Genomic DNA, 56,279 nt, shown 5'->3' with positions numbered 1-56,279 from the left:
ATTGAGAACGCCAGCATGGCCGACCGCACGGTGATCTGCTGGGACAAGGACGATATCGACGCGCTTGGCATCCTCAAGGTCGATGTACTGGCCCTCGGCATGCTGACCTGCATCCGCAAGGCGTTCGATCTTCTGACGCAGCATCGCGGGCAGGCGCACACGCTCGCCACCCTGCCGCCCGAAGACCCCGCCGTTTACGAGATGCTCAGCCGCGCCGACAGCTTGGGCGTCTTTCAGGTCGAAAGCCGCGCGCAGATGAATTTCCTGCCGCGCATGCGCCCGCGCTGCTTTTACGATCTGGTGATTCAGGTGGCGATCATCCGCCCCGGGCCGATTCAGGGCGATATGGTCCACCCCTTCATCCGCCGCCGCAACGGCGAGGAGGCGGTCAGCTTTCCCTCCGACGAACTCGGCCGGGTGCTGGGCAAGACCCTCGGCGTGCCGCTTTTTCAGGAACAGGCGATGCAGATCGCCATCATCGGCGCGGGCTTCACCCCCGAGGAGGCCGACCGCCTGCGCCGCTCGCTCGCCACCTTCAAGAAACACGGCAATGTCAGCGAGTTCCGCAACCGGTTTCTGCGCGGCATGCGTGCCAATGGCTATGACATGGCGTTTGCCGAACGCTGTTTCAGCCAGATCGAGGGCTTCGGCAGCTACGGTTTTCCCGAAAGCCACGCCGCCAGCTTCGCGCACCTGGTCTATGCCAGCGCCTGGATCAAGCATCACCACCCGGCGGTCTTTGCCTGCGCGCTGCTGAATGCCCAGCCGATGGGGTTCTACGCCCCCGCCCAGATCGTGCGGGATGCGCGCGAGCATGGCGTCACCGTGCGCCCGGTCTGCATCAACGCCTCGTTCTGGGACAACACGCTGGAGCCCGACCGACAGGGGCGACTGGCGCTGCGCCTCGGCTTTCGCCAGATCAAGGGCGTCGCCCGGGACGAGGCCGACTGGATCGCGGCGGCGCGCGGCAATGGCTATGCCGGACCGCAAGACGTCTGGCGGCGGGCGGGCCTTGCACCTGCGTTGCTGGCACGTCTGGCCGAGGCCGATGCCTTCGCCGCCCTCGGGCTCACGCGGCGCGACGCGCTCTGGCAGGCCAAGGCACTGCAAAGCCCCGAGCCGCTACCGCTTTTCGCCCGCGATCTCGATGGCGAGGCGATCCATGAACCGGCGGCACATCTGCCGAAAATGACCCTCGGCGAAGAGATGGTCGAGGATTACGCCGCCCTGCATCTCAGCCTGCGCGCGCATCCTCTGGCGCTGTTGCGGCCCCTCCTGACACCGCCCGGCGCCTGAGGTCATTGCCAATCGGTCGCGTTGCGGAAATACTCCGGCCAGACCCAAATCAACGCCAAGGAGCCACCATGCGCTGCGTCTTCATCAATATCCGCTGCAAGCCGGGCCACTCCTACCGCGTGGCCGAGGCCATCGCCCTGCGCGAGATCCACTCCGAGCTTTACTCGACCTCCGGCCCCTTCGACCTGCTGATGAAACTCTACATCCCCGAAAGCGACGATATCGGCAAATACATCAACGACCACCTGCTCGATATCGACGGGATCGAACGCACCGAGACGACGCTGACCTTCAAGGCGTTCTGAAAACAGGATGGCCTGAAGCTGGCGTTGCCGTGAGCCGCGCATCGACGGGCTGCGGTACGGCGATCCAACGTCAGTTTTGTAGCGCTTTATATCAGCCAAATCCGAAAAACATCTGAGCGCAGAGCAGGTTGCAGCCAAATCGCCGTGCCGGGGGGCGGCATCATGCCGAAGGCATGCCTCTGGCATGGCGATGCGCGGCGGGCTTCGCCCTTGATTCCGCGCAGGGGCACAACAGCAAAGTCCGCTCCAGGCCAAACGCGGCCAAGCCGACGCCTCACCCCAGAATACGCGGCAGCCGCAGACCGTGGTCGCGCGCGCAATCCAGCGCCTCGTCATAGCCCGCATCCGCATGCCGCCAGACGCCGCTTGCCGGATCGTTCCACAGCACCCGCTCCAGCCGACGCGCGGCCTCCGGCGTGCCATCGGCGCAGATCACCACGCCCGCGTGCTGCGAAAACCCCATGCCGACACCGCCGCCGTGATGCAGGCTCACCCATGTCGCCCCCGAGGCGGTGTTGACCAAGGCGTTGAGCAATGGCCAGTCGCTCACGGCGTCCGAGCCGTCCTTCATCGCCTCGGTTTCGCGGTTGGGGCTCGCGACCGACCCGCTGTCCAGATGATCGCGCCCGATCACCACCGGCGCCTTCAACTCGCCATTCGCCACCATCTCGTTGAACGCCAGCCCCGCGCGATGCCGGTCACCCAGCCCGATCCAGCAGATCCGCGCGGGCAATCCCTGAAAGGCGATCCGCTCGCGCGCCATGTCGAGCCAGGTGTGCAGCTTGGTGTTGTCGGGGAACAGCTCTTTCATCTTGGCGTCGGTCTTGTAGATATCCTCCGGATCGCCCGACAGCGCGCACCACCGGAACGGGCCAATCCCCTTGCAGAACAAGGGCCGGATATAGGCGGGCACGAAGCCGGGAAAGGCAAAGGCAGTCTCCAGCCCCTCATCCAGCGCCACCTGCCGGATGTTGTTGCCATAATCGAGCGTCGGCACCCCCGCGTTCCAGAAATCCACCATCGCCGCGACATGGGTTTTCATGCTCGCCCGCGCCGCGCGCTCCACCGCCTTGGGGTCAGACTCTCGCTTCTCACGCCATTCCGCCATGCTCCAGCCCCGCGGCAGATAGCCGTTCACCGGGTCATGCGCGCTCGTCTGGTCGGTGACCATGTCTGGCCGGATGCCACGCCGGTAAATCTCGGAAAAGATATCGGCGGCATTGCCCAGAAGGCCCACCGATTTCGCCTCACCCGCCTTGGTCCACCGCTCGATCATCTCCAGCGCCTCATCAAGGCTGTCGGCACGTTCGTCCACATATCGCGTGCGCAGGCGAAACTCGATGCTGTCGGGGTTGCACTCCACCGCCAGACAGCAGGCCCCGGCCATCACCGCCGCCAAGGGCTGCGCACCGCCCATGCCGCCAAGCCCGCCGGTCAGGATCCACTTGCCCGTCAGATCGCCGCCGTAATGCTGCCGCCCGGCCTCGGCAAAGGTCTCGTAGGTGCCCTGCACGATGCCCTGTGAGCCGATATAGATCCACGATCCGGCGGTCATCTGGCCATACATCATCAGCCCCTTGCGATCCAACTCGCTGAAATGGTCCCAGGTGGCCCAATGCGGCACGAGGTTGGAATTCGCAATCAGCACGCGGGGGGCATCGCTATGCGTCTTCACGATGGCGATCGGCTTGCCCGACTGCACCACCAGGGTTTCGTCCGCCTCCAGATCCTTCAGGCTCTCGACGATGCAGTCGAAATCCGCCCAGGTTCGCGCCGCCCGCCCGATGCCGCCATAGACGACCAACTCATGCGGGTTCTCGGCCACGTCCGGGTGCAGGTTGTTCATCAGCATCCGCAGCGGTGCCTCGGTCTGCCAGCTTTTCGCAGTCAGCTCCGGGCCGGTGGGGGGATAGACATCGCGGGTGTTCTTGCGGGGATCGGTCATCACGGTCTCCATGCTGACAGGGTTTCGAGAATGGTGCGGAGCGTCGCGCGCAGGGTCTCAGCGCGGTTTTCGTCATAGGTCCAGGGCGGGGCTTCGGCAGCGAGATAGGCACTCTGCGCCAGCTCCATCTGAATCGCATGCAGCCCCTCATCGGGCCGTCCATAATGGCGCGTCGTCCAGCCACCCTTGAAGCGGCCATTGGTGACAGAGGTGTATCCGTCGGCCTTGCGACAAACCGCCTCCACCGCCGCCGCAATCCCCGACGCGCAGGTCGCACCACCATTGGTGCCGATGTTCAGATCGGGCAGAACGCCGTCGAACAGGAACGGGATACGCGAGCGTATGGAATGGCAATCGTAGAGGATGGCAAATCCGTGTCGCGCCCGCAACCGCTCCATCTCCGCCGCCAGTGCGGCATGATAGGACGCGTGATACGCCACGCGCCGCTCCTCCACCTCGTCCGCATCCGGCACTTCTCCGTCTCGCCAGATCGGCAGTCCATCAAAATCCGTTAGCGGCACCAGCCCAGTAGTATTCTGCCCGGGATAGAGGCTCTCGCCGTCGGGCGAGCGGTTCACGTCGATCACGTAGCGATGCACCGGCGTCCGCACCGTGGTCACGTCGCTGACCAGCCCGTCATACAGCCTCTCGATATGCCAATCCGTATCCGCCAGCGCCCGGCCCCTCGCATTGAGCCTCGCCTCGATCTCCGGCGGAACATACGTACCCGTATGCGGCAGGCCCAGCACCAGCGGTCCACCCCCCTGTACCACCTCGATCATAACGCCAGCTCCAGCCCCGCCGCCCGCACCAGCGCGCCCTCGCGGATCAGCGTCGCGGCGGCCTCCAGATCGGGGGCCATGTAGCGATCCGCCCCGAGGCTCGGCACCACATCCCGCAGCCGCGCCACAGCATCCCGCAACGGCGCAGAGGTCTCCAAAGGCGCGCGCGCCTCGATCCCCTGCGCGGCACAGATCGCCTCGACCCCGAGGATCACCGACAGGTTCCGCGTCATCCGCCGCAGGCGATACGAGGCATGCGCCGCCATGCTCACGTGATCCTCCTGATTGGCCGAGGTGGGCGTGCTGTCGATGGTGCAGGGATGCGCGAGATGCTTGTTTTCGCTCATCAAGGCCGCCGTCGTCACCTCCGCGATCATCAGCCCGGAGTTCAGCCCCGGATCGGGCGTCAGGAACGGCGGCAGGTCAAACGACAGCGTCGGATCGACCATCAGCGCCACGCGCCGCTGCGCGATTGCGCCGATCTCGGACAACGCCATCGCCATCGTGTCGGCAGCAAACCCCACCGGCTCGGCATGGAAATTCCCGCCCGACAGGATCGCGCCATCCTCGACCAGCACCAACGGATTGTCCGTCACCGCATTCGCCTCCACCTCCAGCGTGCGCGCCGCCCAGCGGATAAGGTCGAGCGCCGCACCCGTCACCTGCGGCTGACAGCGGATGCAATAGGGATCCTGTACGCGGGCATCGCCTTCGCGGTGGCTCTCGCGGATCACGCTGCCCTCCATCAGCCCGGCCATCGCGGCGGCCACGTCGATCTGTCCTTGGTGCCCGCGCAATTCGTGGATCATCGGATGCAACGGCGCGGTCGATCCCATGATCGCATCGGTCGAGAGCGCCGAGGTCACCACCGCCCCGCGTAGGAGCGTCATGGTCTCGAAGAGGCCGCCCAGCGCACAGGCGGTGGAAAACTGCGTGCCGTTGATCAGCGCCAGCCCCTCCTTGGGGCCGAGCACGACGGGCGTCAGCCCCGCGCGCTGCAAGGCCACGCCGCCCGGCAGCGTCTCACCCTCATATACCGCCTCGCCCTTGCCGATCATCGCCGCCGCCATGTGGGCCAGCGGGGCCAGATCGCCCGACGCCCCCACCGAGCCCTGTGCCGGTATCACCGGCACGACACCTGCGGCCAGCATGTCCTCGATCAATGCGCAGATTTCCCACCGCACGCCCGACGCCCCGCGCCCCAGCGACAGCAGCTTCAGCGCCATCATCAGCCGCGAGGTGGCCGCATCCAGCGCCTCGCCCACGCCGCAGCAATGCGACAGGATCAGGTTGCGCTGCAATTGCGCGGTGTCCTTGCCCGCGATCTTGACCGAGGCGAGCTTGCCGAAGCCCGTGTTGACGCCGTAAACCGCCGCGTCACCCTGCGCCGCCCGTTCGACAAGCGCCGCCGCCCGGTCGATCCCGTCGCGCGCCGACGGGTCCAGCCGAACCGCGCGCCCCTCGCGCCACAGCGTTGCCAGTTGCGCCAGCGACGTGGCCCCGGGAATGAGCGTCTCGGTCACGAGTGTCCTCCGAATATGCGGGTATGAAGCGGGTTGGAGCCGATCCGGTAGGAGAGTTCGGCAGGCGTCTTCACATCCCAGACCGCCAGATCGGCGCGCAGCCCGGCGCGTATCTCGCCTCGGTCGCTCAGCCCGAGCGCGCGTGCGGCGTGGCGCGTCGTGCCCGCCAGCGCCTCTTCGGGCGTCAGGCGAAAGAGGGTGCAGCCCATGTTCATCGCCAGCAGAAGCGAGCCCAGCGGCGACGAGCCGGGGTTGAGGTCCGTGCCCACCGCCATCGGCACGCCCGCCTCGCGGAATGCCTGCACGGGGGGCGTCTGCGTCTCGCGCAGGGTATAGAACGCACCCGGCAAGAGCACCGCAACGCTTCCCGCCTGCGCCAGTGCGCGGGCATCCTCCTCCGTCGCGTATTCCACGTGATCCGCCGAGAGCGCGCCATAGCGCGCCGCCAGCGCCGTGCTGCCCATATGGCTCAACTGCTCGGCATGGAGCTTGACCGGCAGGCCAAGCACCGCCGCCCGGTCGAAAACCCGCGCGATCTGGGCGGTATCAAAGGCGATCCCCTCGCAGAACCCGTCCACCGCATCGACCAACCCCTCGGCATGGGCGGCCTCCAGCGCTGGCAGGCACACCTCGTCGATATAGCGGTCGGCATCCTCTCCGGCGGGCACCGCATGCGCCCCCAGAAAGCTCGTCACCACGGTCACGGGCCGCATCTCGCCGATCCGCCGCGCCACGCGCATCATTCTGAGTTCCGTTTCAAGATCAAGCCCATAGCCTGATTTGATCTCGATGCACCCCACCCCCTCGGCGATCAGCGCATCGACCCGGGGCAGCGCATCCGAAAGCAGGCTTTCCTCGTCCGCCTCCCGGGTTGCACTCACCGTCGAGACAATCCCGCCGCCCGCCCGCGCAATCTCCTCATAGCTCGCCCCCTCCAGCCGCATCTCGAATTCGCGGGCGCGGTCGCCGCCATGCACGATATGGGTGTGACAGTCGATCAGCGCGGGCGTCACCAGCCGCCCGCCAAGAGACCGCACGGACACATCGCGGAACTCTTCCGGCACGTCCCCCGCGGACCCGACCCATCGGATCGCCGCCCCCTCCACGCAGATCGCGGCCTGCGCGATCAACCCATAGGCCACCGTGCCGGGCACCATCGTCGCAGCAGTCAGATCGGTCAGCAGCAGGCGGTCGGGCATGGCGCAGTCCTTGATTACATTCGCACTTAACGTTAATACGTATGCACATAATATGTCAACGGAGCCGCGCCATGCAAATCATCACCGCCAGTCAGGCACTTACCCCCCAAGGCTGGGCCCGCGATGTGCAGATCACCATCGGCGCGGATGGCCGGATCGAATCGCTGAGGCCCATGATCACCCGCGCGGACGCCCATCTCGACATGGTGATCCCGGCCCCGGTGAACCTGCACAGCCACAGCTTTCAGCGCGCCATGGCCGGGTTGACCGAGGCACGCGGGCCGGACCCGGCGGACAGTTTCTGGACATGGCGGCGGCAGATGTACTGCTTTCTCGACCGGCTTGAACCAGACCAGATCGAGGCCATTGCGGCGATGGTCTTCATGGAAATGCTGGAGGCCGGATATGGTGCGGTGGCTGAGTTTCACTACCTGCATCACGCCGCACAAGGGAAGGGCTATGACGATATCGCAGAACTCAGCGCGCGCATCGTGGCCGCCGCGCAGCAGGCGGGCATCGGCCTCACGCTCTTGCCGGTGCTCTATCAATGGGGCGGCTGCGACGCGCGTCCGCTCATGGGTGGTCAATTGCGGTTCGGTAACGACCCCGAGCGGTTCGCCCGCCTGCATGCCGGGGCCGCGCAAGTGCTGGCCGATCACGGCCATGCCGACGACCTGATCGGCACGGCGCCGCATTCGCTGCGTGCGGTGGATGCGGCGGGGTTGGAGGCCGCGCTTGCGCTCTGCCCCGAGGGCCCCGTCCACATGCATCTGGCCGAGCAACAGGCCGAGTTGGCGGAGGTCGAGGCGCATCTGGGCGCGCGGCCGGTCGAATGGCTGCTTGATCACCACGCGGTCGATCCGCGCTGGTGCCTGATCCATTGCACGCAGATGACCAAGGACGAGACCCGCGCGCTCGCCGCCACTGATGCGGTGGCCGGTCTCTGCCCGATCACCGAATCGAGCCTTGGCGACGGGATTTTCAACGGGGTCACCTATCTCGGCGCAGAGGGCCGCATCGGCGCGGGGTCGGATTCCAATATCCACATCGCGTATTTCGACGAGCTCAGGACCCTGGAATACTCGCAACGCCTGCGCGACCATGGCCGCGCGGTTCTGGCGACACAGGCGCACTCCACCGGTCGCCGCCTGATCGACGAGACGCTTGCCGGGGGCGCGCAGGCCGCGGGGCGGGCAAGCGGCGCGCTCGCCCCCGGATACCTCGCCGATCTGGTGGGGATGTCCACCGACAACGAATGGCTCTGCGACCGCGCGGGTGACGTGGCGCTCGATACGCTGATCTTCGGCGGCCACGGCGCGCACTGCATCACCGATGTCTGGAGCGCGGGCCGCCATGTGGTGCAGCACGGTCGCCATCGCGACCGCGACGCGATATGCAGGCGGTTCAGGGCCACCATGGCGCAATTGCGGGACGAGACATGACGATAGCGGAGCGGCTGACCTGGCGGGATGTCTATGACACCATACAGGGGCGTATCCTTGACGCGACCTACCCGCCCGGCACCCGCCTGCCACGCGACGAGGATATCGCGCTCGATCTCGGCTGTGCCCGCGCCACGGTGCAACGCGCCATGCGCGCACTGGCCGACGAGGGTCTGATCGAGCGCAAGCGGAAGGGCGGCACGCATGTGCTGCGCCTGCCCGCCACCCGCGCGACCTTTCACATCCCCGTCGCCCGGCTGGAGGTCGAGGCAACCGGCGCGCGCTATGGCTATCAGCTTGTCTCGCGCGAGGAGGCCGATGCCCCGCGCGCCGTTGCCGCCGCCCTCGAACTGCATGCACCCGCCCGGATGCTGCATGTCCGCGCCCTGCATCTTGCCAATCAGCGTCCCTATCTTTTCGAGGATCGCTGGATCTGCGTCGAGACCGTGCCCGAGATCCTCGATGTCGATCTCAGTCGCGAGAACGCCAATGAATGGCTGCTGCAACACCGGCCTTACAGCCGCTGTGACCTGCGGTTTTTCGCGATGAAGGCCAGTGCCGATGAGGCTGCTCTGTTGCAGGCCGAGGAAGGTGACGCCCTCTTTGGCATCGCGCGCAGCACCTGGAACGGGGCTGACCCGATCACCACCGTCACCGCCCTTGCCCCGCCGGGCTACGAGTTGCACAGCCGCGCATGAGGCGGCGATGGCCCTATGCGCGGTGTTGCGCTAGGCTCGGGTATGGCTCACCTCAACCTCGCCCATCTGCGCACCTTTCTCGCGGTCGTCCGCACCGGCGGCGTGCGCAAGGCAGCGGTCAGCCTGAACCTCACCCAACCCGCCGTGACTGCCCGTATCCGCAATCTCGAGGACACGCTGCAAGGCACGCTCTTTGACCGGGACGCGGGCGGCATGACGCTGACCAGGCGCGGCGAGCGGCTGCTGCTTTACGCCGAGAAGTTCGAGCGGTTGCAGGAGATGATCGAGAAGGATGTGATCGACCCCAAGGGGCTGGAGCGGCATCTGCGCATCGGCGTCTCCGAGACCATCGCGCAATGCTGGCTGCCCGATCTCATCGCCCGGCTGCACCGCAAGTTTCCCAAGCTGCAGATCGAGTTCAACGTCGATATCTCGCTCGACCTGCGCGAACGTCTGCTCGGGCGCGAGATCGACCTTGCGATCCTGCTGGGTCCGATCTCGGAATATACGGTCGACAATATCGACCTGCCGGGGTTCGATCTGGCATGGTATGTCGCGGCTGAGGCCCCGATTGAAGAGGACCCGGCCACCTATCTCAACCGCCCGGTGCTGACCTATTCGCGCAACACCCGGCCTTACCGCGAATTGCGCGAATTGCTGTTCGAGCATGTGGGGCCTGACGTGTCGATCTTTCCGTCGTCCTCGCTCTCGGCCTGTTTCCGGCTGGTCGAGGCCGATCTTGGCATCGCCGCCCTGCCGCGCGCGCTCGGGGCGGAATACGTGGCGGCGGGGCGTATCCGGCAGTTCGATCCCGGCTGGGTGCCGCCGCCGCTGCGCTTTACCGCGTCATGGGTGGCCGAGCCGCGCAGTCACGTGGTCGAATTCGCGGCGCGCGCCGCGCGGGAGGTGGCGCAGGAGTATCGCGCCAATCTGGGTGATAAGTAATTTCTATATCATGCGACAAATTTATTCGATTTGATTTTATAGTGCGTCCCGGTCACGCTGGGGTCAACCAATCGAGAGGCCACCCGTGACCACCGAATTCGACCGTCTGAGAGATGCCGACCTGCCCAGCGTGCGCGCCGAAATTCGCGCCGGGCGCTACGCGGGCCATACCGCCGGGCTGGGGCGCGGCCATCTTCAGGCGAATATCGTGATCCTCCCCGAGGCGCAGGCGCTCGACTTCATGCGGTTTTGCCAGCGCAATCCGAAACCCTGCCCGCTGGTGGGGGTCTCGGATACCGGCGATCCGATGATGCACACCCTTGGCCGCGACATCGACATTCGCAGCGACGTGCCTGCCTACAACATCTACCGCCACGGGCGGCTTGAGGGCTCTGCCCCCGATATCCGCGATTTGTGGACGGATGACATGGTGGCCTTCGCACTTGGCTGTTCGTTCACCTTCGAGCATGCGCTGATGCAGGCCGGCATCCCGCTCTGGCATGTCGAGAATGACACCACCGTGCCGATGTTCCGCACCAATATCGACTGCGCGCCCGCCGGGGCGTTCCGCTCGCGCATGGTCGTCAGCATGCGCGCGGTCGATCCGTCGCGCCTGACCGAGGCCGAACGGATTTCCCGCCGCTACCCGCTGGCGCACGGCGCACCGATCCATCACGGCGCGCCCGACGAGATCGGAATCACCGACATCACCCGCCCCGACTGGGGCGATCCGATGCCGCTGGCCGAGGGGCAGGTGCCTGTTTTCTGGGCCTGTGGCGTCACCCCGCAGGTTGCGATCGAGGCCGCAGCCCCGCCGCTCTGTATCACCCACAAACCCGGGCATATGCTGATCACAGATATCCCCGAGGACTGCGAAACCCCGGTTCTGACACCGGCAGAATAACCAAGAAACCAACAAGGAGACGACCATGAAAACCCTCACCGCCCTTCTCGCCACAACCACCGCGCTCGCCGCACCCGCCTCTGCAGAGGATCTCTCTGTAGTAGGCAGCTGGTCGAGCCTGCCGTTGCACAAGCAATACGAGGCCCCGTTCTGGACCGAGACTTTGCCCGCCGCCTCGGACGGCGAAATCAACGTCTCGCTCACCACCCATAATCAGATGAATCTCGGGGTTGGCGACGTCTACCGCCTGCTCGGTGACGGGGTCTATGACGTGGGCATGACCGTGGCCGATTACGCTGTCGCAGACGCGCCGGAACTCGAAGGCCTCGACGTGCCGCTCGTGGCGCTCACGGCCGATGAGGCCCGCGCGATGGTCGATGCCGCGCGTCCGATGGTGCAGGATATCTTCAACGACCGGTTCAACAGCCATGTTCTGGCCATCGCGCCCTATCCGCCGCAGGTGGTGTTCTGCAACGCGCCGGTCACGGAACTCTCTGATCTCGAAGGGCTCAAGGTGCGCGCCTCGGGCCGCATGACCGCGCAGTTTCTGGAGGCCTTGGGCGCCGAGGGCATCAACGTGAGCTTTGGCGAAGTGCCCGGCGCGCTGCAAAACGGCGTGGTGGATTGCGCCGTCACCGGGGCCGGTTCGGGCTATTCGGCGGGCTGGTGGGAGGTCTCCACCCACCTGCTGCCGATCCCGCTTGGCGGCTGGGACAGCGTCGTGACGGCGATGAACCTCGACCGCTGGAACAGCCTCGACGAGGACACGCAATCGCTCATTGAGACACAGATCAAGACCGAGTTCGAAGACCCCGCCTGGGCCACCGCGCAGGACGCGCTGGTCAACGATATCGCCTGCCTCACCGGCAATGGCGAGTGTCCCTCGGGCGACGCGCGCGACATGACGCTGGTCGAGGTCTCGGAGGCCGATTTCGAGCGCGCCCGCGAAGTTCTGGTCAATACCGTGCTGCCCGACTGGGCCGAACGCGCGGGCGACGACTGGGCCAAGCGCTGGAACGAAACCGTGGGCGCCACCGTCGGCGTCACCATCGACGGGGTGAACTGAGCATGACGCGAGGGGCCTCCACCGCCGTGGCGCTGCTCGACGGGCTGCGCAGGATCAACAGGGGGGTGGCGATGGCCGTCGGCCTTTTCCTGCTGGCCTGTGCCGCGTTCGTGCTCAGCGATATCCTGCTGCGGCAGGTCGAGGCCTCGTTCGGCGGCACCGATGAGATCAGCGGCTATGTCATGGCCATCGCCACATCCTGGGGCATGGGCTATGCGCTGATGGAACTGGGCCATGTGCGCATCGATCTCATCCGCTCGCGCGGCGGGGCGGTGACGCGGTCGCTCTTCGATCTCTTCGCGCTCGCCACGCTGGCGGGCACGGTGACGCTCGTGGCGTGGTGGTCCTGGCCGGTGGTAGAGCGTTCCCTCAATAATGCGTCCCGCGCCAACACGCCGCTGGAAACCCCGCTGGCACTGGTGCAGATCCCGTGGTTCGCGGGTTGGGTGTGGTTCGCGCTGGTATCGTGGCTGACGCTCACTGCGGCGGCGGTGCTGGTGCTGCGGCGCGACTTTGATGCGGCCGATCAGGCCATCGGTGCCCTTGGCGAAGCGGAGGCCACGGAATGATTGCCTATGCAACCTTCGGCCTGCTGTTTCTGCTGGGCCTCTCGATCCCCGTCGGTATCGTGCTCTTTCTTTTGGGCTTCGGGCTCGATCTTTTCTTCAGCCCCTTTCCCCTGATCCGGGGCCTTGGCAACCTTGTCTGGTCCACCTCCAACAACCCCACGCTCATTGCGATTCCGTTTTTCGTCCTTCTAGGCGAAATCCTCGTGCGGTCCGGCATCGCCACCCGCACCTATGCCGCGCTTGATCGGTGGGTCAGTTGGCTGCCGGGGGGCCTCGTCCACGCCAATGTCGCGACTGCGACGATGTTCTCAGCCACCTCGGGCAGTTCCGTGGCCACCGCCGCAACCGTCGCCACCGTCGCCATGCCGCAGGCGGAAAAGCTGGGCTACGACCCCAAGCTCTTCTCGGGCGCGATCGCGGCGGGCGGCACGCTCGGCATCATGATCCCGCCTTCGATCAACCTGATCGTCTACGGTTTTCTCACCCAAAGCTCGATCCCCAAGCTGTTCCTTGCGGGCCTCGTGCCCGGCATCGGCCTCGCGCTCGCCTTCATGGTCGTCACCGTCATCATCTGCATTATCCGCCCCGATCTGGGCGGCGAGCGGCGGGTGTTTCCGCTGGTGCAGATGCTGCGTGCCCTGCTGCAACTGATCCCGATCATCCTGCTCTTCACCGTCATCATCGGCTCGATCTACAAGGGTTGGGCGACCCCGACCGAGGCCGCCTCGGTGGGCGTTTTCGGGGCCTTCGTGATCGCCGCGCTCTTTGGCACCGTGAATTTCGACGTCCTGCGCCAGAGCCTGCTTGGCACCGTCAAGATCACCGCGATGATCATGCTGGTGGTGATCGGCGCGTCGTTCCTCAATTTCACGCTGGCCTCTGCCGGGCTTGGCCGTGAACTTGAAACGCTCCTCGGCGGCCTTGGCCTGTCGCCGCTCGGCACGATCATGGTCGTGGTCGGCATCTATATCGTGCTCGGCTTCTTCATCGAGACGCTGTCGCTGATGGTCGTCACCATTCCCATCGTGGTGCCGCTGGTGGTGGCGCAGGGCTATGATCCGATCTGGTTCGGCATCCTGATGATCGTGCTGATCGAGATGGCGCTGATTACCCCGCCGGTGGGCCTCAACCTCTATGTGGTGCAGGGCGCGCGGCAGGGCGGGCGGATGTCCGAGGTGATGCTGGGGGCCGCGCCCTATGCCGCGACCATGCTGGTCATGGCCGGGTTGCTTATCGCCTTCCCGCAGATCGCCCTTTTCCTGCCGCAAGCTGTCCAATAGACATTTGGTCACGCACAAAGCCGAGGAACCGCCCCGTGAGCGAGACGGATCAAGACATGCGCGCCGATGCGCCCTTTCCCCGTATCGGGCGGGTGGGGCTGGATGGTCTGGTCGTCTCCTTCGGCGAGACGTTGAGCGAGCCTGCCAACCGTGCCGCCCTCGCCTTTCGCGCGGCGGTGGAGCGGGCCACGCCCGAAGGCGTCGAGGAAAGCACCACCTCTCTGGTCTCGACCTTCCTGCGTTTCGATGCATTTCGGATCGAGGCAGAGGATCTTCGGGCGGAGATTCAGACGCTGCTCGACAGCTGCGACTGGTACGCCGCCGACCTGCCCGAAGGGCGCAGGCTCTGGCGCATTCCGACTGTCTACGGCACCGATCTGGCCCCGCAACTGGCCGAGGCGGCAGAGGCGGCGGGGCTGACCGAAGCGGCGGCGGCTCGGCAAATCGCCAGCAGCCGCGTCCGCGTGCAGACCATCGGCTTCGCCCCCGGTCAGCCCTATCTGGGCGAATTGCCGGAGGCGTGGGACATCCCGCGCCAGACCGCGCTGACCGACCGGGTGCCCATTGGCGCGCTGACCGTGGCGATCCGGCAGTTGGTGCTCTTTTCGGTCACCACGCCCACCGGCTGGCGGCATATCGGGCAGACCGCCTTTCGCCTGTTTCGCCCCGATGCGGACACGCCCTTTGTCCTGCGCCCGGGCGACGAGGTGATCTTTGAGGCGACCGACCGCGAGACCTATGAGCGCCTGCGCGAGGATGGCCCCGACGGCGGTGCCCAATCCGAGGTGATCCGATGACCCGCCTGATCGTGCATGACGCAGGCCCCGGCGTCAGCGTGCAGGATCTGGGGCGTCCCGGATACCTCGCCTATGGCCTCTCGCGCGGCGGCGCGGCGGATCGGCTTGCGATGGCTGAGGGCGCGGCGCTCCTGCATCAGTCCGAAGGGCTGGCGGCGCTGGAAATGGCGGGCATGGGTGGCACGTTCGAGGTCAGCCATGACACCCGCATCGCCCTCACCGGCGCACCGATGCGGGCAAGCGTGGACGGCGCGCCGCTCGCGTGGAACGCCTCGCATCTGCTGCACGCGGGCAGCCGCCTCAGCATCGGGGCGGCGACGCGCGGTGTCTATGGCTACCTGCATCTGGGCGGTGGCATCGCCACGACGGAACGCCTCGGCGCGCGCTCGGCGCATCTGGCGGCAGGGCTTGGCGCGCTGATCGTGGCGGGCGATGAACTGCCTTTGGGCGAGGACCGAACCGGGGGCGAGACCGGCCTCTGCCTGCCCATGGATGACCGGTTCGAGGGTGGCGCAGTGCGTGTCGTGCCTGGCTTTCAGACCGGGTTTTTCCCAGATGAGGAACGCGCCCGCTTCGAGGCCACTCAGTTCACCCGCGCCGCGCGCGGCAACCGGATGGGTGTGCGCTTTGATCCCGATGGCGAGGGCTTTGCCAGCGCAGCCGGGCTCTCGGTTCTGTCCGAGGTGATCGTGCCGGGCGATATCCAGATCACCGGCGACGGCGCGCCCTTCGTGCTGATGGCCGAATGCCAGACCACGGGCGGCTATCCGCGCATCGGCTCTGTGCTGCCCTGCGACCTGCCGCGCGTGGCACAGGCGCAGCCGGGCGCGCGGCTGCGGTTTCGCTTTGTCACGGAGGACGACGGCATCGCCGCCGAACGCGCCGCCGCGACCGCGCGCAAAGGATTGCGCGCAAAACTCGATCACCTTGTTCGCGACCCGCACGACATTCGCGACCTTCTGTCCTATCAATTCATCAGCGGTGTCACCGCAGGCCATGACGAGGAGACCTGACCCATGCAAGCAAGCGTCGATCTGAATGCCGACATGAGCGAGAGCTTTGGCCCCTGGACCATGGGCGACGATGCCACCCTGCTGGAGGTGGTCAGTTCCGCCAATATCGCCTGCGGCTTTCACGCGGGCGACCCGGATGTGATGGCGCGCAGCATGGCGGGCGCCGTCGCGCGAGACGTGGGCATCGGCGCGCATCCCGGTTTTGCTGACTTGCAAGGCTTTGGCCGCCGCCGCATCGACCTCGGGCATGAGACGCTTGGCAATCTCGTGCGCTATCAGTTGGGCGCGGCGCAGGCGATGGCGCGCGCGGCGGGGGGCAAAGTGCGCCACCTGAAACTGCACGGCGCGCTCGCCAACATGGCGTCCGAGGATGCAGAGCTTGCCCGCGCCGCCTATACCGCAGCACTCTCGGTCGACCCGGAGATCATCGTGATGGTGCTTGCGGGCACCGCGCAGGAGGTGGCCGCCCGCGATCTCGGCGCGCGCATGGCCTGCGAGATTTTCGCCGATCGCGCTTATAACGACGATTGCACGCTGGTCGACCGAAGACAGCCCGGTGCCGTGATCCATGATGCAGCGCTGGCTTCGGCGCGAATCCTCGAGATGATCCGCGCGGGCGCGATCATCGCCGAGAGTGGCAAGCATATCGCCACCCGGATCGACACGATCTGCCTGCATGGCGATACGCCTGAGGCGGTCGAAATCGCGCGCGGGCTGCGCGCGGAGCTTGAAGCCGCCGGTGTCGCGGTTGCGCGGTTTTCCGGCGCGCGGGCCGGATAGCGCGGGCGTTGAAACCAACGTCGGGTGGATGACAGGGAAGGTCGCGGTTGGCCTGAAGCTGCCGTTGTCGCATCCCGCGCGAAACGCACCGAAGGTGCCGCGCGATCGCCGGGCCGTCCCGCGGCCTGGCGATTTGGAATGGCGCACAACGTGTTGAGTTTAGAATGACTTGGCTGGCATAAAGCACCCGCCACACCCGTCACATCGCCAGTCCCCGGCCCTGCGATCACGCGGCACCTTCTAGCGGGGCGCTATGTCCGCTCCAGGCCACAACCGCCCCCTACTGCAACTCTTCCCAAAACAGCGCCAGATGCCGCTGCACGATCTCGTTGTAACGCCCGCTCTCGCGCAACCGGGCCAACCCCGCATTCAGCCGGTAGAGATGCGTCGTGCCGCGCCAGTGGGTCTTGGAAATCACCACGTGAAGCGCCTCCCGCGACAGCGGCTGATCGACCGGCACCACCCGCCCCCGAAGACCCATGGCCACGATCTTGGCCGCCCCTTCGAACACGTCAAGGCTGACCGCATCCACCTGCCCCGCCATCAGCGCGGCAAAGCATTCCTCCGGCGTGCCCGGCTGCACCAACTCGATCTGAGCCTGCGCCAGCCAGCGCCGCCCCGACCGGTCCAGATCATGGGTGAACCGCCCCTTGGGCCGACATAGCCGCTTGCCGATGATATCGGCATCGCTCTCGTAGAAAAAATCACCCTCCGCCCGCCGAAACAGCATGATCGGCAGATCGAGCAGCGGATCTGAGAAATGGAAACTGGCGCAACGCGCGTCCTCGGGCGTGGCGGCACAATCGGGCTTGGGCCAGGGAAAGCCCATGTCATAGCGCTTTTCCTCCAGAAGCGGGAACAGGTGCCGCGACCAGTCCTCCTCCCAGACCACCTCATAGGGCACCGGCGACGGGCTCAGCTCCAGCGCCGCATTGACAAGTTCCGTCGCAAGCCCCCCGCCCGGCCAGTCCGGATCGGCAAAGGGCAGCTTGCCACCGCCGGTCAGCAGGGTCATTTCCGCGCCCTTCTGCACCAGCGGCGAGGCGTCGGCCACAGGGTTCTCTGCCGGGCAGGGAATGTAGATTTCCGCGCCCTCGACCAGGCTCTGCACCTGCCCGGCAAGTGCCGACTGATTGGCATAATAGATCAGCGTCCACTGATCCGACGCCTCGTAATGCTGCGCCGCGACCGACAAGAGCGTATCGCCGGGCTGCACCCGGTAGGTCACGTCACACAAGGCCCGCGCCGCCCCCGGCAGGGCCAGCATCAGCGCAGCGGCAATCCCCGTCACGACACCCCGCATCGCCCTAGAACTCCGCCCAGACACGGGTCATGTGCTCGTCGATGATGCGCTGATAGGTGCCATCGGCCTTGATCTGCGCCAGCCCCTGCTCGAAGATCGCGAGCAGCGCGCGCCCCTCGGGATGCGACCTGTGAACCACCATGTGATTGCCATCGACCGAGATCGGCTGCCCCTGCGCCACCACGACACGGTCCTCCAGCCCCATCTCCTTGATCTTGCCCCGGCCGAGGAATTCGTTGAGCACCACGCCATCGACCTCGCCTTCGGTCAGCAACCGCAGGCAATCGCCGGGCGAGGCGGGGGTCTTGAGGGTGATCACCCCGTCTTTCAGCCAGTTGCGCCCGTGCTGATCGAAAATATACGTCGAATACCCCGCCGGTCGGCAGAGCACCCGGCCTTGCAAATCGCCCGCATTGTTGAAGGCGATGGGGCGGCTCGTGTCGACGAAAAGCAGCATCAGAACCTCGAACATCGAGTCCGAGAAAATCAGGTTGGCACAGCGATAGGTCTCGGGATCGCTCTCACAATCGGGGCGAAACCACGGAAACCCGATATCCAGCAGCGCGTTCGACAAAAGCGGCTCGAAATGCGACGCCCAGTCATCGACCCAATGCACCGCAAAACCCTGCGCCGGATCGGCGGCCTCCATCGCCGCCTGCACCACATGCGCCAGAACGCCGCCCTCGGGCATGTCCTTGTCGGTGAAGGGCCAGAAATCGCTGCCCGTCAGGATGTTGATCTTGCGGCGCGTCGCGGCGGTGCCGGGGGCCACCACCAATGCGGCAGGCTCGGGCGCCACGGTCTCCGCCGCCTGCCCGCCGGGCAAACCCTCGGGCAACCCGTCGATGCAGCGCAGGCGCAGCGTCATGCCGACCCGGATATTGTTAGGGTTCTCGCCAATCGCGTCGATATTGCCGGAATGCACAACGGTCCACTTGCCCGCGTCACGGTATTGGCTGTCCGCGATCAGCGACAGGCTGTCACCGCGCTTGACCGTATAGTCCCCGCCACAGGTCTGCGCCGCCGACGCCCCGGCAAGGCCCAGCCCGGCAAATGCCAGCACCGCCCCACAAATTGCGTTTCTCATATAACACACCCCCAGATAATGAGGGGTAATAACGCCGTTTCACCAGATTCGGTCAAGTACCCAGAGCCCGCAAAGGCCCGTACCACAGCGCAAACGCGGCCAAATCCCGGGTCGCCCGCCCGGTTTACATGCGCGTCAGCCGCGCGCTCAACCGCAGCGCGTGGCTCGGGTCCTGTGCCACGGCGGGCAGAACCGGGTCATAGCCCGCCCGGATCAGCGCGCCGATCTCGGGGCGCAGCACCAACTCGCCGCCCGGTAAGGCCGCCAGCGGCGACCGGTCGGTAAAGGCGCGATCCGACCACAACAGGATGGTCTGCACGATCTGGCTCAGCGCCAGCGTCTCGGCGGGCACCGCGCTCAACTCCTCGTCCATCCGCAGGAACACGAAAGACGCGCGGATCGCCCCCGCCTCGTCAAAGCGAAAGATGCGATACTGATTGGCCCCTGCCGTGATCAGCCGATCCACCAGCGGACCAAGGTCGGGCACCAGCCGGTCCAGATCGGGCACCTCGCGCAGCTCTTCCCAGTCGCGAAAGAAAAAGATCATCAGGTTCGCACCCAGTTCCGGGTCGGTCTCGGCCATCTTGTGATCGGCCAGCGCCACCACCGCCTCGATCGCGCCCTTGACGATGCCGAGCGTCCGGTCATCGACGCCAAAGACGATGGGCACGATGGCCCGCCCCCAGCGGGCGAACAGAAACGTCCCGTCGGTGCGGGTAAACAGCGCCTCGATCTCGGCGGGCTCCAGCATGTCACTCATGCAGCGTCCTCCATATCCCGCGCCCCTCTAGCAGGCCCGCTCCGATCCCGCAAACCCCGGTTTCTTTATGGCAAAAATACTCAAATCCGACACCCGCACCGGGGCACCGTCACTTGCCGAAGAGATCGTTCTGCCCTTTCGGTCCCGGCGCGGGCAATCCCAGATGCGTCCAGCCACCCTGCGCCAGCATCCGCCCGCGCGGCGTGCGCTGAATGAGGCCCTGCTGCAACAAGAACGGCTCGATCACCTCTTCCAATGCATCCCGGCTCTCGGACAAGGCCGCGCTGATCGTTTCGATCCCGACCGGCCCGCCCTGATAGGCCTCGGCGATCAGCCGCAGATAGCGCCGGTCGGCGCCATCCAGCCCCAGATGGTCCACCCCCAGCCGGGTAAGCGAGGCATCGGCCAATTCCCGGCTGATCTTGCCGCCGCCCTCAACCACCGCGAAATCCACCACCCGGCGCAACAGACGCCCGGCGATGCGCGGCGTCCCGCGCGAGCGGCGGGCGATCTCGCGCGCGCCATCCGGGTCGGTGGGAATGTTCAGCAATTTCGCATTGCGCCGCACAATTTCGTGCAACTCGTCGATCTCGTAGAATTGCAGGCGCGTGGGAATGCCGAAGCGGTCGCGCAGCGGCGTGGTGAGCAGCCCCAGCCGCGTCGTCGCACCCACCAGCGTGAAGGGCTGCAACTCGATCCGCACGGTGCGCGCCGCCGGTCCCTCGCCGATCACCAGATCAAGCTCGAAATCCTCCATCGCCGGGTAAAGCACCTCCTCCACCGCCGCATTGAGGCGGTGAATTTCGTCGATGAAGAGCACATCATTGCGCTCAAGGTTGGTCAGGATCGCCGCAAGATCCCCCGCCTTCGCGAGCACCGGGCCGGAGGTCATGCGAAACCCCACCCCCAATTCGCGCGCCATGATCTGCGCCAGCGTCGTCTTGCCCAAACCGGGGGGGCCGTGAAACAGCGTGTGATCCATCGCATCGCCACGCTGCCGCGCCGATTGGATGAACACCGCCAGATTGGCCCGCGCCTCGCGCTGCCCGATGAATTCCTTGAGCGCCTGCGGTCGCAGGCTGCGGTCCTGATCCTCGGGCAATGCCTCGGCGCGCAATGTCGGGTCCGGATCGGTCACATCTTAGCCTTTCGGTGCCAGCAGGCGCAGGGCCGCGCGGATCAGCGCGGGGGTCTCGGCGTCCGAGGTTTCACCCGCCGCCTGCGCCACCGCGCCCGCCGCCTCGCCGGGGGCATAGCCCAGATTGGTCAGCGCCGACAGCGCCTCGGCCTGCGCGCCGTTCCCCGCAGGCATCACCGGGGCCGCGACCGGGGCCGCGACGCTCTCTGCCTCGATCACCTCGCCCGCATCCTGCGCGGGCGGGGGCGCGCTGCCCATGGCCATCACCGTGGGCGCCTTGTCCTTCAACTCGTTGACCACGCGCTGCGCGGTCTTGGCACCCACCCCCTTGGCCGCCGTCACCGCGTTCCAGTCGCCGATTGCAATCGCGCGGCTCACCCCGTCGGGGCCGAGCGCGCCCAGAATGGCCAGCGATGCCTTGGCCCCGATCCCCTGCACACTCATCAGCAACCGGTGCCATTCCTTCTCCACCAGCGTCGGAAAGCCGAAGAGTTGCAAGATATCCTCGCGCACCAGCAGATCGGTATAAAGCGCGGCCATGCCGCCCACGGCGGGCAGCGACGACAGCGTCCGGTCCGAGCAATAGACCAGATAGCCCACCCCGCGCACGTCAATCAGCACATGATCGCTCGCACGGTAGTCGATCCGTCCCGCGATCCGACCGATCATGCGCCCGCCCTCGCCACCGCGCGTGCCAGCATGTCGCCCGAACGCGCGTGATGCGCGTGGCAAATCGCAATCGCCAGCGCATCCGCCGCATCCGGACCGGCCAGCACCACGCCCGGCAATTGGACCTTGACCATATGCGCCACCTGCTCCTTGGCGGCGTGGCCCACGCCCACCACCGTCTTCTTGACCGAGTTGGGCGCGTATTCCCCGACCGTCAGCCCGTATTGCGCAGGCACCAGCAGGGCGATGCCACGCGCCTGCCCCAGCTTGAGCGTGCCCGCCCCGTCCTTGTTGACGAATGTCTGCTCCACCGCCGCCGCAGTCGGATCATAACGATGGAAAATGTCGGTCAGCTGCTCATGCAGCGACAAAAGCCGCGCCCCGAGGTCCACGCCAGTCGAATGGCAGATGCCATTGGCCACATGGCTCAGACGGCTGCCATCCACGTCGATCACGCCCCAGCCCATGTTGCGCAACCCGGGATCTATGCCCAATACCCGCATGTTTTTTCAGCCCTGCCCGCCTGTTTTTCGATGCAATAGCACGAAACAAGAACAAAGACCAAGGGGAATGCAAGTTTCCATTTTGCCCAGCCCCACGGCAAAGCGTTGCAGAATTGCCGCCCCCGACAGGATCACCCGAGGCTCTGTGAAATGCAAAACCACTTATAAACAACAACTTAAACGCGGAACCGACCCATGCATTAAATGCATAAGAACTATGCAATAATCCCGGCTTGCGAGAACAGGATTGTCTCACTAGCTGCACTGCAGAAACGGAATTCCTCCGCAACCACCCATTCAAGGAACACTCTCATGGCCGCTCTTGACACCACCCGCGCCCACGCCCCTCACGCCGGTTTCGGCTCTCTCGCCTCTCGCGTCCTGTCCATGCTTGTCGCATGGAACGAGCGCCGCGCCACGCGCAACGCCCTGTCGCAACTCTCGGACCGCGAGCTTGACGATATCGGCCTGACCCGTGGCGACATCGACGTCGTTGCACGCAACATCTGATGCGCAACGACGCGGGTCGCACGACCCGGACAACACAGAAAAGCCCTGCACAGACACAGCTGCGCAGGGCTTTTTCCGTCAGACGACCCGATCAGTTCAGGATCAGCGCAAAACCGGCGCCAGATAGCGCGCCATGATCCGCGTCAACGGGTCGGGCTGCATCACCGCCGCGCCCGCCTGCTGAATGAGGCTGCCCTCGGCCAATTGCGCCACGCGCTCCTCATAGGTGACCCCGCCCAGATGGGCGAGAACGACACCTTTGAAAAAGACAAAGCCCAGAACCATGTAGAGCAGACCGCGGATCGGAAGACCCGGCATCCGCCGCTTGGGTTTGAAAACGATAAGGCCGTCACCGCGGACCTTGCCGACATATCCATACCCGGAGCGGGCACGTTTGCGGTCAAGCGCCTTGACGCGAGAATTAAAGGCTTGGTGCACATCAGTCATGGCAACATTTCCCCAATCACGACCCCCACCGTAATTGAGAAAAAACTACGCCTCGATTATGGCGGAAACAAGGCAGAATTGGCAAACCGGGCCAATTTTAGACTTAATTTCAAGAGTTTCTGGACATCACCAGCGTCGTCCAGTCACCAATTTCATCGCGATGATCAAGATTGTTTCCGGCCTGTGCATAAACCCCGACCACCTCGTCGGCCTGCTCGTTCAAGATGCCTGAGAGAATCACCTTTCCGCCGGGCCGCAGCCGCGCCGTGATCTCGGGGGCAAGCGCGATCAGCGGACCCTTGAGGATATTGGCGAAGATCAGGTCATAAGGACTTGCGGCCAGCAACTCCGGATGATCGAGCCCGGTCGCCTCGACACAGCGCACGCGTCCGCCCAGATCGTTGGCCGCCACGTTGGCCTCGGCCACCTCGACCGCCACCGCGTCGATATCCGAGGCCAGCATCACCCCCGGCCAGATCCGCGCCGCCCCCATCGCCAGCACGGCGGTGCCACAGCCCAGATCAAGCACCGACCGCCCGACAAAGCCTGCATCGGCCAGGCGGTCAAGCGCGCGCAGGCACCCCAATGTGGTACCATGATGCCCGGTGCCAAACGCCATCGACGCCTCGATCAAGAGCGGCTCGCAGCCCTCGGGCACACGGTCTGCATCGTGACTGCCATAGACAAAGAACCGCCCCGCCTCGACCGGGCTCAGATCGCGCCGCACCTTGGCGACCCAGTCCACCTCGGGCAGTTCCGACACCGCAAAGGGCTTTGCCTCGTGGATCGTCGCCAGCAGGGCCAGCCCCGCCTCGTCCGGGGCCTCCTCGAAATAGGCGCCGAGCTCCCACAGCCCCGACCCGTCCTCCATCTCGAAGGCCCCCACGCCGGTCGGTTCGGGCGTCAGCCCTTCCAGCGCCTCGGCCAGCGCCTCTGCCTGAGATTTGTCGGATAACGTGGTGAGCGCGGTATAGGTCGGCATGTCGGCCTCAATTCTTGGGGATTATTTGGCAGGCGCGGGGATGAACCGCGCAAACACGGTCTCGTTGCCCGGCTCCGGGTGGCGCGGGATCAGCAGCGCAAGCGCCAGCGACACACAGGCCATGCCCGCCGCCGCCATGAACACCGCCGCAGGCGAGATCAGCCACAGATAGCCCAGAAGCGCCGGCAGGAACACCGCCGCGATATGGTTGATGGTGAACGCCACGGCAGCGGTCGGCGCGATGTCCCCGGGATCGGCGATCTTCTGGAAATAGGTCTTGAGCGCGAGCGCCAGCGAGAACAGCACATGATCCACCACATAGAGCGTCGCCGCCAGCACCACGCCCCAGCTAAAGAAGTAGATCCCGCCATAGGCCAGGAACACCAGCGCCAGGCCGACATATTCAAACACCAGCGTGTTGCGCTCGCCAAAGCGGAACACCGCCCGCCCCATCAGCGGCGCGGCCACCATGTTGACCACAAGGTTGATCAGGAAGAGCGCCGTCACCTCGTGGACTTCAAAGCCGAACTTTTCGACCATCATGAAGCCCGCGAAGACCACGAAAATCTGCCGCCGCGCGCCCGCCATGAACTGCAGCGCATAATAGAGCCAGTAACGCCGCCGCAGCACCATCTTCTTGACCTGCGGATTGGGCGCCTCGAACTTCGGATAGGCGAGCAGACAGAACACCGCGACACAGGCCGTGAACCCGCCCGAGATCATGTAGACGGTGTTATAGCTGATATCGAACGCCTGCCAGGTCAGCACGATCAGCACATAGGCGACCAAAGTGGCCCCCGATCCCGCCGCCAGCAGCCAGCCCAGCATCTGCGGCGCGCGCAGCTTGTCCAGCCATTGCAATTGCAGCGACTGATTGACCGTCTCGTAATAGTGAAACCCGATGGAACTGAGCATGGTGATCGTCAGGATACCACCCAATGTCGGGAACTGCGCGGTGAGCGCGGTGGCTACCCCCAGCAGCAAGAGCGACACCAGCCCCAGCACCTGCTCATGCATGAAGATAATGAGCGCGATCACCCCCACGGCGAAAAAGCCGGGGATCTCGCGCACCGTGTGCAGCCAGCCGATATCCGAGCCGTCGAACGCCGCCATCTCGATCACGAAATTATTGAGCAGCGCAGACCATGTCGCAAAGGCCACCGGCATCGCGGCGGCCATCAGGAACAGCAGCGTGACAGGGCGTCGCCAGACCGGCAGCTCCCGCGCCCGCCCAAGGGGAAATTGCGCACTCATGCGCATTCCTTACGCCCAAGTTTCGACTTTGGCGAGAGGCCACACCCGCCAGCATCCGAAATCTTCAAAAGATTTCGGACCGCTTTCTTTTCAAGAAAGCGCCGTCCCGCCACCTTCACCTGCCGTCAGTCTCACCCCTGCGCCCCGTCATCCTCGCCCCCTACTCCCCGTCATCCTCTGGCTTGACCAGAGGATCTCATGATTGAGGGATCCTCGGGTCAGGCCCGAGGATGACCTTGGGTCCGGACAACGGACCAACCGCCGCTCAGCCCGCGCCCTGATCGGCGCTCGTGCCGCTCATGTAATTGGTCATGAAGGCCGGCTCGCCCAGCTTGCGCAACAGATCAAGCTGCAGGTCGAGCCATTCCCAATGCCCCTCCTCGTCCTGCACGATCCGCTCGAACGGCGCGCGGGTGCCGATATCGTCGCTCTCGAAGGCCTGCCGCGCGGCCTTGGTGTAGAACTCAATCGCCCCGGCTTCCTCCCCCCTTGTCGGCCTCAAAGAGCGCCTTGAGGCTCTCGGCCTCCTGCGGCGTCTTGGCGGCCTCCAGCTTGGGCACACCGCCCAAGAACATGATCCGGTCGATGAAGGCCCCGGCATGGCCCAGCTCCTCGTGCATCTCCTCGCGCATCTTCGCGGCCAGCTTGTCGATGCCCCAATCCTCCAGCGTGTGGGCATGCAGCAGGTATTGATGCACCGCCGTCAGTTCCATCGACAGCGCGGTTTGCAGATTCTCGATGCTCGTCGTGCGGTCAGCCATATTCGTCTCCTTTTCGCGGTTGCGCGTTTCAGCCATCAGCTATGCAAGCATGCAGTTTTTGCAATGCGATCCACCGACAGGGCGTCACTTCGTCACCCGGTGCCCAGATCATTCTCGCGAACCCCGATAGGCTGACCAACCCGTGCCCGGCCAAGCGGAACGGCCCCATCAACACGAGGCCTGCGGCAAAGGCCGATCAGGTTTTCCGTTCCATGAAACAGATACTTGTCAGGATTTGAATTGAACTGTGACCCGGTTCATAGCCGCCATTATTCAACACGGTCATCATGGCTCCACCGTCATATTTCAACACGGGGATAGAAACCATGAAAACCACTGCAATCGCCATTCTTGTCTTCCTTTCCGCAACCCCAGCAATTTCAATGGGGATCAGCACGAACTCCCTGACGCCAAGCCTGTGGTTTCCCGAACCTCAGCCCGCACCGACACAGGATGTCGTTTCAAAGAATACGCTCGCCGAGACCAAATAACCCTGCGCCGCGCGATGGCGTGCGCTTTCGCCGTCAGTAAAAGCTCTGCGGGTCGATATCCACGCTCAGCCGTGCCTGCGCGGGCAGCCGCAACTGCCCGACCCAGGCCGACAGCGCGGATTGCAGCGCCACGCCCTTGGGCGCCTTCACCAAGAGCCGCACCCGGTGCCGCCCCCGGATACGCGCTATGGGTGCCGGGGCCGGGCCAAAGACCTGCGCCCCCACCGCCCGAATGGGCCCGTCCCGTCGCGCCAGTTCCGATCCCAGATCAAACACCGCCTGCATGTCGGGTGAACTGAGGATGATCCCCGCCATCCGGCCATAGGGTGGCACGCCCGCCTCACGCCGCGCCCCGGCCTCGGCGCGCCAGAAGCCTTCCTCGTCACCCGCGAGGATCGCGCGGATCACCGGATGCTCGGGCTGATAGGTCTGCAACACCGCGCGCCCCGCCCGCTCGGCCCGCCCCGCGCGCCCCGCCACCTGCCGCATCAGCTGAAACGTCCGCTCGGCGGCGCGCAGGTCACTGCCCTGTAACCCCAGATCGGCGTCGATCACACCCACCAGCGTCAACAGCGGAAAATTATGTCCCTTGGCCACCAGTTGCGTGCCGATGATGATGTCGGCGGCCCCCTCGGCGATCTCCACGATCTGCTCCTTGAGCGCGCGGGCCGAGCCGAACAAGTCCGACGACAGCACCGCGATCCGCGCCTGCGGGAAAAGCGCGGCCGCCTCCTCCGCCAACCGCTCCACCCCGGGGCCGACAGCGGCCAGCCGGTCCTCCGCGCCGCAGGACGGGCAAGCACTCGGCACCGGCGCGCTCTCACCGCATTGATGGCAGATCAGCCGCTTCTGGAAACGGTGCTCGACCATCCGCGCATCGCAATGCTCACATCCGATCTGATGCCCGCAGGCCCGGCAGATCGTGGTCGGCGCATAGCCGCGCCGGTTGAGAAACAACAGCGCCTGCTCCCCCGCCGCCACCCGCGCATTGACCGCGGCCTGCAATGTCGGCGACACCCAGCGGTTCGACGGCAGCGTTTCGGCCCGCATGTCGATCGCCGCCAGTTCCGGCATCACCGCCGCCCCGTAACGCGCCTCGAGATCCAGCCGCTCGTATTTCCCGGCCTCGGCATTGGCCCAGCTCTCAAGGCTCGGCGTGGCCGAGGCCAGCACCACCCGCGCATCGCAGAGCGACGCCCGCAGCACGGCCATGTCGCGCGCATTATAAAGCACGCCATCCTCCTGCTTGTAGGAACTGTCATGCTCCTCATCCACCACGATCAGGCCAAGGTTCTGAAACGGCAGGAACAGCGCCGAGCGCGCGCCCACCACCATCTGCGCCGCCCCCTGCCCGACCATCTTCCACGTCCGCCGCCGCTCGGTCATGGTGACGCCGGAATGCCACTCGGCGGGGCGCGCCCCGAACCGCGCCTCGACCCGTGTGAGAAACTCCGCCGTCAGCGCGATCTCCGGCAAAAGGACTAATGCCTGACGCCCCTGCCGCAGCGTCTCGGCCACCGCCTCTAGGTAAACCTCGGTCTTGCCCGACCCGGTGACACCGCGCAGCAATGTGGTGCCATAACCCTGCGACCGCACGCCGTCGCGCAGCCGCTCAGCAGCCTGCGCCTGATCGTCGGTCAGGTCTTTCGCAGGCAGATCCGGATCAAGCCGCGCAAAGGGACGGTCGCGCGGCGTATCCTCCTCGCGCACGGCCCCCTGTTTCACCAGCCCCTTAACGACCGAGGAGGTCACCCCGGCCATGTCGCTCAACTCGCGCAGCGTGAACCCCAGCCCGCCATGCGCGCGCAGCACCTCCAGCACCCGCGCGCGGGCATCGGTCATCCGGGCAGGCGCGTCCTCGCCCGGCCGGTAGACCTTCTGCATCGACGGCGGATCGCTCAGCCCCGGTGCGCGCGTCGCCAGCCGCAACATCGCGGGCAGGGGCGTCAGCGTATACTCTGCCGCGCGGCGCAGAAATTCCTGCATCTCCGCGCGCATCGGGGCCACGTCCAGCACCCGGATGATACTGCGCGCCTTCTTCAGGTCGAACCCCCCGCGCCCCGCGCCCCAGACCACGCCCAGCACCTTGCGCGGCCCCAACGGCACCTCGACGAACGCGCCGTGCAGGCACCCCCCCTCGGGCGCACGGTAATCCAGCGGACCCTCCAAGGGCTGCGCCGTCAACACCGCCACCAACGCGCCTTCGTGATGAAACTCCGGCGGCTGTTCGGTCACGGGGCGGCTCCTTGCCTTGGGCGTCAAGAGGGGTTTCGGCAGGTTGATCTATGCGGTAAACGCGAAGCTGAAACAACCCAACCCGCCAGAGAGGGCAGGCCCATGAAATTCTTTGTCGATACCGCAGAAACCGATCAGATCGCCGAGTTGAACGAGCTTGGCATGGTCGATGGCGTCACCACCAACCCGTCGCTGATCCTCAAATCCGGGCGCGACATTCTCGAAGTCACCAAGGAAATCGCCGGCATGGTCGATGGCCCGGTCAGCGCCGAGGTCGTGGCGCTGAAGGCCGACGAGATGATCGCCGAGGGCCGCAAACTCGCGCAGATCGCCGACAACATCGCCGTCAAGGTGCCGCTCACATGGGACGGGCTCAAGGCCTGCAAGGTGCTCTCGGGCGAGGGCAACATGGTCAACGTGACGCTGTGCTTTTCGGCCAATCAGGCGCTCTTGGCGGCCAAGGCGGGGGCCACGTTCATCTCGCCCTTCATCGGGCGGCTCGACGATATCAATCTCGACGGGATGGACCTGATCGCGGATATCCGCCAGATCTACGACAATTACGGCTTCGAGACGCAGATCCTCGCGGCCTCGATCCGCACCGTGAACCACGCCTTCCAATCCGCCCAGATCGGCGCCGACGTGATGACAGCACCCCCCGCCGTGATCAAGGCAATGGCCAATCACATCCTCACCGACAAGGGGCTCGAGGCGTTTATGTCAGATTGGGAAAAGACCGGTCAGAAGATCCTCTGACCCGACGCCGCCCGGTCATCCTCGGACTTGTCCCGCACCCGTCATCTTCGGGCCTGACCCGAGGATCTCTCACCCGGCAGATCGTCCGGTCCAGCCGGACGATGACAACGGTCAGTCACCCGCCCTCCACTGACTCGGCCCCGCGCCCGTCATCCTCGGACTTGATCCGAGGATCTCATGCCACAGGAGATCGTCCGGTCACGCCGGACGATGACGCCTTGGAGGAGGATCGCGGCGCAGCCTCGAAATTTCTTGCGGCATTCCCCGTGCGATCTGCTATAACGTCAAAAAATACTCCGAGGCCCAAATGAGCAGCAAGCCCGAGATGAATGATCACCTGCGCGAAAAGATCATCGCGCAGCCCGATGTTATCCTTGACGATCAAGACCTTATGCGCGCCCTCATCGCCGCGAACGAGCGTGCCATGGGGGGCAATATCGTCGATCTGCGCGGCATCGCGATGGAACGGCTCGAGGCCCGGCTCGACCGGCTCGAGGACACCCACCGCTCGGTGATCGCCGCCGCCTACGAAAATCTCGCGGGCACCAATCAGGTGCATCGCGCGATCCTGCGCATGCTCGACCCGGTGGAGTTCGAGACCTTCCTGCGCGATCTCGACGGCGAGGTGGCGCATATCCTGCGGGTCGATTCGGTGCGCCTCGTGCTCGAATCGGTGCAAAACGACAGCGATCCGGCGGTGCGCCGCTTGGGCGATGTGCTCTCGGTGGCCGAACCCGGCTTCATCAAATCCTACCTCACCAGCGGGCGCGACGTGCCCGCGCGGCAGGTGACGCTGCGCCAGATCGAAGAGGGCGACATGCGGATCTATGGCCGCGACGCCGGGTTCGTGCGCTCCGAGGCATGCCTGCTGCTGGATTTCGGGGCCGACCGCCTGCCCGGCATGCTGGTCATGGGGGCCGAAGACCCGCATCAGTTCAGCCCGCAGCAGGGCACCGACCTTCTGGCCTTCTTCGCGGGCGTGTTCGAGCGAACGATGCGCCGCTGGCTGTCATGATCTCCGCCGCCGCCCGCGACGCCCTGCAGGGCTGGCTGGCGGGGCAAAAGGCGCTCAAGGGGGCCTCCGACAATACGCTCGACGCCTACGCGCGCGATGTCGCGGGCTTTCTGGCCTTCATGACCGAACATCACGGCCAGACCCAGGGCCTCGGCGCGCTCGCCCGGATCACCACCGCCGACATGCGCGCATGGATGGCCTTCACGCGGGGGCAGGATATCGGCCCCCGCTCGCTCGCCCGCAAGCTTTCGGCGGTCAAGAGCTTCTATCGCTGGCTGTCCGAGCGCGAGGGCTTCGAGCCGACCGCCGTCCTGTCGATCCGCGCGCCCAAGTTCCAGCGCAAACTCCCCCGCCCGCTCTCACCCGAGGCCGCCAGCGAGGTGATCGAGACGCTGGAAATGCAATCCCTCACGCCCTGGATCGCTGCCCGCGATCAGGCGGTGGTGACGCTGCTCTATGGCTGCGGGCTGCGCATATCCGAGGCGCTTGGCCTCACCGGCGCGGTGCTGCCGATTGGCGACACGCTACGCATCATCGGCAAAGGCAACAAGGAACGGCTGGTGCCGGTGATCGCCCCCGCCCGCGCGGCGGTGGCGCGTTACGCGCAGATTTGCCCCTATGACATGACCCGCACCGGCCCGCTCTTTTTCGGCGCGCGCGGCGGCGCGCTCGGCCCGCGCGCGGTGCAAAAGGTGGTGGAGCGCACCCGCGCCCAGCTTGGCCTGCCCGCCACCGCCACGCCGCACGCCATGCGCCACAGCTTCGCCACCCACCTGCTCAACGCGGGTGGCGACCTGCGCGCGATCCAGGAACTGTTGGGGCACGCCTCGCTCTCGACCACGCAGGCCTATACCGGCGTCGACACCGCCCGCCTGATGGAGGTCTATGCCCGCGCCCACCCGCAGGGGCGCGGGTAGCGACGGGGTGGTTGAAACGGGTTGGTCTTGAGTGGGCATTGGATCTAAGCGCCCGCGCGATACGCGGCTCACGCAAATGTCCGGCCCAAGCCAACACACCCGCGTTAACCTTTCCTAAACGCCTGCCGCGCTACGCATTAACCATGACGTAACCGGAAAGGACCCGCATGGTCGCACGCGCCTATACCGTGGCTTTCGAGGGGGTCGAGGCGCGCACGGTCGAGGTGCAATGCGCCATCACTCCGGGCGTGCCGGCCTTCTCGCTTGTCGGCCTGCCCGACAAGGCCGTGTCCGAGGCCCGCGACCGGGTGCGCACCGCGCTCTCCTCCATGGCTATCGCCCTGCCCTCCAAGCGCATCACCGTCAATCTCTCCCCCGCCGATCTGCCCAAGGAAGGCAGCCATTTCGACCTGCCCATCGCCCTAGCCCTGCTCGCCGCGCTTGAGATCATCCCCTCCGACGCCGCCGAGGGCACCACCGCGCTCGGCGAATTGTCCCTCGACGGCACACTCATCCCCGTCATCGGCGCGCTACCCGCCGCCATGGCCGCCGCCGAGGACAACCGCACCCTGCTCTGCCCCCGCGCCTGCGGCGCCGAGGCCGCATGGGTGGGTGCCGCGCAGGTGATCGGCGCGGGCAGCCTTGCGGACGTGGTGCGCCACTATACCGGCCAAGCCCCCCTGCAACCGGCCGAGGCAGGCGAGGTGATCGAGGCAGCCCAAGGCCGCGATCTGCGCGACGTCAAGGGTCAGGAACGCGCCAAGCGCGGCCTCGAAATCGCCGCCGCCGGACGCCACCACCTGATGATGGTCGGTACGCCCGGCTCGGGCAAATCCATGCTCGCGGCCCGCCTGCCCGGCATCCTGCCGCCCCTTACTGCCCCCGAGGCGCTTGAAACCTCGATGATCCACTCGCTCGCCGGGCTCCTCTCTGAAGGCGGGATCAGCCGCAGCCGCCCGTTCCGAGAGCCGCATCACACCGCCTCGATGGCCGCCATCGTCGGCGGGGGGCGCCGGGCGTCACCGGGCGAGATCAGCCTTGCGCATAACGGCGTGCTCTTCATGGACGAATTCCCCGAATTCCCCCGCACCGTTCTGGAAACCCTGCGCCAACCGGTCGAGACCGGCGAGGTGATGATCGCCCGCGCCAACGCTCATGTGAAATACCCATGCCGCTTCATGCTCGTCGCCGCCGCCAACCCGTGCAAATGCGGCTACCTTTCGGACCCGGCCCGCGCCTGCTCGCGGGCACCAAACTGTGGCGAGGATTACATGGGCCGCATCTCCGGCCCCCTGATGGACCGTTTTGATCTGCGGGTCGAGGTGCCCCCCGTGGCCTTCACCGATCTCGACCTGCCCCCCTCGGGCGACACGTCTTCTCAGGTGGCCGCGCGGGTCGCGACGGCGCGGGCGGTGCAACAGGCCCGATTTGCCGACCGGCCCGACATGCGCCTCAATGCCGATGCCGAAGGCGAGGCCCTGGAAGAAATCGCCACGCCCGATGTAGAGGGCCGCGCTCTGCTCACCCGCGTCGCCGACCGCTTCGGCCTGACGGCGCGCGGCTATCACCGTGTGCTGCGCGTGGCCCGCACCATCGCCGATCTCGACGGCGACAAGGCGGTGCGCCACCCCCATGTCGCCGAGGCCGTCAGCTTTCGCATCGGCACCCTCAAAGAGAGCTGATCCACCCCGCCAGATCGCGCAGGGTCGCCTTGGCCTCGGGCAGCACATTGTGAAACAGCGGCCAGACATGCGGGTGATCGCGTTCGACATGCAGCACGCTTGTCACCCCCTGCGCCTCCAGCACCCCCTGCATCCGCACCGCGTCATCGCGCAGGATTTCGGTATCGCCGACGGCCATCCAGACCGGCGGCGCACCGGCATAGTCGCCCCGCAGCGGCGAGGCGCGCGGATCACCCGGATCCTGTCCGGCCAGAAACATTTCGCGCATTTCTCCGATGCGCCCCGGCGACAGCACCACGTCGCGCGCCGCATTCTCGGTGACCGACGCGCCCGAAAACGTCATGTCCGCCAGCGGCGACAGGGCGAACACCCCTTTCGGCGGCGCGATCCCCTGCTTTAGAATCTCGTGCAAGAGGGCCAGCGCCAATGCACCCCCGGCGCTGTCCCCGCCGAGGATCACCTCGTGCTCGTCCCGCAGCGCACGGTAACAGGCCAGCGCATCCTCGATCTGCGCCGGAAAGGCATGGTCGGGCGCAAGCCGGTAATCCGGCAGACAGGCGCGCAGCCCGGTCAGCGCCGAGAGCTTCGCCAGCATCGCCCGATGCGTGTCGGACGAGCCGAACACATAGGCCCCGCCATGCAGATAAAGGATCACCGGCCCGGCCCCGGTCGCGCGCGCCTGCGCCCATTGCACCGGAACATCCGCCAGACGCTCCCGCCGATAGACACTCCCCCACGGCGCATGAAAATAAATCTTCGACTTGATCTCGAACGAGCGCCGCAACCGCTCCACCGGTAACCGTGCCAGCGCCGGCTTCTCGAACCAGCGCAGATGCCGATTGAGGAGCGACAGTTGCCAGCTCATGCCCGCCGCGCCTCGATCGCGTCCCAGATCAGCCCCGCGCCATTGGTCCCGTCGAACCGCTCCAGCTCCTGCAACCCGGTTGGCGAGGTCACGTTGATTTCCGTGAGGTAATCGCCGATCACGTCGATGCCGACGAACACCTGCCCCTTGTCGCGCAAGAGCGGCCCGATCCGGTCGCAGATCTCGCGGTCGCGGGCGGTCATCTCCACCTTCTCGGCGCGCCCGCCGACATGCATGTTGGAGCGCGTCTCGCCCTGCGCCGGCACCCGGTTGATCGCGCCGATCGGCTCCCCGTCGACCAGGATCACCCGCTTGTCGCCCTTGCTCACAGCAGGCAGATATTTCTGCACGATCAGCGGCTCGCGGCTGAACCCGGTGAACATCTCGTGCAGGCTCGCCAGATTGCGATCGGCCTCCGGCAGATGAAACACCCCCGCCCCGCCATTGCCGTAAAGCGGCTTGAGGATCACGTCGCCATGGCGCGCCCGGAACGCCTTGATCGTCTCGATGTCGCGCGCGATGGTGGTCGGCGGCATCAGGTCCGGAAAATCGAGGATCAGCAGTTTCTCGGGGAAATTTCGCACCCAGAACGGATCATTGACCACCAGCGTCTTGGGGCTCAGCCGCTGCAACAGATGCGTGGTGGTGATGTAGAACATGTCAAAAGGCGGATCCTGCCGCAGCCAGACCACGTCGAACGCGCCGAGATCGACGGTCTGCTCCTCGCCAAGGTGGAAATGATCCCCCACCACCCGTTGCACCGTCAGCGGCCAGCCCCGTGCGGTGATCCGTCCCTCGTTGTAGGCCAGCCGTTCCGGCAGGTAATAAAACAGCTCATAGCCCCGCGCCTGCGCCTCTTCGGCGAGGCGGAACGTGCTGTCGGCATTGATGTCGATCGGCCCGATCGGGTCCATCTGAAAGGCGATTTTCATGGGCGGCCCCCTGTTGCGATCCGCCACTTACATGCGTCATGCCGCGCAGAGGTGCAATTCAGAAATGCCCGAATGCGTTTTCCATCAGGCGCAGATCGCCGATGCCGTTGACCAGAACCAGATCGAACCGCACCGATGCCAGCTGCCCTTCGGGCGTGTGGCCCAGATATTCCGACGCCGCCGTGAAAATGCGCTGCACCTGCCCCTGACGGATACGCTCCAGCGCCCGGTCGAAACTGACCGCCTTCTTCACCTCGCAAAACACGTAACTGTCGGGTTCACGCAGGATCAGGTCGATCTCCCCGCCCGTCCCGCGCCAGCGCCGTTCCAGCAGACGCGCGCCCCGCGCCTCATAGGCGCGCAACGCGGCATCCTCCGCCGCACAGCCCGACAGATAGGCCCGCAGGCCGCGCTCCCGGCGCGGCGCGACCTCAGCAACGACCACCTGGGCCTCGAAATCGAAACTCATCTGGCTCATTCCTCGCCTCCTTCATGCTCCGCCGCCAGCACCAGCGCCCGCTGATAGACCTTGCGCCGCGGCAGCCGCAGCCGTGCCGCCACCTGATCGGAGGCATCCCGCACCGATCCCGCCTGCAACGCCTCTCGCAACACCGTGTCTAAATCGATTTCACTAATATTTCCTGAATCCCCGCGCCCCACCACGACAACGATCTCGCCCTTGGGCGCCGCATCGGCACAGCCCTCGGCCAGTTCCGCCAATGTCCCGCGCCGCACCTCCTCGAACTTCTTGGTGATCTCCCGGCAGAGCGCCGCCGGCCGCCCCGCGCCCAGCACCTCCGCCGCATCGCGCAGCATGGCCGCCACGCGCTTGGGGGATTCGTAGAACACCAGCGTCGCAGGCACCTCGGCCAGCTCGCCCAGCGCGGTCTTGCGCTTGCCCGATGTGTTGGGCAGGAACCCCGCAAACAGGAACCGGTCGGTGGGCAGCCCTGACAATGTGAGCGCCGTGATCACCGCCGACGGGCCCGGGGCCGACACCAGATCGAACCCCTCGGCCACCACCGCACGGCCCAGATCGAACCCCGGATCGGCCACCATCGGCGTCCCCGCCTCGGACGCGTAAAGCACCGATTTTCCCTCGGCCAGCGCCGTCATGATTCGCGGCCGCATGCGCGCGCCATTGTGATCGTGATAGGGCCAGAGCGGCCGATCCCCGAGGCTCAGCCCGTGAATATCCATCAACCGACGCAGGCTGCGCGTGTCCTCGGCCACCAGCACATCCGCCGCCGCCAGCAGGTCGAGCGCACGCAGCGTGATGTCACGCGCCGCCCCGATCGGCGTGGCAATGAGATACAGCCCCGCGGCCAGTTTCTGCTTGTCGGGATTCATCACTGGACCCGCTCCATATGACGGTTATGATCGTCCGCAATCGCGTCTGGCCTCAGGCACAACGCAACAGGGAGTGAGACCGTCACATGTTCGCCGTTTTAAACGTCATCCGCAAGCCGTTCACCCGCCTTCTCGCAGGGCTCGCCATCCTCACGATGGCCGCCGCCTGTCAGCCGGTCTCGACCGTGACCACCGGGGGCGGCGGCACACCGACACGCGGAGCCGTGCCGGTGGCGCTGCTGGTGCCGCATGGCTCGGCCGATGCACAGGAAAGCCAACTGGCCCGCGATCTCGAGAACGCAGCGCGCCTTGCGGTCTCCGATCTCTCGGGCGTGCAGATTGACCTGCGCGTCTACGGCACCGCCGGGCAGGCGCAACAGGCCCAGCAGGCCGCGCTCAACGCCGCCTCCGACGGCGCGCGCATCATCGTCGGGCCGCTGCATGCCGAATCCGCCAATGCGGTTGCCGTCGCCATGGCCCCGCGCAACATCAACGTGCTGGCCTTCTCCAACAACCCGACCATCGCGGGCGGCAATCTGTTCATTCTGGGCCAGACCTTCCAGAACACCGCCAATCGCCTCGCGCGCTATGCCACCGGGCAGGGCAAATCGCGGATCATGGCGGTCTATTCGGACAATCTCGCCGGACAGCTTGGCCGCGCGGCCATCGAACAGGCGGTGCGCGACAACGGCGCGACGCTCGCGGGCAGCGTCGGCTATGAATTCTCGCAGCAAGGCGTGCTGAACGCGGTGCCCAATATCCGGCAATCCGCCGAAACCAACGCCGCCGACGCGATCTTCCTCACCGCCAATACCGCCGGGGCCCTGCCGCTCTTCTCGCAGATGCTCCCCGAGAACGGGCTGGGCCCCGACCGGGTGCAATATATCGGGCTCAGCCGCTGGGACACACCGCCGCAAACGCTGGAATTGCCGGGCGTTCAGGGCGGCTGGTTCGCCTTGCCCGACCCGAACCGTTCGGCGCAGTTCACCAACCGGTTCCAGGCCGCCAACGGGCGCGCGCCGCATCCCATCGCGGGGCTCGCTTATGACGGCATCGCCGCCATCGGTGCGCTGGCGCAGGCCGGCCAGGATCTCGGGCGCGGCAGCCTGACGCAATCGGCGGGCTTTCAGGGGGTGAACGGCGTCTTCCGCCTGCGCGCCGACGGCACCAACGAGCGTGGCCTCGCCGTAGCGACGATCACCGACAACGCGGTCACGATCCTGTCGCCCGCACCGCAAGGCTTCGGTGGGGCCGGATTTTGACGCAAAGGTCCAGACCCTGACATGATCACGACACTGGCCCGCCCGGACGATCTGATCTGTCCGGCGCAGGAAATTTTCGACGAACCCGCCACCCGCGCGGCGCTCGACCGCGCGGTGAACGAGGCCGCAGGCGACATGGCCGCCCTGCGCCGCGCCGCCGTCAGCATCCTGTCGGAGAGTATGAAAGCCGGGCGCGCCGCCATCGCCGAGGCCTTCGCCGCCCGGCCTTTTGACGCCCGCCCCGCCACCCGCGCCTATTGCTGGCTCACCGATTGCATCATCCTCAGCGCGCTCGATCTGGCGACGCAGCACATGCACCCGCTGCCCAACCCCACCGAATCCGAACGCATCGCGGTCTTTGCCGTCGGCGGCTACGGGCGCGGCGAGATGGCCCCGCAATCGGATGTCGACCTGCTCTTTCTGACCCCCTACAAGATCACCCCCTGGGCCGAGAGCGTGATCGAATCGATGCTCTACATTCTGTGGGATCTGCGCCTCAAGGTCGGCCATGCCAGCCGCACGATCCACGACTGCCTGCGCCTCGGGTCCGACGATTTCACCATTCGCACCGCGCTTCTGGAAAACCGCTTCCTGGCGGGCGAAGACAGTCTCGCGGCGAAACTCAACCAGCGCCTGCGCGACGACCTCTTCAAGGGCACTGAGCGCCAGTTTACCGAGGCCAAGCTCGAAGAACGCGACGCCCGCCACGAAAAACAGGGCGAGCGCTACATGGTCGAGCCCAACGTCAAGGAGGGCAAGGGCGGGCTGCGCGACCTGCAATCGCTGTTCTGGATCGCCAAGTACCTGCACCACGTCAAGGATGTGAGCGAGCTTGTGGCGCTCGGCATGTTCACCCGCGACGAGTTCAGCACCTTCCTGCGCGCCGAGAATTTCCTCTGGGCGGTGCGCTGTCACCTGCACCTGATCTCGGGGCGGCCCAACGAGCAACTCACCTTCGACATGCAACTCGAAGTGGCCGCCCGCATGGGTTATTCCGACAGCGCCGGGCGACGCGGGGTCGAGATCTTCATGCAGGATTACTTCCGCCACGCGACATCAGTGGGCGACCTGACCCGCATCTTCCTGACCAAGCTGGAGGCCACGCAGCTCAAATCCGAACCGCTCCTGCAACGCCTGCTCAAGCGCCGCAAGACGCTCAAGCCGGGCTACGAGGAAATCCACGGCCGCCTCGCCATCAAGGACGAGGCCGAGTTCCTCTCCGACCCGCTCAACCTGCTGCGCCTGTTCGAGGAGGGGCTGCGCACCGGGCTGCTCATCCACCCCGACGCGATGCTGCTGGTCACCGCCAACCTGAATCTCATAGACGCGCAGATGCGCAACGACCCGCGCGCGGCGAAACTCTTTCTCGACCTGCTGCTGAAACACGGCAACCCCGAACGCGCCCTGCGCCGGATGAACGAGCTTGGCATCCTCTCGGCCTTCATCCCCGAATTCGAACCGGTCGTCGCGATGATGCAGTTCAACATGTATCACCACTACACGGTGGACGAACATATCATTCAATGCATCTCCCACCTCGCCCAGATCGAGCGCCGCGAGCTGATCGAGGAATTGCCGGTCTCGTCGTCGATCCTCAAGGAAGGCGTCAACCGCCGGGTGCTCTACGTCGCGCTGCTGATGCATGATATCGGCAAGGGCCGGGACGAGGATCACTCGATCCTCGGCGCGCGCATCACCCGCAAGGTCGGGCCGCGCCTTGGGCTGAAACCCAAGGAGGTCGATACCGCCGAATGGCTGGTGCGCTATCACCTGCTGATGTCCGACATGGCCCAGAAACGCGACATCGCCGATCCCCGCACCGTGCGCGACTTCGCCAAGGCGGTGCAGACCCGCGAGCGGCTCGACCTGCTGCTGCTGCTCACCGTCTGCGACATTCGCGGCGTCGGCCCCGGCACCTGGAACAACTGGAAGGCCTCGCTGCTGCGCGCCCTCTACCGCCAGACCCGCCGCGTTCTCGAAGACGGGATGGAGGCGATCACCCGCGAACAGCGCGGTGCCGATGCCAAGCGCAACCTGCGCGAGGCCCTCACCGACTGGGACGCCCGCGATCTCAAGCACGAAACCACGCGCCACTACCCGCCCTACTGGCAGGGGCTGCACGTCACCGCCCATGTGGTCTTTGCCCGGCTGCTCAAGGGGCTACACGAGGACGATATCGGCATTGATCTCGCCATAGACGAGGACCGCGACGCCACCCGCGCCTGCTTCGCGCTGGCCGATCATCCGGGCATCTTCTCGCGCCTCGCTGGCGCGCTCGCCTTGGTGGGGGCCAATGTGGTGGACGCCCGCACCTATACCTCCAAGGACGGTTTCGCCACCGCCGCCTTCTGGATACAGGACGGCGACGGCCACCCGTTCGAGGCCGACCGCCTGCCCCGCCTTCGCCAGATGATCCTCAAGACCCTGCGCGGCGAGGTCGTCCCCCGCGAGGCGATCAAATCCCGCGACAAGCTCAAGAAGCGCGAACGCGCCTTCCGCGTGCCGACGCATATCACCTTCGATAACGACGGCTCCGAGGTCTACACCATCATCGAGGTCGACACCCGCGACCGCCCCGGCCTGCTCTATGATCTCACGCGCACGCTGGCAGGCTCGAACGTCTATATCGCCTCTGCAGTGATCGCCACTTATGGCGAACAGGTGGTCGATACCTTCTACGTCAAGGACATGTTCGGCCTGAAATTCCACTCCGCAGCCAAATGCGCCTCACTCGAGAAAAAACTCCGATCCGCCATCGCCGAGGGCGTGGAGCGCGCCACCACCTGAGGGAGTGCGCCTCGACGGGCCGCGCTTTGTGCGAAGAGCTTGGGTGTTTTTCGCCTGGCGCGGACCTTTGCCGTAAGCCGCGCATCGACGGGCCGCGGTACGGCGATCCAACTCCTGTTCTGCAGACCTTTATCTCTGCCAAGTCAGGGAAACATCCATGTGATGCGCAGGTTGCAGCCAAATCGCCGTGCCGGGGGGCGGCCCGGCGATGCGCGGCGGCCTTCGGCCTTGTTCCGCGCAGGTGCTTCAATCTAACGTCCGCTCCAGACCAATACCTGCCCAACTCCCTCGCCAACACAAAAGGGCGAGGAACATCGTCCCCCGCCCTTCGCAAATCCCTACGACAATCCGGCAATCAGGCCGTCAGCCCCTCCGGCTCGGCCAGCCCGTTGGCCCGGCAACAGGCGGTCACCGTGTTGGCCAGCAGGCAGGCGATGGTCATCGGCCCCACGCCGCCCGGCACCGGCGTCACCGCCCCGGCAACCTCTTGAACCGACGCGAAATCCACATCGCCGACCAGCTTGGTCTTGCCGTCCCGCTCGATCCGGTTGATCCCTACGTCGATCACCGTCGCCCCCGGCTTGATCCAGTCACCCGGCACCATTTCAGGCCGGCCCACGGCAGCCACCACGATATCGGCCCGGCGCACAACCTCGGGCAAATCCTTCGTGCGGCTATGCGCGATCGTCACCGTGCAGCTTTCACCCAGCAAAAGCTGCGCCATCGGCTTGCCGACGATGTTCGACCGGCCCAGCACCACCGCATCCATCCCGCTCAGACTGCCCAGCTTGTCGCGCAGCATCATCAGACAGCCGAGCGGCGTGCAGGGCACCATGCTCTTTTGCCCGGTGCCCAGCAGCCCGACATTGGAGATGTGAAATCCGTCGACATCCTTGGCCGGGTCGATGCTGTTGATGACCAGATCGGAATCGAGATGATCCGGCAGCGGCAACTGCACCAGGATACCGTGCACCGCAGGGTCGCTGTTCAACTGCTCGATCAACGCCAGCAGATCCGCCTCCGAGGTGTCCACCTCCAGCTTGTGCTCGACCGAGTGCATCCCCACCTCGACCGTCTGCTTGCCCTTCGAGCGCACATAGACTTGGCTCGCCGGGTCCTCGCCCACCAGCACCACCGCAAGGCCCGGCGTGATCCCGTGCTCCTCCCGGAGCCGCGCCACGTGACCCGAAACCTTGTCCCGGATCGTGGCCGCGAAAGCCTTGCCGTCGATGATGTCTGCCGTCATGTCTTTTCCCTTCTCTGCAACGGATCGGCCCGCCCGGCAAAACACCGGGCGGGCCGCCATGTTCTGGCTCAGAACAGCCCTTCGATCTGGCCGCCGTCATTCAGCCGGATCGACTCGGCCGCCGGTCTGCTGGGCAGGCCGGGCATGGTCATGATCTCACCGCAGACCACCACGATAAAGCCCGCACCGGCCGAAATCCGAACCTCGCGCACCGGCACCGAATGACCCGTCGGCGCGCCGCGACGGTTGGGATCGGTGGTAAAGCTGTACTGGGTCTTGGCCATACAGACCGGCAGGTTGCCGTATCCCTGATCTTCCCACTCTTTCAGCTGGTTGCGGATCTTCTGATCGGCCAGCACCTCGTCGGCGCGGTAGATCCGCTTGGCCACCGTTTCGATCTTTTCGAACAGCGACATCTCGTCGGGATAAAGCGGGGCGAAATTCGCATTCCCGGCCTCGGCCACCTCGACCACCTTGCGCGCCAGCGGCTCGGAGCCTTCAGAGCCCAGCTCCCAGTGACGCGACAACACCGCCTCGGCCCCGTGGCTCGCCACAAACTCCTGGACGGCGGCAACCTCGGCATCGGTATCGGTGACGAAATGGTTGATCGCCACGACAACCGGCACGCCGAACGATTTGACGTTCTCGATATGCCGTCCGAGGTTCGGACAGCCCGCCTTGACGGCATCGACATTCTCGGCCCCGAGATCGGCCTTGGCCACGCCGCCATTCATCTTCATCGCGCGCACCGTGGCCACGATGACCACGCAATCGGGCGCAAGACCCGCCTTGCGGCACTTGATGTTCATGAACTTCTCGGCCCCTAGGTCAGCCCCGAACCCGGCTTCCGTCACCACGTAGTCGCTCAGCTTGAGCGCGGTGGTGGTGGCAATGACCGAGTTGCAGCCATGCGCGATATTGGCGAACGGGCCACCGTGGACAAAGGCCGGGTTGTTCTCCAGCGTCTGCACGAGGTTGGGCTGCATCGCGTCCTTCAGCAGAACGGTCATCGCGCCTTCGGCCTTGATGTCACGGCAGAACACCGGGCTCTTGTCACGGCGATAGGCGACGATCATCGCACCCAGACGCTCTTCGAGATCCTTGAGGTTCTTGGACAGGCACAGGATCGCCATGACTTCCGAGGCGACGGTGATGTCGAACCCGTCTTCACGTGCGAACCCGTTCGACACGCCGCCCAGCGACGAGGTAATCTGCCGCAGCGACCGGTCGTTCATGTCGACCACGCGGCGCCACACGACGCGGCGGGTGTCGATGTTCTGCTCATTGCCCCAGTAGATGTGGTTGTCGATCATCGCCGACAGCAGGCTGTGCGCGCTGGTGATGGCGTGAAAATCGCCGGTGAAATGCAGGTTCATGTCCTCCATCGGGACAACCTGCGCATAGCCACCGCCCGCAGCCCCGCCCTTCATGCCGAAGTTCGGCCCGAGGCTTGCCTCGCGGATACAGACCGTGGCCTTCTTGCCAATCCGGTTCAGACCGTCGCCCAGACCCACCGTGGTGGTGGTCTTGCCCTCGCCCGCAGGCGTCGGGTTGATCGCGGTCACCAGGATCAGCTTGCCGCTCTTGTTGCCCTGAACCGAGTTGATGAACTCCTGGCTCACCTTGGCCTTGTCATGGCCATAGGGCAGCAGGTGATCGCTGGAAATGCCCAGCTTTTCGCCGATCTCCTGGATGGGGCGCTTTTGCGCCTCGCGTGCAATCTCGATGTCGGATTTGTAGCTCATGGTCGGTCCTTTTGCTTTGCGCAGGGCAAGGTGTGGCACTGACCCGCCTATATCCAGTTTGCGGCATCCCGCAGCATGCGAATCCGACACATCCCGCCTCGCTTGCGGCGGCATGCCGCAGCCCGGTTTCTGATCGGAAACAGGCCATGCAGAGGCCCCACTGCCCGCCACGCCGCCGCAGGCCCGGATTTGGAACAGTTGTCGCCGCATTGCGTTGACCACACGTACGAGTGGACGGCATCTGATCCGTGCGCTCCGATCGTGCGGCCATTGCCATGCCCCTGAAACCGCCGATCCCGTCGGCACAGACAGAGGGAGAGCATTCCGATGAAACGCTTCTATACAACACTTCTTGCCAGCACGTCACTCCTTGTCGCCGCCCCGGCTCTCGCACAGTCAGCGGCCGAACCGGCGTCCGTCTGCCAGAACGCCCTTTACTCTGCGGACAAGGATAATGACGGGACGCTGACCAAGACCGAAATCGACGATCACCGCAATGTGGTCTTCGAGCAGCTCGACGCCAACAAGGACGGCTCGATTGACCGGCAGGAATACGTCAATTGCGTCGGTCAAAAGGAAATGAAGTCCGCGCAGGACATCAAGGAGACCAACGAGGACAGTCGCTTCTCGGTCGGCACGTGGAGCGATCTGAAAATTCCGCAAAAGGACCAGCTGAGCGCCGAGGAATTCGCCGACCTCGCCGAACGCGCGTGGAACGACGAGGATACCGAGATGCAAGCCGCACTGGGTTCCGGCCAGCAGGACGGCTCCCGCGAATCCTTTGCCAAGGCCGCAGCGGACCGGTTCCGTGCCTTTGATACGAATAACGACGGGGTCCTGACCAAGAGCGAGTATGAGAACCAGGTCGTTACAGAGGGTCGCTGGAGCGAAGACGCCCTGAACGAGCGGTTCGAGGCCAGAGACGCCGACGGCTCCGGCGGCATTTCCCCGACCGAGTTTCGCGGCGCCGGCACTTGGGCACCCCAGCCGGGCGACGCTGAGCCGTAAGACAAGGACGCCTCGGACACGCAAGGTGCCGACACCGGCGGCACAGTCGCTGTGCCGGTCTTCTACTACTACATCGAAGTCCTCTGAACCTCAGGCACTGCAGGCACGCGCGCCGCCATGTCGCATCGTGGCGGTGCGCGGGCGTGTCAGGGTTAGGGTCGCCAGCCGCGTTGGTCCGGAACATGCAGGCGCAGCATCTCGCCCAGCCGCAGCACGCCCTCGCGCTCGACCCAAGCGGTCACGCCGCGCCGCCCCTGGGCCGCCGCCTTGAACCGCCCGCCGACCCCCGGCAAATGCGCGTCGATCACCTTGGCGGGCAGGTGACAGGGGCGGTTCTCCATATCCAACACCAGCGTCACGCCATCCGGCCCCTGCAATCGCGACGACGGCGGCAGATGGGTGAAATCGGGAATACCCTCGACCACCAGCGACGCCCCGACCCAGGCCGGATCAATCCGCTCAACGCCCATCTTGGCGGCAATCGCGGCAAGCTCCTCGACCGACAGCACCGAAAACTGCCGCACATTGCGGATCTCCGTGCCCTTGGGATACTGCGCCACGACCCGGCTGCACGAGGGGCGCGTCAGCCCCGCATGCTCTTCCCCCGCGATCCCGGCATAGCTGACCGCGACCTCTCCCAACGGCTCCGCCGCAAGGCTGCTCGCCCGGTCCGCAACCCGCCCGATCCAGGCGATCCGCCCGGTATAGTCCGTCGGTTTCAATGCCGGCATGCCCGCCCCCGCTTCATCTTGCCAGAAATACTCACGCGACGGCGGCCACAGGCTCAGACCGTGAGGGTGAAAAACATCCGCCGGAACGGGAACAGCACCGTGCCATCGGCGCGCACCGGATAGGCGGTGTGCATCACCTCCTCGTAGCGGCGGATGATGTCGGCCTTCTCTTCGGGCTCCAGCATCGCCAGCACCGGGCGCGCATAGGTGCTCTCGGTATAGCGGCGCACCGGGTGGCTGCCAGGCTCGGCGGTCAGGCGCTGGTAATAGTCGGTTTCCCACAGGCGGAACTGCCCCAGGGGCGCCATCAATTCCTCGTATTTCACCGGGGCCATGACACCGGGCGTGCCCATCTTCTCGACCCGCCCGGCGAAAAGCTCTTCCGCCAGCGTCAGCCAGACACGGTGCGACGGGGCCTTGTTCTGATGCGGCATCTGCACGGCCAGCGTGCCACCCTTGCTCAGCATCGCGGCAAGCCGCGGCATCAGGCTTTCGTGGTTGCCCACCCAATGCAGCGCGGCGTTGGAATAGATTAGCCCGGGGGCCTGACGCGGGTGCCAGTCGGCGATATCGGCCTGTTGCATCGCGTCATAGCCACCACTTGCACGGGCCTTCTCCAGCATGGCTGGGCTGGCATCCACACCCGTCAGCCCGCGTCCGGCCCCGCGCGCGCGCAGCGCCTCCGCCATCACCCCGTTGCCGCAGCCCAGATCGACCACATCCCCGGCCCCCATCTGCCCGACCGCGTTCAGCAGGTCGAGTGCGGGGCGCAAACGCTGATCCCGGAACCTAGCATAGGCCCCGGGATTCCAGTCTGCTTTTGCGAGCGTCGCGCTCACGTCGAGGGCTCGGGCTCCAGCCCGCCATCGCCCGACCCGGGCGAGGATTTGGGCTTGGTCTTGGGAATGGCGGTCACCGACGGTTTGGCGGCCTCTGCCGCGCCCCCGTCATCGTCACCCGCCTCGGGCGGCTCGCCCCGGATCACGCGGTTGATCTCCTCACCGGTCAGGGTCTCGTATTCCAGAAGACCCTGTGCCAGCCGCTCCCACTCGTCATGGCGCTCTTCGAGGATCGACTTGGCCTCTTGATAGGCCGTGTCGATCATGCGCTTGACCTCGTCCTCGATCAGCTCCTTGGTGTGGGCGGAAATCGAGAAGCCACCGGCACCATTGCCCATGTAGCCCTCATGCGCCTGCTCGTAATCGACATTGCCCACCTTGTCGGACATGCCCCAGCGCATCACCATCGCGCGCGCCAGACCGCTGGCCTGCTGAATGTCGCCCGCCGGCCCGTTCGAGACGTTCTCCTCGCCGTATTTGAGGATTTCGGCGGCCTTCCCGGCCATGGTCATGGTCAGCTTCTGCTCGCATTCCGACTTGTGCCAATTCAGCCGGTCGATCTCCGGCAGGCTCACCACCATGCCCAGCGCACCACCGCGCGGAATGATCGTGGCCTTGTAGACCGGATCGCATTTCGGCAGGGCAAGGCCAACCACCGCGTGCCCGGCCTCGTGATAGGCGGTCTTTTCCTTCTGGTCGTCGGTCAACACCATCGAGCGGCGCTCGGCCCCCATCATCACCTTGTCCTTGGCATTCTCGAAATCGACCATGGTGACGAAACGGCGGCCCACCCGTGCGGCCATCAGCGCGGCCTCGTTCACGAGGTTGGCCAGATCGGCCCCGGAGAAACCGGGCGTGCCGCGCGCGATCAGGCGCAGCTCCACATCCGGGCCCAGCGGCGTCTTGCGGGCATGCACGCCGAGGATCTTCTCACGGCCCTTGATGTCGGGGTTGGGCACGGTGACCTGACGGTCAAAGCGGCCCGGACGCAGCAGCGCGGGGTCGAGCACATCCTTGCGGTTTGTCGCGGCGATGATGATCACGCCCTCATTGCTCTCGAACCCGTCCATCTCGACCAGCAACTGGTTGAGCGTCTGCTCGCGCTCGTCATTGCCGCCGCCATAGCCCGCGCCACGGTGACGACCGACCGCGTCGATCTCGTCGATAAAGACGATGCAAGGCGCGTTCTTCTTGGCCTGCTCGAACATGTCGCGCACGCGGCTCGCACCGACACCGACGAACATCTCGACAAAGTCTGAACCCGAGATGGTGAAGAACGGCACACCGGCCTCGCCCGCGATGGCGCGCGCCAGCAGCGTTTTACCGGTGCCCGGAGGGCCCACCAGCAGCGCACCCTTCGGGATCTTGCCACCGAGGCGCGAGAATTTCTGCGGGTTGCGCAGGAACTCCACGATCTCCTCCAGCTCTTCCTTGGCCTCGTCGATGCCCGCCACGTCGTCGAATGTCACGCGGCCATGCTTTTCGGTCAGCATCTTGGCCTTGGACTTGCCAAAGCCCATGGCCCCGCCCTTGCCGCCGCCCTGCATGCGGTTCATGAAATAAATCCACACCCCGATGAGCAGCAGGAAGGGCAAGAGCGACACGAGGAAGGTCTGAAAGCCCGACTGCTCCTGGCTCTCGGCCTTGACCGGCACGCCCTGATCGATCAGCTGTTGCGTGATCTCGGCATCCTGCGGCTTGATGGTGGTGTAATCCTGCCCGTCGGCCCCGCGATAGCGCACCGCCTCGCCGTCTAGCGTGACCTGGCTCACCGCGCCGTCATCGACTGCCGCCACAAACTCGGAATACGGCACCGCGCGGCTTTGCAGCGTGTTGCCCGAGCCGCTGAACAGGTTGAACAGCGCGAGGATCAACAGGAACAGGACCAGCCAGAAGGCGATGTTTCTTGCGTTGCCCAAGAGTTTTCTCCCAAAATTCGGTTCCCCGCTCATAGCACGGGGTGCACCGTTCTTAAATAGACATCACAACCCCATGTTCAATGAGATAATAACGCGTCGAAGTAGGACGCACCGTCGCGGCTGAGCCGCAGCGCGTAGCCACCCGACCATCCCGCCAGCGGCGCCGCCATCAATTCCTCACCGCGCCAGAGCGCCGGACTCGCCAGCGCCGCGCCATGCGGCAGCCCGCCCGCGCGCCAATCAGGACAGGCGCGCAGTCCTTCGGGGCCAAGTGCCGCGACCTCCGCCCCCGCCATCTCCGGCCCCTCGATACACCAGCGCCCGTCCCAGACCTGCCCCTGCGGCACGCGCAGCCCGGCCACCGCATTATATTCCCGCCCGATGCGCAGCATGTCGCCCTGCGCCTGCATGTAACAGCCCTGCAGCGTCATCGTCTCCCCGTCCCGCGCCGCCGCCAGAAACTGCGTCATGGCAGGGCCGCGCGGCGGATACTCCGCCCCGTTGATCCAGCGCAGCGCGGTCTGAAGAATGCGCCGTGCTGCCTCGTCTGGCATGTCCCGCAAGGCAGCGCGTGCGATCACCACATCGCCCGCCTCGATCCGCACATGGTCTTGCGCCAAGCCATGCGCCTGATGATACAGCGCCGCACGCGCCCCGGCCATTTTCCGGGCCGTGGCCGCCAGCGTTGCCGTGTCGATCCCGAGCGGGGCCAGCGCAGCCAGCGCAGCACGTGTCCGCGCACGCTCATAGGCCGCATCGCTATTGGTCGGGTCCTCGACCCAAGCCACACCGCGCACACGCAGAAGATCGCGGAGCGCCTCGCGCCCCAGTCCCAGCAAAGGCCGGTGAAACCTCACACCCGCCACGCGCCAGCGATCCCGCATCGCCGCCAGCCCGTCCACCCCGGCCCCGCGCGCCAGCCGCATCACAAAGGTTTCGGCCAGATCATCCTCGGTATGGCCCACGGCGATATCCGCAATGCCATGCCCCCGCGCCCACTCGGCCAGCAGCGCGTAGCGCGCGCGCCGGGCACGATCCGGCAGGTTTCCCGCGCCGTCATGGCCGCGCCATGTCAGCGTCTCATGCGCAATCCCCAGACCGGCACAGATCCGCGCGACCTCTGCCGCTTCCGCTGCCGCCTCGGCCCGCAGCCCGTGATCGACCGTCGCCGCCCGCAGATCCGGGCCGCCATCGCGCTGCCAGTCATGCAGCAGGTACAACAAGGCAAGGGAATCGCTGCCGCCCGACACGGCCACGCCGATCACCCCCGGCACGCCGGGGTGAAAATGGCGCGTGAGACTGTGACGGATGTCCGCCCCGCCCGCCGTCACGAACAGCCGAGCCGGGTCATTTCCGCCTGCGCATCCGCGACCGCCGCCGCATTGGGATAGCGCGTCGCGACCTGCCCCAGCGTCACACAGGCCTCGTCGGTCTGGCCAAGCTGACCCAGCGACCGGCCCAGACGAAACAGCGCCTGCGGGGCCTCGTCGCCATCGGGTGCTGCACTGAACGTCTCCAGATAGGCGCGCGCGGCATCGCTCTTGCGGCCCGCCGCCTCCAGCGCCTCACCGCGCAGCAATCCAGCCTGCCCGCTCAGCGGTCCACCGGGATAGGCCTGCTGAAAGGCCGCGAACTGCTCGGCCGCCGCCGCATGATCGCCCGCTTCCATTGCCGCCTGCGCGCGCTCGAAATCGTCGCGCTCGCCCACGGCAAGCTGCGGCCCGTCGCCGCTGCCCTCGTCTGGCGTGGCAATCGCGCCGCCGCCGCCCGTGGCAGGCTCCACCCCGCCCAGCGTATCGCCGGGCTCAAGACCCGCAATATCGCAGTCGGGCTCCAACTCGCACAGCCGGAATTCAAGATCACCGACACGGTTGGTGCCGTCACTCACCACCCGGTCGATGCGAAACTCCAATTCCTCGGTCTTGGAGGTCAGGCGCTGCACCTCGCTCTCGATCGCGTTCACCCGGTCGAGGATCGAGCCGCCGCCCGAAGGCTGGCTCGCCCCACCCGTGGTGCTCAGCTCGCGCCGCAGTTTCTTCAACTCGACGAACAGCACCGACAGCTCCTGTCGGATATCGGCCAGCGTTTCGGTGCTCTGCGCCCCCGCCCCGACCGGGGCAAGGGCCAGCGTGGCCGCGAGTGTTACAGCAAGATAGCGCATATGGCCCCCAAATCGTCGGATCAGCTACCCAGACCGGCGGCAAGCACCGTCACCGCGCGGCGGTTCTGCGTGTAACAGCTTTCCTCGCTGCAAATCTCGATCGGGCGCTCCTTGCCATAGCTCACCACCTTCAGGCGGTTCGGCGCAACGCCCCGGCTGACCAGATATTCCTGCACCGCATTGGCCCGGCGCGCCCCCAGCGCGAGGTTGTATTCCCGCGTGCCCTGCTCATCGGCATGGCCTTCGATCACGGCGGTGTAATCGGGGTTCGACCCCAGCCAGTTCGCCTGCCCGTTCAGAGTCGCCTGCGCGGCATCGCTCAGGCTCGACTGATCGACGGCGAACAGAACCCGGTCGCCGATGGTCTGCTGGAAATAGGCCGGCGATGTCGGATCCTGCGCCGAGCCCGCAAGCCCCGCGCCACTTCCGCCAAGATCGACGGTATTCTGGTTCTCGAACCGGTCGGGATTGGTGCAGGCGGCAAGTGCCAGCCCCGCACACAGGATCAGTGTCTTGCTCAGATAGGTCATTTTTGCCCCGTTTGTTTTCATGGCCTCGGGTGTTGTTTACCACAGCCCGCGCCCCAAGGAAACGCGGGCCGTGCATCGTCAGTTCTGAAGCGGCCCCCAGGAGGGGTCGCTCGCCCCGCCATTGGTCTGAACCTGCTTGAGATTGCGCCCCGAGATATCCACCGAATAAAGCCGCGCCTGCCCCTGCGCGCCCTGAGTCTCGCGGGTGAACATGATCACCCGGCCATTCGGCGCCCATGTCGGCCCCTCGTCGAGGAACGACGCGGTCAACAGCCGCTCTTCACTGCCATCGGTGCGCATCACGCCGATATGAAACCGGCCCTTGGACTGCTTGGTAAAGGCAATGAGATCACCGCGCGGCGACCAGACCGGCGTGCCATAACGCCCCTGCCCGAAACTGATCCGCCGCGCCTCGCCGCCGCCCGCGGCCATGATATATAGCTGCGGCGTGCCCGAACGGTCGCTCTCGAACACGATCTGGCGGCCATCCGGGCTATAGCTGGGCGCGGTCTCGATCGACGGCGCATTGGTCAGCCGCGTGCTGGCCCCGCTGCCGATATCCATGCGGTATAGATCGGTATTGCCGCCCTGCGTCAGCGAATAAACCACCGTGCGCCCATCCGGCGCGAAACGCGGCGCGAAACTCATCGTGCCGTCCATCGTCGGCAAGACACGGCGGCCCACGCTGGCCACGTCCAGAACATAGATGCGCGGAAAGCCGGTCTCGTAGCTGGTATAAAGCACCCGGTCACCCGAGGGCGAAAAGCGCGGCGCAAGCACAAGGCTGGAACTGTCGGTCAGATACTGCACATTCGCGCCGTCATAATCCATGATCGCCAGCCGCTTGGCGCGCTGATCCTTGGGGCCGCTCTCGGCCACATAGACCACCCGACTGTCGAAATACCCGCCCTCGCCGGTGATCCGCGCATAGACCTGATCGGCCACCTTATGCGCGATCCGCCGCCAGCCATCCTGCGTGCCCACGAATTGCAGCCCGTTGCCCAGTTCCTGCCCGGCAAACACATCGTAGATGCGGAACTTCACCACCAGACGCCCCGACCCGTCGACGCTCACCGCGCCGGTGATCAGCGCCTGCGCCTTGACCGCGCGCCAATCGGCATATTGCACCGGGCTTTCAAAGCTGGTGATCCGGCTGATATGCGCCTGCGCCGGGATTTCCCGGAACAACCCGGTGCCGCTCAGGTCCGACGCGATGACCCGCGACAGGTTGCGTCCCATCTCGGTCGCCGTGGCACTCTCACCCACGAAATCTGGCACCGCGTAGGGCATCGGCTCGATCACACCCTCGGTGATCTCGATCCGAAGCGGGCCGCTGTTCTGCGCAATCGCGGGCAGCGCCCAAAGCATCAGCGCCGCAAGGAGGCTCATCATATACCGCATCATTTGATCCTCATGTTCTCCGGATTGAATGTCATTTCGATATCACGCCAGTGATCGTATTTCTCGACCGGCAGGTCGAATCCGTCATTGCCACAGCGGATAATCGCCCGCCGGGCCGCCTCGAACGCCTGTTTCGCCGCCGCATCGCCGCCGCCCGAGGCGCTCAGCATACGAATGCTGCCGATCTCGGGCCTGCCACTCTCGGCCATCTGCACGCCCACCACGACGGTGGTGCGCAGCGCCTCGGAACTCAGGCTGCCCACGTTCCAGCAGCGCTGCACGGCCACCCGCAGCGCATCCTTTTCGCCCCCGGTCAGGGGCGGGCCGCTCGGGGCCTCGCTGCTCTGCTGCGCCTGGCCCAGGGCCGCCGCCAGCGCGTCGTTGACGGCACTTTGATCGGTGGCGGGCGTTTCGGGCTCGGCTGTCGTTTCGGGCTGCGGTGTCTCTTCGGGCGCAGCCTCTGCCGTGGCCGCCGGGCGCGCCGGGCGCGAGCGCGGCCGCACCGAAGCCGTGGGCGCGGCCTGCGCCGGTTCCTCCGCCTCGGTCACGATCTCGGTCGCGGCCTCTTCCGGGGCCGTCGCCTCAGATGGCTCCTCCGCACTCTCGGCACCCTCGTCGGGCGTCACCTCGGGGCTCGCTACGTCATCCACGCGCACATCCGGCTCGGGGCGCTCCACCGCTTCGGGGGCGACGCGCGGCGCCGGGCGCGGCTGCGGGCGGGGCGACACCTCGGGCACCATCACGGCCGTATCCTCCTGCGGCACCTCCATGACGGGGGGCGCATCCTCGACCTCGGCGGGCGCGGGCGGCGTGATCTGCGACACATCGGGCGCGGGATCAGGCGGCGGTGTCGCGCTTGCATCAGGCTGCGCCGCCTCGGGCGGCGTGTCGGCTTCTGAGCTCAGGCTTGGCGCCGCCTCGCCCGGCGCGGGCGGCTCGGGCGTGTCGACATCGGCCACCGCATCGGGCGCGCTCTGGCGGTCCATGATGGCGGCGAACTCCTCTTCGGAAATGGCCGTCGCCTGCACCACCTCGAAGGGCGGCGGCGCGGATTGGAACACACCTCCGATGAGGGCCCATCCGATCAATGCCAGATGACCCGCCCCCGATATGATCTGCCCGGTATTCACACCAGTCGCGCCCCTAGCCGCCCTGCCCGTCAAGCGCGGGCCCGCCGGCATCCGTCACCAGCCCGATATTGCCGAAGCCTCCACGATTGAGCGCGCCCATCACCTGCATCACGTCCGAATAGGGCACCGCACCATCGGCGCGCAGGAACACCCGCGTGCTGTCGCGCTCGGTCGCAATCGCGCGCAGCCGCGCCACCAGGTCGCCGCGCGGCACCTCGGTGGTCTGGATCATCACCGTGCCATCCGCCGTAACCGTCACGGTCAGCGGCTCTTCTTCCTCGCTCGGCAGGGAATTGGCGGCGGTCTCGGGCAGTTCTACCGGCACGCCCACCACCATCAGCGGGGCGGCCACCATGAAGATGATCAACAGCACCAGCATCACATCGACAAACGGCGTGACGTTGATCTCGGCCATCGGGCGCGACCGTCCGCGCCCGCGCCTGCGCCGTCCCTGATCGCCGGATTTCTGAACCACCCCCGCGCCCATGGCCTAGCTGTCCAACTGACGGCTGAGGATGGTGGCGAACTCGTCGGCAAAGGCCTCGTAGCTGGCCACGATGCGGTCGGCATCGGCACTCAGCTTGTTGTAGAAGATCACCGCCGGAATCGCCGCAAGCAGGCCCAGACCGGTTGCCAGCAGCGCCTCGGCGATGCCCGGTGCCACCACGGCCAGATTGGTGTTCTGCTGCTCGGCGATATTGATAAAGGAATGCATGATCCCCCAGACCGTACCAAACAGTCCGATGAACGGCGCGGTAGAGCCCACCGTCGCCAGCACCTGCAAGCCGCTTTGCAGGCTCTCGGATTCCTTGGCGATCGCCACATCCATGCTGCGGTCGATCCGCGCCGTGGCCCCGGCGATCAGCGCGCCATCGGTGCGGTGACTGCGCCGCCATTCCATCATGCCCGCCGCGAAAATCCGCTCGAAATGCCCGTCCGGCTCCGGCCCGATCTCGTCGAAAAGACCATCGAGCGGCTCGCCCGACCAGAACCGCCGGTCGAAGATCTCGGCCTCGCGTCGGGCCTTGCGATAGGTAATGAGTTTCTGGACGATGATCGACCAGGCCCAGAACGAGGCCACGATCAACAACAACATCACGAGTTTCACGACTAGGGTGGAGCGCGCGAACAACGCCCACATGGAGAAATCCATCTCCTGTGCCAATGCCAGGGTTTCTGCTTCCATCTGCCTGCTCTTTATAGGTTTGGCCGGTTTTCCCGCCTTATTGGGGCCGAACCTACCCTATTTCCAGAGGGAAAGCCAACATATCCGCATCAAAACAGGCGTGATCGCACCGATCAGTGAAGTTGCAGGCGGATATTCGCCGGAAGCCGCGCCGGCTGCCCTGCCTCGTTGACGCAAACCACCGTGACCACCGCCTGAAACAGCCGCACCGCCCCGCGCGTCACCACCTGTTCCATCACCAGCCGAGCGCCCGTGACCTGCACCGTGCGCGTCTCGACCTCCAGCGCGTCGTCGAATTTCGCAGGGCCCAGATAATCCGCCTCGACCCGGCGCACCGCGAAAATCACCCCGTCGCGCTCGCGCATCGCGTTCTGATCTATCCCCAGATCGCGCACCCACGCGCTGCGGGCGCGCTCGATGAACTTGAGGTAATTGGCGTGATAGACGATACCGCCCATATCGGTATCCTCGTAATAGACGCGGACGGGGAAACGGTGGGTCATGGCGGGCGCTCCTTGGTCGCGCGGACCCTAGGCCGCGCCTGCACTACTGACAAGCACCATCAAATGGCTGCCAAGCCGCTCAAACTGAGATAATCTGCCCGCATCATGCCCAGCCTCTGCCGCGATTGCCTGACCCGATTCGACGATGCCCGCAGCTGCCCCGCCTGCGGCAGCCCGCGCGTGGCGTCGCATCCCGAACTCTGGGACCTGTCGATCGCGCATATGGATTGCGATGCCTTCTATGCCAGCGTCGAGAAACGCGACAACCCGGACCTCGCGGACAAGCCGCTGATCATCGGCGGCGGGCGGCGTGGTGTGGTCTCGACCGCCTGCTATATCGCGCGCATTCGCGGCGTGCGCTCGGCCATGCCGATGTTTCAGGCGCTGCGGCTCTGCCCCGAGGCGGTGGTGATCCGTCCCCGGATGGAGGTTTATGCGGACGTGTCGCGCGCCATCCGCGCGATGATGCTCGATCTGACGCCTTCGGTGGAGCCGCTCTCGCTCGACGAGGCGTTTCTCGATCTCACCGGCACCGCACGGCTGCACGGCGCGCCGCCTGCCGTGATGCTCGCCCGTCTCGTCCGGCGAATGCGGGATGAGTTGGGCGTGACCGGCTCCATCGGCCTCAGCCATAACAAGTTTCTCGCCAAGATCGCCTCGGATCTCGACAAGCCGCATGGGTTTTCGGTGATCGGCGTGAAGGAGACCGATGATTTCCTGCGCGACAAGCCCGTCAGCCTGATCTGGGGCGTCGGCCAGTCGACCCTGAAGGCGCTCAACGGCGCGGGCATCCACACATTCGCCGATCTCTTGCGCTGGGAACAGCGCGACCTGATCGCGCGGTTTGGCTCCATGGGCGACCGGCTCTGGCATCTCGCGCGCGGGCAGGACCGCCGCCGCGTCGCCGCCAACGCGCCGGTCAAGTCGATCTCCAACGAGACCACGTTTTCCCAAGATACCGCCGATCTCGACCTGCTCGACGGACACCTGTGGCGGCTGTCGGAGAAGGTGGCGGACCGCTCCAAGGCCAAGGGCATCGCGGGCCGCGTCGTCACGCTCAAACTCAAGCGCGCCGATCATTCGCTGCTCACCCGCCGCCAGAGCCTGCGGGATGCCACCCAAATGGCCGACACGCTCTACCGCGCCGCGCGCGCGCTGATGGATCAGGTGCCGCAGGGCGCGGCCTACCGGTTGATCGGCGTCGGGCTGTCCGATCTCGTGCCAGAAGACGGCGCCGACCGCTCCGGCGACCTGCTCGACCCGCAAGCCGCCCGCCGCGCCGAAGCGGAACGCGCCACCGACGCGATCCGCTCGAAATTCGGGCCTGACGCGATATTGAAGGGGCGGGCGTTGCGGTAGGTCGTGGGGGGCTGGGTTTGGCCTGAACCCGACATACGCACCACCCGCGCGAAACGCACCGAAGGTGCCGCGCGATCGCCGGGCCGTGCCGCGGCCTGGCGATTTGATAGGGTGCGCAACGTGTTGAGGTTACAAAGACTTGGCTGGCATAAAGCACCCACCACGACCGTTGCTTCGCCAGTCCCCGGCCCTGCGATCACGCAGCACCTTTTGGCGGGGTGCTATGTCCGCTTCAGGCCAAAAGCCGCCCCGCTACTCCGCCGCCAACGGC

At 65.9% G+C, this 56,279-nt stretch carries 56 protein-coding genes (2 of these 56 cut by a window edge); 21 read left to right on the top strand and 35 right to left on the bottom strand.

Going from position 1 to position 56,279, the window contains the following annotated elements; genetic code table 11:
• Window positions 1-1,296, top strand: the 3' portion of a protein-coding gene (locus PVU19_RS05265) for an error-prone DNA polymerase (RefSeq protein WP_050663860.1). It extends 1,575 nt beyond the left edge of the window; 1,296 of the gene's 2,871 nt are visible here — the last part of the coding sequence; the start codon falls outside the window, past its left edge; its stop codon occupies window positions 1,294-1,296.
• A 68-nt stretch (window positions 1,297-1,364) separates the two neighbouring features.
• Complete coding sequence (locus PVU19_RS05260) at window positions 1,365-1,601, top strand: Lrp/AsnC ligand binding domain-containing protein (RefSeq protein ID WP_050663859.1); 237 nt, start codon at window positions 1,365-1,367, stop codon at window positions 1,599-1,601.
• 274 nt (window positions 1,602-1,875) lie between these two features.
• Here PVU19_RS05260 and hutU read toward each other — a convergent pair whose 3' ends face one another.
• Genes hutU through hutI form a run of 4 tightly spaced genes read right to left on the bottom strand, consistent with a single transcriptional unit; the run spans window position 1,876 to window position 7,050 of the window.
• Complete coding sequence (gene hutU / locus PVU19_RS05255) at window positions 1,876-3,546, bottom strand: urocanate hydratase (protein ID WP_050663869.1); 1,671 nt, start codon at window positions 3,544-3,546, stop codon at window positions 1,876-1,878.
• Window positions 3,546-4,328: an N-formylglutamate deformylase gene (gene hutG, locus PVU19_RS05250; protein ID WP_050663858.1), complete on the bottom strand. Its 783-nt coding sequence runs from the start codon at window positions 4,326-4,328 to the stop codon at window positions 3,546-3,548. The genes hutU and hutG overlap by 1 nt, the downstream gene beginning before the upstream one ends.
• The gene (gene hutH / locus PVU19_RS05245) at window positions 4,325-5,851 is read right to left on the bottom strand and encodes a histidine ammonia-lyase (RefSeq protein ID WP_050663857.1); all 1,527 of its coding nucleotides are present in this window, start codon (window positions 5,849-5,851) and stop codon (window positions 4,325-4,327) included. The genes hutG and hutH overlap by 4 nt, the downstream gene beginning before the upstream one ends.
• The gene (gene hutI, locus PVU19_RS05240) at window positions 5,848-7,050 is read right to left on the bottom strand and encodes an imidazolonepropionase (protein WP_050663856.1); all 1,203 of its coding nucleotides are present in this window, start codon (window positions 7,048-7,050) and stop codon (window positions 5,848-5,850) included. Before hutI ends, hutH begins: the two co-directional genes overlap by 4 nt.
• Window positions 7,051-7,121: 71 nt before the next feature.
• On the opposite strand from hutI, the gene PVU19_RS05235 reads away from it, so the two are divergent.
• The 10 genes from PVU19_RS05235 to PVU19_RS05190 all read left to right on the top strand — a co-directional run bounded on the left by PVU19_RS05235 (window position 7,122) and on the right by PVU19_RS05190 (window position 16,544).
• The gene (locus PVU19_RS05235; RefSeq protein WP_050663855.1) at window positions 7,122-8,492 is read left to right on the top strand and encodes a formimidoylglutamate deiminase; all 1,371 of its coding nucleotides are present in this window, start codon (window positions 7,122-7,124) and stop codon (window positions 8,490-8,492) included.
• Complete coding sequence (locus PVU19_RS05230) at window positions 8,489-9,190, top strand: GntR family transcriptional regulator (protein ID WP_050663854.1); 702 nt, start codon at window positions 8,489-8,491, stop codon at window positions 9,188-9,190. The genes PVU19_RS05235 and PVU19_RS05230 overlap by 4 nt, the downstream gene beginning before the upstream one ends.
• Before the next feature lie 42 nt (window positions 9,191-9,232).
• Window positions 9,233-10,135, top strand: coding sequence for a LysR family transcriptional regulator (locus PVU19_RS05225; protein ID WP_050663853.1), 903 nt, complete (start codon window positions 9,233-9,235; stop codon window positions 10,133-10,135).
• 85 nt (window positions 10,136-10,220) lie between these two features.
• On the top strand, window positions 10,221-11,039 hold the full coding sequence (locus PVU19_RS05220) for a putative hydro-lyase (protein ID WP_050663852.1): 819 nt from the start codon (window positions 10,221-10,223) through the stop codon (window positions 11,037-11,039).
• A 25-nt stretch (window positions 11,040-11,064) separates the two neighbouring features.
• Window positions 11,065-12,105 carry a TRAP transporter substrate-binding protein gene (locus tag PVU19_RS05215; RefSeq protein ID WP_050663851.1) on the top strand — a complete coding sequence of 347 codons (1,041 nt, stop codon included), beginning with the start codon at window positions 11,065-11,067 and terminating at the stop codon, window positions 12,103-12,105.
• 2 nt (window positions 12,106-12,107) lie between these two features.
• Window positions 12,108-12,674: a TRAP transporter small permease subunit gene (locus PVU19_RS05210; protein WP_050663850.1), complete on the top strand. Its 567-nt coding sequence runs from the start codon at window positions 12,108-12,110 to the stop codon at window positions 12,672-12,674.
• The gene (locus tag PVU19_RS05205; protein ID WP_050663849.1) at window positions 12,671-13,954 is read left to right on the top strand and encodes a TRAP transporter large permease; all 1,284 of its coding nucleotides are present in this window, start codon (window positions 12,671-12,673) and stop codon (window positions 13,952-13,954) included. Before PVU19_RS05210 ends, PVU19_RS05205 begins: the two co-directional genes overlap by 4 nt.
• A 56-nt stretch (window positions 13,955-14,010) precedes the next feature.
• Window positions 14,011-14,751: a 5-oxoprolinase subunit B family protein gene (locus PVU19_RS05200; RefSeq protein WP_050663868.1), complete on the top strand. Its 741-nt coding sequence runs from the start codon at window positions 14,011-14,013 to the stop codon at window positions 14,749-14,751.
• On the top strand, window positions 14,748-15,764 hold the full coding sequence (locus PVU19_RS05195; protein ID WP_050663848.1) for a 5-oxoprolinase subunit C family protein: 1,017 nt from the start codon (window positions 14,748-14,750) through the stop codon (window positions 15,762-15,764). The genes PVU19_RS05200 and PVU19_RS05195 overlap by 4 nt, the downstream gene beginning before the upstream one ends.
• Before the next feature lie 3 nt (window positions 15,765-15,767).
• The gene (locus PVU19_RS05190; RefSeq protein WP_050663847.1) at window positions 15,768-16,544 is read left to right on the top strand and encodes a LamB/YcsF family protein; all 777 of its coding nucleotides are present in this window, start codon (window positions 15,768-15,770) and stop codon (window positions 16,542-16,544) included.
• Between the two features lie 280 nt (window positions 16,545-16,824).
• Here the strand turns inward: PVU19_RS05190 and PVU19_RS05185 are convergent, their stop codons facing one another.
• The 6 genes from PVU19_RS05185 to ruvC all read right to left on the bottom strand — a co-directional run bounded on the left by PVU19_RS05185 (window position 16,825) and on the right by ruvC (window position 22,004).
• A complete protein-coding gene (locus tag PVU19_RS05185; protein WP_050664328.1) occupies window positions 16,825-17,847 on the bottom strand; it encodes a transporter substrate-binding domain-containing protein in 1,023 nt (340 codons plus the stop codon).
• A 4-nt stretch (window positions 17,848-17,851) separates the two neighbouring features.
• On the bottom strand, window positions 17,852-18,934 hold the full coding sequence (locus tag PVU19_RS05180; protein ID WP_050664329.1) for a transporter substrate-binding domain-containing protein: 1,083 nt from the start codon (window positions 18,932-18,934) through the stop codon (window positions 17,852-17,854).
• Between the two features lie 124 nt (window positions 18,935-19,058).
• Entirely contained in the window at window positions 19,059-19,694 is a 636-nt protein-coding gene (locus PVU19_RS05175; RefSeq protein WP_420833253.1) for a hypothetical protein, read from the bottom strand.
• 109 nt (window positions 19,695-19,803) lie between these two features.
• Window positions 19,804-20,832: a Holliday junction branch migration DNA helicase RuvB gene (gene ruvB / locus PVU19_RS05170; RefSeq protein ID WP_050664330.1), complete on the bottom strand. Its 1,029-nt coding sequence runs from the start codon at window positions 20,830-20,832 to the stop codon at window positions 19,804-19,806.
• Between the two features lie 3 nt (window positions 20,833-20,835).
• Entirely contained in the window at window positions 20,836-21,501 is a 666-nt protein-coding gene (gene ruvA, locus PVU19_RS05165; RefSeq protein WP_050664331.1) for a Holliday junction branch migration protein RuvA, read from the bottom strand.
• On the bottom strand, window positions 21,498-22,004 hold the full coding sequence (gene ruvC, locus PVU19_RS05160) for a crossover junction endodeoxyribonuclease RuvC (protein WP_050664332.1): 507 nt from the start codon (window positions 22,002-22,004) through the stop codon (window positions 21,498-21,500). Before ruvC ends, ruvA begins: the two co-directional genes overlap by 4 nt.
• A gap of 312 nt (window positions 22,005-22,316) precedes the next feature.
• Here ruvC and PVU19_RS05155 point away from each other — a divergent pair, with 312 nt between their 5' ends.
• A complete protein-coding gene (locus tag PVU19_RS05155; protein ID WP_050664333.1) occupies window positions 22,317-22,514 on the top strand; it encodes a DUF1127 domain-containing protein in 198 nt (65 codons plus the stop codon).
• 102 nt (window positions 22,515-22,616) lie between these two features.
• Here PVU19_RS05155 and PVU19_RS05150 read toward each other — a convergent pair whose 3' ends face one another.
• From PVU19_RS05150 to PVU19_RS05120, 7 genes are all read right to left on the bottom strand, one after another.
• A complete protein-coding gene (locus PVU19_RS05150; protein WP_050664334.1) occupies window positions 22,617-22,961 on the bottom strand; it encodes a hypothetical protein in 345 nt (114 codons plus the stop codon).
• Between the two features lie 109 nt (window positions 22,962-23,070).
• Window positions 23,071-23,943 carry a 50S ribosomal protein L11 methyltransferase gene (locus tag PVU19_RS05145; RefSeq protein WP_050664335.1) on the bottom strand — a complete coding sequence of 291 codons (873 nt, stop codon included), beginning with the start codon at window positions 23,941-23,943 and terminating at the stop codon, window positions 23,071-23,073.
• Between the two features lie 21 nt (window positions 23,944-23,964).
• Complete coding sequence (locus PVU19_RS05140) at window positions 23,965-25,197, bottom strand: MFS transporter (protein WP_050664338.1); 1,233 nt, start codon at window positions 25,195-25,197, stop codon at window positions 23,965-23,967.
• A gap of 265 nt (window positions 25,198-25,462) precedes the next feature.
• Entirely contained in the window at window positions 25,463-25,699 is a 237-nt protein-coding gene (locus PVU19_RS05135; RefSeq protein WP_235575905.1) for a ferritin family protein, read from the bottom strand.
• Complete coding sequence (locus PVU19_RS05130) at window positions 25,662-25,958, bottom strand: ferritin-like domain-containing protein (protein ID WP_235575906.1); 297 nt, start codon at window positions 25,956-25,958, stop codon at window positions 25,662-25,664. The genes PVU19_RS05135 and PVU19_RS05130 overlap by 38 nt, the downstream gene beginning before the upstream one ends.
• A gap of 196 nt (window positions 25,959-26,154) precedes the next feature.
• Window positions 26,155-26,355: a hypothetical protein gene (locus PVU19_RS05125; RefSeq protein ID WP_152911714.1), complete on the bottom strand. Its 201-nt coding sequence runs from the start codon at window positions 26,353-26,355 to the stop codon at window positions 26,155-26,157.
• A gap of 127 nt (window positions 26,356-26,482) precedes the next feature.
• Window positions 26,483-28,684, bottom strand: coding sequence for a primosomal protein N' (locus PVU19_RS05120; protein ID WP_274789893.1), 2,202 nt, complete (start codon window positions 28,682-28,684; stop codon window positions 26,483-26,485).
• Between the two features lie 102 nt (window positions 28,685-28,786).
• Here PVU19_RS05120 and fsa point away from each other — a divergent pair, with 102 nt between their 5' ends.
• The 4 genes from fsa to PVU19_RS05100 all read left to right on the top strand — a co-directional run bounded on the left by fsa (window position 28,787) and on the right by PVU19_RS05100 (window position 33,054).
• Window positions 28,787-29,440, top strand: coding sequence for a fructose-6-phosphate aldolase (gene fsa, locus PVU19_RS05115; RefSeq protein WP_050663660.1), 654 nt, complete (start codon window positions 28,787-28,789; stop codon window positions 29,438-29,440).
• Between the two features lie 307 nt (window positions 29,441-29,747).
• Window positions 29,748-30,455 carry a DUF484 family protein gene (locus PVU19_RS05110; RefSeq protein WP_050663661.1) on the top strand — a complete coding sequence of 236 codons (708 nt, stop codon included), beginning with the start codon at window positions 29,748-29,750 and terminating at the stop codon, window positions 30,453-30,455.
• Window positions 30,452-31,372 (top strand): tyrosine recombinase XerC, encoded by a 921-nt coding sequence (locus PVU19_RS05105; protein ID WP_050663662.1) that lies wholly within the window; start codon window positions 30,452-30,454, stop codon window positions 31,370-31,372. Before PVU19_RS05110 ends, PVU19_RS05105 begins: the two co-directional genes overlap by 4 nt.
• A gap of 167 nt (window positions 31,373-31,539) precedes the next feature.
• Window positions 31,540-33,054 carry a YifB family Mg chelatase-like AAA ATPase gene (locus tag PVU19_RS05100; RefSeq protein ID WP_050663663.1) on the top strand — a complete coding sequence of 505 codons (1,515 nt, stop codon included), beginning with the start codon at window positions 31,540-31,542 and terminating at the stop codon, window positions 33,052-33,054.
• Here the strand turns inward: PVU19_RS05100 and PVU19_RS05095 are convergent.
• From PVU19_RS05095 to rsmI, 4 genes are read right to left on the bottom strand one after another with little or no spacing between them, the layout of a single operon-like run.
• A complete protein-coding gene (locus PVU19_RS05095) occupies window positions 33,041-33,919 on the bottom strand; it encodes an alpha/beta hydrolase (RefSeq protein ID WP_050663664.1) in 879 nt (292 codons plus the stop codon). The two genes, PVU19_RS05100 and PVU19_RS05095, sit on opposite strands and share 14 nt — an antisense overlap.
• Complete coding sequence (gene gshB / locus PVU19_RS05090) at window positions 33,916-34,851, bottom strand: glutathione synthase (RefSeq protein ID WP_050663665.1); 936 nt, start codon at window positions 34,849-34,851, stop codon at window positions 33,916-33,918. Before gshB ends, PVU19_RS05095 begins: the two co-directional genes overlap by 4 nt.
• A 58-nt stretch (window positions 34,852-34,909) precedes the next feature.
• Window positions 34,910-35,329, bottom strand: a complete 420-nt coding sequence (locus PVU19_RS05085) for a YraN family protein (protein ID WP_050663666.1) — start codon at window positions 35,327-35,329, stop codon at window positions 34,910-34,912.
• Complete coding sequence (rsmI, locus tag PVU19_RS05080) at window positions 35,326-36,201, bottom strand: 16S rRNA (cytidine(1402)-2'-O)-methyltransferase (RefSeq protein WP_050663667.1); 876 nt, start codon at window positions 36,199-36,201, stop codon at window positions 35,326-35,328. Before rsmI ends, PVU19_RS05085 begins: the two co-directional genes overlap by 4 nt.
• An 86-nt stretch (window positions 36,202-36,287) precedes the next feature.
• Between rsmI and PVU19_RS05075 the strand changes: the two genes are divergently transcribed.
• Window positions 36,288-37,463, top strand: coding sequence for a penicillin-binding protein activator (locus PVU19_RS05075; RefSeq protein WP_050663668.1), 1,176 nt, complete (start codon window positions 36,288-36,290; stop codon window positions 37,461-37,463).
• 21 nt (window positions 37,464-37,484) lie between these two features.
• Window positions 37,485-40,250 (top strand): [protein-PII] uridylyltransferase, encoded by a 2,766-nt coding sequence (locus PVU19_RS05070; RefSeq protein WP_050663669.1) that lies wholly within the window; start codon window positions 37,485-37,487, stop codon window positions 40,248-40,250.
• A 355-nt stretch (window positions 40,251-40,605) separates the two neighbouring features.
• On the opposite strand, the gene folD is transcribed toward PVU19_RS05070, so the two are convergent.
• Window positions 40,606-41,496, bottom strand: coding sequence for a bifunctional methylenetetrahydrofolate dehydrogenase/methenyltetrahydrofolate cyclohydrolase FolD (gene folD, locus PVU19_RS05065; RefSeq protein ID WP_050663670.1), 891 nt, complete (start codon window positions 41,494-41,496; stop codon window positions 40,606-40,608).
• Window positions 41,497-41,564: 68 nt separating this feature from the next.
• The gene (locus tag PVU19_RS05060) at window positions 41,565-43,241 is read right to left on the bottom strand and encodes a formate--tetrahydrofolate ligase (RefSeq protein WP_050663671.1); all 1,677 of its coding nucleotides are present in this window, start codon (window positions 43,239-43,241) and stop codon (window positions 41,565-41,567) included.
• 327 nt (window positions 43,242-43,568) lie between these two features.
• Here PVU19_RS05060 and PVU19_RS05055 point away from each other — a divergent pair, with 327 nt between their 5' ends.
• Window positions 43,569-44,249 carry an EF-hand domain-containing protein gene (locus PVU19_RS05055; RefSeq protein WP_050663672.1) on the top strand — a complete coding sequence of 227 codons (681 nt, stop codon included), beginning with the start codon at window positions 43,569-43,571 and terminating at the stop codon, window positions 44,247-44,249.
• 152 nt (window positions 44,250-44,401) lie between these two features.
• Here PVU19_RS05055 and PVU19_RS05050 read toward each other — a convergent pair whose 3' ends face one another.
• From PVU19_RS05050 to ybgC, 11 genes are all read right to left on the bottom strand, one after another.
• Window positions 44,402-44,980 carry an MOSC domain-containing protein gene (locus PVU19_RS05050; RefSeq protein ID WP_050663673.1) on the bottom strand — a complete coding sequence of 193 codons (579 nt, stop codon included), beginning with the start codon at window positions 44,978-44,980 and terminating at the stop codon, window positions 44,402-44,404.
• 53 nt (window positions 44,981-45,033) lie between these two features.
• Window positions 45,034-45,753 carry a methyltransferase domain-containing protein gene (locus PVU19_RS05045; RefSeq protein WP_235575866.1) on the bottom strand — a complete coding sequence of 240 codons (720 nt, stop codon included), beginning with the start codon at window positions 45,751-45,753 and terminating at the stop codon, window positions 45,034-45,036.
• Between the two features lie 62 nt (window positions 45,754-45,815).
• Window positions 45,816-47,738, bottom strand: coding sequence for an ATP-dependent zinc metalloprotease FtsH (gene ftsH, locus PVU19_RS05040; RefSeq protein WP_050663682.1), 1,923 nt, complete (start codon window positions 47,736-47,738; stop codon window positions 45,816-45,818).
• Between the two features lie 77 nt (window positions 47,739-47,815).
• Window positions 47,816-49,069: a tRNA lysidine(34) synthetase TilS gene (tilS, locus tag PVU19_RS05035; protein WP_082237784.1), complete on the bottom strand. Its 1,254-nt coding sequence runs from the start codon at window positions 49,067-49,069 to the stop codon at window positions 47,816-47,818.
• Window positions 49,066-49,899 (bottom strand): tol-pal system protein YbgF, encoded by an 834-nt coding sequence (gene ybgF / locus PVU19_RS05030; protein WP_050663674.1) that lies wholly within the window; start codon window positions 49,897-49,899, stop codon window positions 49,066-49,068. Before ybgF ends, tilS begins: the two co-directional genes overlap by 4 nt.
• Before the next feature lie 20 nt (window positions 49,900-49,919).
• Window positions 49,920-50,429: a peptidoglycan-associated lipoprotein Pal gene (gene pal, locus PVU19_RS05025; RefSeq protein ID WP_050663675.1), complete on the bottom strand. Its 510-nt coding sequence runs from the start codon at window positions 50,427-50,429 to the stop codon at window positions 49,920-49,922.
• 78 nt (window positions 50,430-50,507) lie between these two features.
• On the bottom strand, window positions 50,508-51,833 hold the full coding sequence (tolB, locus tag PVU19_RS05020; protein WP_050663676.1) for a Tol-Pal system beta propeller repeat protein TolB: 1,326 nt from the start codon (window positions 51,831-51,833) through the stop codon (window positions 50,508-50,510).
• Window positions 51,830-52,960, bottom strand: coding sequence for a hypothetical protein (locus tag PVU19_RS05015; RefSeq protein WP_050663677.1), 1,131 nt, complete (start codon window positions 52,958-52,960; stop codon window positions 51,830-51,832). Before PVU19_RS05015 ends, tolB begins: the two co-directional genes overlap by 4 nt.
• Before the next feature lie 13 nt (window positions 52,961-52,973).
• Window positions 52,974-53,447 (bottom strand): protein TolR, encoded by a 474-nt coding sequence (gene tolR, locus PVU19_RS05010; RefSeq protein WP_050663678.1) that lies wholly within the window; start codon window positions 53,445-53,447, stop codon window positions 52,974-52,976.
• A gap of 3 nt (window positions 53,448-53,450) precedes the next feature.
• Complete coding sequence (gene tolQ / locus PVU19_RS05005; RefSeq protein ID WP_050663679.1) at window positions 53,451-54,146, bottom strand: protein TolQ; 696 nt, start codon at window positions 54,144-54,146, stop codon at window positions 53,451-53,453.
• A 113-nt stretch (window positions 54,147-54,259) separates the two neighbouring features.
• On the bottom strand, window positions 54,260-54,649 hold the full coding sequence (gene ybgC, locus PVU19_RS05000) for a tol-pal system-associated acyl-CoA thioesterase (RefSeq protein ID WP_050663680.1): 390 nt from the start codon (window positions 54,647-54,649) through the stop codon (window positions 54,260-54,262).
• A gap of 105 nt (window positions 54,650-54,754) precedes the next feature.
• Here ybgC and PVU19_RS04995 point away from each other — a divergent pair, with 105 nt between their 5' ends.
• On the top strand, window positions 54,755-56,008 hold the full coding sequence (locus tag PVU19_RS04995) for a DNA polymerase IV (RefSeq protein WP_082237786.1): 1,254 nt from the start codon (window positions 54,755-54,757) through the stop codon (window positions 56,006-56,008).
• Between the two features lie 252 nt (window positions 56,009-56,260).
• On the opposite strand, the gene PVU19_RS04990 is transcribed toward PVU19_RS04995, so the two are convergent.
• On the bottom strand, window positions 56,261-56,279 hold the 3' end of the coding sequence (locus PVU19_RS04990) for an N-formylglutamate amidohydrolase (RefSeq protein ID WP_050663378.1). It continues 845 nt past the right edge of the window; only the last 19 of its 864 coding nucleotides appear in the window; its start codon lies off the right edge, out of view; its stop codon occupies window positions 56,261-56,263.

The organism is Roseovarius tolerans (assembly GCF_028885395.1).
In the GTDB taxonomy this organism is placed as follows: domain Bacteria; phylum Pseudomonadota; class Alphaproteobacteria; order Rhodobacterales; family Rhodobacteraceae; genus Roseovarius; species Roseovarius tolerans.
The sequence above is the reverse complement of the archived record's forward strand: the minus strand, read 5'-3'. Positions and strand labels throughout refer to the sequence as shown.

What these genes read in the sequence shown, in the direction of transcription:
- PVU19_RS05260 (WP_050663859.1), top strand. Translation starts at nt 1,365, where the DNA reads ATGCGCTGCGTCTTCATCAATATCCGCTGCAAGCCGGGCCACTCCTAC.
- hutU (WP_050663869.1), bottom strand. Translation starts at nt 3,546, where the DNA reads ATGACCGATCCCCGCAAGAACACCCGCGATGTCTATCCCCCCACCGGC.
- hutG (WP_050663858.1), bottom strand. Translation starts at nt 4,328, where the DNA reads ATGATCGAGGTGGTACAGGGGGGTGGACCGCTGGTGCTGGGCCTGCCG.
- hutI (WP_050663856.1), bottom strand. Translation starts at nt 7,050, where the DNA reads ATGCCCGACCGCCTGCTGCTGACCGATCTGACTGCTGCGACGATGGTG.
- PVU19_RS05235 (WP_050663855.1), top strand. Translation starts at nt 7,122, where the DNA reads ATGCAAATCATCACCGCCAGTCAGGCACTTACCCCCCAAGGCTGGGCC.
- PVU19_RS05230 (WP_050663854.1), top strand. Translation starts at nt 8,489, where the DNA reads ATGACGATAGCGGAGCGGCTGACCTGGCGGGATGTCTATGACACCATA.
- PVU19_RS05225 (WP_050663853.1), top strand. Translation starts at nt 9,233, where the DNA reads ATGGCTCACCTCAACCTCGCCCATCTGCGCACCTTTCTCGCGGTCGTC.
- PVU19_RS05215 (WP_050663851.1), top strand. Translation starts at nt 11,065, where the DNA reads ATGAAAACCCTCACCGCCCTTCTCGCCACAACCACCGCGCTCGCCGCA.
- PVU19_RS05210 (WP_050663850.1), top strand. Translation starts at nt 12,108, where the DNA reads ATGACGCGAGGGGCCTCCACCGCCGTGGCGCTGCTCGACGGGCTGCGC.
- PVU19_RS05205 (WP_050663849.1), top strand. Translation starts at nt 12,671, where the DNA reads ATGATTGCCTATGCAACCTTCGGCCTGCTGTTTCTGCTGGGCCTCTCG.
- PVU19_RS05200 (WP_050663868.1), top strand. Translation starts at nt 14,011, where the DNA reads ATGCGCGCCGATGCGCCCTTTCCCCGTATCGGGCGGGTGGGGCTGGAT.
- PVU19_RS05195 (WP_050663848.1), top strand. Translation starts at nt 14,748, where the DNA reads ATGACCCGCCTGATCGTGCATGACGCAGGCCCCGGCGTCAGCGTGCAG.
- PVU19_RS05190 (WP_050663847.1), top strand. Translation starts at nt 15,768, where the DNA reads ATGCAAGCAAGCGTCGATCTGAATGCCGACATGAGCGAGAGCTTTGGC.
- PVU19_RS05185 (WP_050664328.1), bottom strand. Translation starts at nt 17,847, where the DNA reads ATGCGGGGTGTCGTGACGGGGATTGCCGCTGCGCTGATGCTGGCCCTG.
- PVU19_RS05180 (WP_050664329.1), bottom strand. Translation starts at nt 18,934, where the DNA reads ATGAGAAACGCAATTTGTGGGGCGGTGCTGGCATTTGCCGGGCTGGGC.
- PVU19_RS05175 (WP_420833253.1), bottom strand. Translation starts at nt 19,694, where the DNA reads ATGAGTGACATGCTGGAGCCCGCCGAGATCGAGGCGCTGTTTACCCGC.
- ruvA (WP_050664331.1), bottom strand. Translation starts at nt 21,501, where the DNA reads ATGATCGGTCGGATCGCGGGACGGATCGACTACCGTGCGAGCGATCAT.
- ruvC (WP_050664332.1), bottom strand. Translation starts at nt 22,004, where the DNA reads ATGCGGGTATTGGGCATAGATCCCGGGTTGCGCAACATGGGCTGGGGC.
- PVU19_RS05155 (WP_050664333.1), top strand. Translation starts at nt 22,317, where the DNA reads ATGGCCGCTCTTGACACCACCCGCGCCCACGCCCCTCACGCCGGTTTC.
- PVU19_RS05150 (WP_050664334.1), bottom strand. Translation starts at nt 22,961, where the DNA reads ATGACTGATGTGCACCAAGCCTTTAATTCTCGCGTCAAGGCGCTTGAC.
- PVU19_RS05145 (WP_050664335.1), bottom strand. Translation starts at nt 23,943, where the DNA reads ATGCCGACCTATACCGCGCTCACCACGTTATCCGACAAATCTCAGGCA.
- PVU19_RS05140 (WP_050664338.1), bottom strand. Translation starts at nt 25,197, where the DNA reads ATGAGTGCGCAATTTCCCCTTGGGCGGGCGCGGGAGCTGCCGGTCTGG.
- PVU19_RS05130 (WP_235575906.1), bottom strand. Translation starts at nt 25,958, where the DNA reads ATGGCTGACCGCACGACGAGCATCGAGAATCTGCAAACCGCGCTGTCG.
- fsa (WP_050663660.1), top strand. Translation starts at nt 28,787, where the DNA reads ATGAAATTCTTTGTCGATACCGCAGAAACCGATCAGATCGCCGAGTTG.
- PVU19_RS05110 (WP_050663661.1), top strand. Translation starts at nt 29,748, where the DNA reads ATGAGCAGCAAGCCCGAGATGAATGATCACCTGCGCGAAAAGATCATC.
- PVU19_RS05105 (WP_050663662.1), top strand. Translation starts at nt 30,452, where the DNA reads ATGATCTCCGCCGCCGCCCGCGACGCCCTGCAGGGCTGGCTGGCGGGG.
- PVU19_RS05100 (WP_050663663.1), top strand. Translation starts at nt 31,540, where the DNA reads ATGGTCGCACGCGCCTATACCGTGGCTTTCGAGGGGGTCGAGGCGCGC.
- PVU19_RS05095 (WP_050663664.1), bottom strand. Translation starts at nt 33,919, where the DNA reads ATGAGCTGGCAACTGTCGCTCCTCAATCGGCATCTGCGCTGGTTCGAG.
- gshB (WP_050663665.1), bottom strand. Translation starts at nt 34,851, where the DNA reads ATGAAAATCGCCTTTCAGATGGACCCGATCGGGCCGATCGACATCAAT.
- PVU19_RS05085 (WP_050663666.1), bottom strand. Translation starts at nt 35,329, where the DNA reads ATGAGCCAGATGAGTTTCGATTTCGAGGCCCAGGTGGTCGTTGCTGAG.
- rsmI (WP_050663667.1), bottom strand. Translation starts at nt 36,201, where the DNA reads ATGAATCCCGACAAGCAGAAACTGGCCGCGGGGCTGTATCTCATTGCC.
- PVU19_RS05075 (WP_050663668.1), top strand. Translation starts at nt 36,288, where the DNA reads ATGTTCGCCGTTTTAAACGTCATCCGCAAGCCGTTCACCCGCCTTCTC.
- PVU19_RS05070 (WP_050663669.1), top strand. Translation starts at nt 37,485, where the DNA reads ATGATCACGACACTGGCCCGCCCGGACGATCTGATCTGTCCGGCGCAG.
- folD (WP_050663670.1), bottom strand. Translation starts at nt 41,496, where the DNA reads ATGACGGCAGACATCATCGACGGCAAGGCTTTCGCGGCCACGATCCGG.
- PVU19_RS05060 (WP_050663671.1), bottom strand. Translation starts at nt 43,241, where the DNA reads ATGAGCTACAAATCCGACATCGAGATTGCACGCGAGGCGCAAAAGCGC.
- PVU19_RS05055 (WP_050663672.1), top strand. Translation starts at nt 43,569, where the DNA reads ATGAAACGCTTCTATACAACACTTCTTGCCAGCACGTCACTCCTTGTC.
- PVU19_RS05050 (WP_050663673.1), bottom strand. Translation starts at nt 44,980, where the DNA reads ATGCCGGCATTGAAACCGACGGACTATACCGGGCGGATCGCCTGGATC.
- ybgF (WP_050663674.1), bottom strand. Translation starts at nt 49,899, where the DNA reads ATGCGCTATCTTGCTGTAACACTCGCGGCCACGCTGGCCCTTGCCCCG.
- pal (WP_050663675.1), bottom strand. Translation starts at nt 50,429, where the DNA reads ATGACCTATCTGAGCAAGACACTGATCCTGTGTGCGGGGCTGGCACTT.
- tolB (WP_050663676.1), bottom strand. Translation starts at nt 51,833, where the DNA reads ATGATGCGGTATATGATGAGCCTCCTTGCGGCGCTGATGCTTTGGGCG.
- tolR (WP_050663678.1), bottom strand. Translation starts at nt 53,447, where the DNA reads ATGGGCGCGGGGGTGGTTCAGAAATCCGGCGATCAGGGACGGCGCAGG.
- tolQ (WP_050663679.1), bottom strand. Translation starts at nt 54,146, where the DNA reads ATGGAAGCAGAAACCCTGGCATTGGCACAGGAGATGGATTTCTCCATG.
- ybgC (WP_050663680.1), bottom strand. Translation starts at nt 54,649, where the DNA reads ATGACCCACCGTTTCCCCGTCCGCGTCTATTACGAGGATACCGATATG.
- PVU19_RS04995 (WP_082237786.1), top strand. Translation starts at nt 54,755, where the DNA reads ATGCCCAGCCTCTGCCGCGATTGCCTGACCCGATTCGACGATGCCCGC.